The following is a 55002-nucleotide window of genomic DNA, read 5'->3' as shown; positions in this document are numbered from 1 at the left end:
CTGGGCGTGCGAGGCATAGTCACTTCGCATCAAGGCCCATGAGACCGGGGAATTTCAAGCCCCTGCCTCCTGGGCCTTCGTGCTGGTCGCTGTTCTCTCGCCCGTGGAAACTCTTGATCCGAGCGGATGCGACTCGTAGAGCTGCTCCGCAGAGGAGGAGCAAACCGGGTTCCGGACGTGGAGTCGGCAATCCGGTGAAGTTCCGGATTGCAGGCGAAACAAACGGAACCCGCTGGGAGCCTGACACTACAGATGAGAATGCCCCCGACGGGGCATTCTTGAGCTGTCATGACACAAGAACAGCACACCGACGGGGACGCCTCCACTCTATTCCACCGCATCTTCGCCCTCCTCCGAACTGCTCCATGGTCGGATCAGCGACATGCCCGAACGTTCGCCTGGATGGTCGCCGGTCTCCTCCTGAGCTGCGTCCCTCACCCAGCCGCGTGGTGCTCCTTTCGTGGTCTCCCGAGCTCGATACGCGCAGAGTCATGAACGACGATTCCTGCGCGCCCTGACGTCCTCCAGCGTCCCCTGGCGCGCGGTCTACCAACACCTCATGCAGGTCGCACTGCGTGACTGGGGTGATGCGCGCATCACCCTCGCCCTGGACACCACCCTCCTGTTCAAACGCTGGTGCGTGATCTGCGTCTCCCTCGTCTACCGGGGGCGTGCCATACCGTTGTCCTGGCGCGTCATCCGTCATGGTAGTTCGACGGTGGGGAATCAGGAAATCTACCCTGTGCTCGCCAGCGTCCAGTGCCTGCTCGTCCACTTGCCACAGGTCGAAGAGGTCTGCATCTGTGCAGACCGGGGCTTCCTTGATCACACGTTGATGGGCGACTTCACCACCTTCGGATGGCAGTGGATGATTCGCGGCAAAGGTCCCATCCACCTCTTTGATCAGGACGGAACGTCCTTGGGGCAATTTCAGTCACAGCTCAGTCACCACGGTCAGTTGATCGTGCGGCATGGGGTGTACGTCACGGGGCAGAGGTACGGGCCCGTGAACATCGCGGCAGTGCGGCCTTTTGGACAACGTGATCCTTGGTTCATCGTGAGTAGTCAGCCCTGTCACACGCGAACATTCGCGGAGTATCACCAACGTACTCAGGTCGAGGAAGGATTCCTCGACCTGAAGAGCGGGGTCTTCAACCTCGAGGACACGCGCCTGAATCAGGCGCACCAACTGGAGAAACTCTGGTGCGTGCTGGGCATGGCGTACCTGATGGCCTTGAGCGAGGGAACGGCCGTCACGGAGCAAGGGAAACGGCGGGAGGTCGATCCACACTGGGCACGGGGCTTGAGTTATGCGCAGCTGGGATTGCGCGCCATTCGCCAGGCCTTGACACGTCGAACACCAGTCCTGGAGAGGCTGCGCCTCTCCCAGGCCAGTGACCCTGAACCGTCACGTCGTCGACGATCGCCGATCGGCTGGAACGTCATTCAGGGTTTCTCATGACTTATGTCAGGCTCCCAGCGGAACCCGTATGATACGGACTCCGATTGAATGGGCTGCAAAGCCCTTTCAATCCGAGCGAAGCGAGTGGAAGAAAAACGGGTTCCGGACGTGGAGCCGGCAATCCGGTGAAGTTCCGGATTGTCGGCGAAACAAACGGAATCCGTATGAGACGGGCAGGACGGGCTGGAGCGGCGCCGCAGAGAATGGAGGCATCGGAAGAAAAGACTTCCGATGCCTCCATTCGGAGAACGGCCCTACGCCTCCCTCACCGTCCGACGAGCAGGGTCCAGATGGCGGGGTTGGCGACCCAGCCGTACCAGATGTTGGGCAGGAGGCCCAGGGCAGTCACGCCGACCACGCCGAGCGCCACCGCCAGGGTGGTGGGGGCACGCTGCCCGAGGCCGTACTCGCGGGCGGGGGTGCGGTCGGGCATGAACATCAGCGCGGCGGGGCGCAGGTAGTACACCAGCGCGGCGACGCTGGTGAGCGCCGCGAGGACACTGAGCCACTCGTAGCCGTTCTGGAAGGCCGCCTGGAACACCAGGTACTTGCCGAAGAATCCCGCGAAGGGTGGCAGGCCGGCCAGCGAGGCGAGGCACACGGCGAGCGCGACCGCATAGGCCGGGTGGCGGTAGTACAGGCCGCGCATGTCGGTGATGCTGAAGCCTTCCTCACTGCGTTGCAGGGCGGCGACGATGGCGAGCGCGGCGGCGGTCATCAGGGTGTACACCAGCAGGTAGTACGCCAGCGCCGCGCCGCCCGCCTGGGGCGTGCCGAGCAGCGCCATGGCCAGGAAGCCGGTGTGCGCGACGGCCGAGTACGCCAGCATGCGTTTGAAGTTCATCTGGCGCAGCGCGGCGAGGTTCCCGACGATCAGGGTCGCGGCGATCAGGACCTGCAGGACGGAGTGCCAGCCGGGCGCGCCGTTCAGCGCGCCGGAAAAGACGCGCAGCATCCCGGCGAACGCGGCGACCTTCACGACGGTGCTCAGGAACAGGCTGACGCTGGTGGGCGCGCCGCCGTACACGTCCGGCGTCCACTGGTGGAAGGGGGCCAGCGCGACCTTGAACGCGAAGCCGCACAGCAGCAGCAGCGCCCCGCCGACCAGGATGCCGGTGTTCTCGGGTGTCAGGACGCTGGCCTTCTCGGAGATCGCGGCGTACTTCAGGCTGCCGGTCGCGCCGTACACGAAGGCGATGCCGTAGATCAGGACGGCGCTGCCGGCCGCGCCGAGCAGGAAGTACTTCAGGCCGCTTTCCTCGGCGCGGCGGGAGCCCTGCAGGGTGGCGAGCACGTAGGAGCTGAGGCTCATGATTTCCAGGCCGATCAGCAGGACGATCAGGTCGCCGGAAAAAGCGATCAGCAGGCAGCCGGTCACGGCGTACATGAGCATCGCGTCGAATTCCGGGAAGGACACGCGGGCGCGCCAGGCGGTGTCGAGCGTGACGAGCAGGGTCATGAGGGTGCCGGTCAGGATCACGAAGGCCAGCAGCAGCGCGGCGTTGTCGGCCTGGAGGCTGCCGCCGAACGAGCTGACGCCCCGGTTCCAGAGGGTGCCGAGGCTGATGGCCGAGAGCAGCGTGGCGGCGAGGTTGATGAAGGTCAGGGTGCGGCGGCTGACCCAGAAGCCCAGCAGGGTGCTGGACAGCGCCCCGGCCAGCACGATCAGGACGGGCAGCAGCGGCGTCAGGGTGACTTCGGGTGGCTGGAGCATGTCAGTTGCCTCCCAGGGCGCTCAGGACGGCGCGCACGGCGGGCTGCATGAGGTTCAGGGCGGGTGCGGAGTACACGCCGAACAGGACGGCCACGGCCAGCGGCAGGGTCAGGATCAGCCACTCGGTGTGCACGAGGTCCGGCACGCGGACGGCCCCGGCGGGCCGGGCCTGCCAGAAGGTCGTCTGGAAGGCGGTCAGGGCGTACGCGGCGGCGGCGATGGTGGTGACACCCGCGATGAACGCCAGCCAGGGGAACACCTGGTACGCGCCGAGCAGGATGCTGAACTCCCCGATGAAGCCGGCCATGCCGGGCACGGCGATACTGGCGAACCACAGGGCCATGGTCAGGCCGCCCAGCGCGCCCGCCTGGGTCATGACGCCGCCCACGCGGGTGTCCAGGCTGCCGATGCGTTCCTGCAGCATGCCGACTGCCAGGAACAGCGCGCCGGTGTACAGGTTCTGGAAGGCCAGCAGGTACATCGCGCCGATCACGGCGGTCTCGTTCAGGGAGAACACGCCGAGCGCGACGAAGCCCATGTGGCTCAGGCCGGCGTAGGCCAGCAGGCGTTTCCAGTCTTTCTGGCCGAAGGCGATCCAGGCGGCGTACAGCGCCGTGAACGCAGCCAGACCCATCAGGATGGGGCGCAGTTCCAGGCTGGCGTCCGGGAACAGCGGGATGGCGAAGGTGAACAGGCCGTACCCGCCGACCTTGTACAGGGTGCCCATCACGTCGGGGATGCCGCTGTCGTGGTTCTGCTCGTGGAAGTCCGGCAGCCACGCGTGCATGGGCCACAGCGGCAGCTTGACGGCCATGGCGGCCAGGAAGCCCAGGTACAGCCACGTCTGGGCGCTGCCCTGCACGAGGTTCTGTTTCAGGTCGGTCATGGCGAAGGTGGGGCTGCCGCCGATGTAGCGAACGCCGATGATGCTGACGAGCATCAGCAGGCTGCCGAACAGCGTGTACGCCGCGAATTTCGTGAGGGCTGCCATGCGCCCGGACTTGCCGTAGATGGCCAGCATCAGGAGTGCCGGGATCAGGGCGTCCTCGAAGAACACGTAGAACAGCATCAGGTCCTGCGCGGCGAAGATGCCGATCAGGCCGGTCTCCATGGCGAGGATCAGCGACAGCATCGGACCGGGGTTGGGGATGCGGCGCGCGGCGTACAGGATCGCGATGAACGACATGAACGCCGTGACGAGCGCCAGCGCGAGGCTCACGCCGCCCAGCTGCACGGAGTACGTGATGCCCAGCGGCGGAATCCAGTCCCAGCGGAACAGTTCCGAGCCGCCGCCGCGCCAGATGGCGAGGCCCGCGCCGATCGTCAGGGCGGCAATGAAACCCGCGACCTCGTCCCGGAAGGTTTTCGGCGTGACCAGCAGCAGCAGGCTGCCCAGCAGGGGCAGGAAGATCATGAGGGTGGGGAGCCAGTCGGTGAAGGTCATGCGCCACTTCCAATGGTCTTGAGGGCCCAGTAGCCGATGATGCCGGCCGTGCCGAGCAACATGCTGACGGCGTAGGCGCGCACGAAGCCGCTCTGCCACAGCGTGAACAGCCCGCCGGGACCGCTGGCGTTGCGGGCAATGCCGTTCAGGGCGCCGTCGGTGCCCCGGTCCACGGTGTCCAGCGCACCCGCGACGGCGCGGCTGGGATTGCCGATCACGCCGTCGTACAGCGCGTCGAGGTACAGGCTGTTGCGGCTGAGTTCACCCAGCGGGCCGGTCGCCAGGGCGCTGCGGCGGTGTGCCAGGAATGCCCAGCCCAGGCCCAGCACGCCCGCGAGGACGGCCAGGACCGTGAGCAGCCACTCGGTACTGACGGGGATCTCGTGCGCGTGCAGCGGGATCGCGCGGCCGATGTAGTCGTCGAAGGCATGCTTGCCGCCCAGGAACGTGGGGATGTTCAGGAACCCGGCCAGGGTCGCCAGCGCGGCCAGCACGCCCAGCGGGATCTTCGTGAGGGTGTCCGCCTCGTGCGGGTGGCCGTGTCCGCGGTACGCGCCGCGCCACACCAGGAAGTACCAGCGGCCCATGTAGAACGCGGTGAGCAGCGCCACGCCCAGCCCGATCAGGTACAGCGCCATGTTCTGCTCGTAGGCGGCGGCCAGGATCGCGTCCTTGGAGAAGAAGCCGCTCCAGATCGGAATCCCGGCAATGGCCAGCACGCCCGCCACGGACACCAGGTGCGTGAACGGCATGAACCTGTGCAGGCCGCCCATCTTCCGGACGTCCTGCTCCTCGTGCAGCGCGTGGATCACGGCGCCCGCCGCGAGGAACAGCAGCGCCTTGAAGAACGCGTGCGTCAGCAGGTGGAACACGCCCGCCGAGTACGCGTGCAGACCCACCGCCAGGAACATGTACCCCAGCTGCGACACGGTGGAGTACGCCAGGATCTTCTTGATGTCCGACTGGTTCAGCGCGGACAGCGCGCCGTACAGCGCGGTCAGGCCGCCCACCCACGCGACCCACAGGCTGGCGTTCGGCGCGAGGTCGTACAGGAAGTGGCTGCGCGCCACGAGGTACACGCCGGCCGTGACCATGGTCGCCGCGTGGATCAGCGCCGAGACGGGCGTGGGGCCCGCCATGGCGTCCGGCAGCCAGGTCGTCAGGGGCAGCTGGCCGCTCTTGCCGACCGCGCCGACGAGCAGGAACAGGCAGGCGAGTTCGATGCCCGCCTGCGCGACCTGCGCGCCCTCGACCCGCTCGGCCAGTTCGGGGATGCTGAGGGTGCCGTACAGCTTGAACAGCAGGAACATGCCCAGCATGAACCCCAGGTCCCCGATGCGGTTCATGATGAACGCCTTGCGCGCCGCGTTGGAGTTGCTGACGGCCTCGGCGTCGCTGGCGGCGCGGACCTGCGCGTCACCCGCCTCGCTGTTCCGGCCACTGAACCAGAAGCCGATCAGCAGGTACGACGCCATGCCCACGCCCTCCCAGCCGACGAACATCAGCGGGTACGAGTCGGCGAGGACCAGGATCAGCATCATCGCCACGAAGAAGTTCAGGAACGCGAAGAAACGCGTGAATTTCGGATCGTGACCCATGTACGAGATCGAGTACAGGTGAATCAGGAAGCCCACGCCCGTGATGATCAGAGCCATGAGGGCCGAGAGTTGATCGAGCCAGAAGCCCACCGACAGGTTCGCGTTCAGCGCCATGTTCGGCAGCCACGTCCACAGCACCTCATGGGCGGGCGCACCCTGGTTCAGGTAACGGATGACCGCCACGACGAACGCCGCGCCGACCATCCCGGTCGCCAGCCAGCCCCCGGTCTTGCCGGGGAACAGGCGGGGCAGCACCATCAGGAGCGTGAAGCCCAGCAGCGGCAGCAGGGGCAGCAGGTACAGAGCAGGAAGACTATCCACAGGTTGCCACTCAGCCTTTCAACGCGGCGAGATCGTCCACGTTCGTGGTCTCGCGTTTACGGAAGATCGCGACGATGATCGCCAGCCCGATCGCCACCTCGGCGGCGGCCAGCGTCATCACGATGAACACGGCCGTCTGACCGGTCGGGTCGCCCCAGGAACGCGCGAACGCCACCAGCGCGATGTTCGCGGCGTTCAGCATCAGTTCCACACTCAGGAACACCATGATCGCGGTGCGGCGCGTCAGGACGCCGATCATGCCCAGCGCGAACAGGATGCCCGACAGGCCCAGGTAGAAGGTGGTGGGCACCATCAGGCACGCACCTCCCCTTCACTCATGAGGGCCGGGGCCGCCACGCGCGGCGCCGGCACACGCTCCTCACGCGCGGCCCCCACCGGTTCCTCCAGTTCGTCCGGCACGCCGTCCGGCTGCGGGGCCGGGCGCTGCACGAGCGCCACCGCGCCCACGATCGCCACGAGCAGCAGGATGCTCACCGCCTCGAAGGGCAGCAGGAAGCGCGTCAGGAGGGTCTCCCCCATCACCAGCGCGGACCCGCCGCGCAGCGCCCCGGCCCCCTCGGCCAGCGGGCGCGGGTCTTTATAGGTGAAGGCCAGCACCACGAACGCCCCGGCCAGCAGCGTCCCGCCGATCCCGGCGAGTTCCCGCACGTACGGCACCGGGTCGCGTTCCGTGACCGGCTGGTTCGCGTTCAGGAGCATGATCACGAACAGGAACAGCACCATCACCGCGCCCGCGTACACGATCACCTGCGTCGCCGCCAGGAACGACGCGTTCAACGTGGCGAACAGGCCCGCCACGCACAGCAGCGTGCCCACCAGCCCCAGCGACGCGTGCACCGCGTTCTTCGCGGCAATGGTGATCACGCCGCCCACGATCGCCAGCGCACCCAGCAGGATGAACGCCAGCATCATGCGCGGCCTCCGGCCACGGGGAGTGGGGTGTGGGGAGTAGGCAGTGGGAGGCACACCGGGCGCGGGGCGCGGGGCGCAGGACAACCATCGACTTTCAACCATCGACCATCGACTCTCACGGGTACGTCACTCCTTCCAGTTCCGCGCGGGGCGGCCCTTCGAGCTGGAAGCCCAGCCGGACGGGTTTGCCGCTGCGGGCGGCCTCGCGGCGCTGCGGGAGGCTGCCGGTCACGCCGACCAGCATGTCTTCCTTGGCGTACACGAAATCGCCGGCGCGGTAGTCGGCCATCTCGAACTCGTTGCCCATGACGACCGCGCCGGTCGGGCAGGCTTCCTCGCACATGCCGCAGAAGATGCAGCGCAGCATGTTGATCTCGTACACCTTCGCGTAGCGTTCGCCGGGCGCGGTGGGGTTGGCCGGGTCGTTCTCGGCGGCCTCCACGTAGATGGCGTAGGCGGGGCAGGCGGCGGCGCACAGCGAGCAACCGATGCATTTCTCCAGTCCGGTGCCGGGGTGGCGGGTCAGGACGTGCCGCCCACGGAAACGGGGTTGCAGCGTGGCGCGCTGTTCGGGGTAACTGACGGTCACGGGTTTCTGGAACAGTTTCCCCAGCGTGACGCCCATGCCCCTGGCAATCTCAAGAACGCCCATGGTTGGCTCCTTTGTGGGTGGGAAGCGGGGAGTGGAAAGTGGGCAGTGGGTGGGAGGCAGGCTGCGGCTCCAGCACCGCGCACCCCCGCATCAGTCGCCTCCGGCGCGCACGAGGTCGCGGTCCTCGGGGGAGCGCACGGTGGGCTGGTTCCACAGGACGCGCACGCGGTCACTCATAATCAGCAGGGCCAGCAGTCCGGCGAGGCTCAGGACGCCCAGGAACCACAGGCCACCCGTGCCACGGAACGCCAGGAACGCGGCGGTCATGACGGTGTTCGCCAGGGCCAGCGGGAGCAGCAGTTTCCAGCCGAAACGCATCAGCTGGTCGTAACGGAGCCGGGGCAGGGTGGCGCGCACCCAGATGAACAGGAACAGGAAGAACGCGATCTTCACGATCAGCCAGATCAGCGGCCAGTCGCTGACGCCGGGAATCAGGGCGTTCAGGAACTGCGGGCCCTTCCAGCCGCCGAAGAAGAGGGTGGCCATGACGGCGGACGCGGTGATCATGTTCACGTACTCCGCCATCTGGAACAGCGCCCACTTGATCGCGGAGTACTCGGTGAGGTACCCGGCGACGATCTCCTGCTCGGCTTCCGGCAGGTCGAACGGCGTGCGGTTGGTCTCCGCGAACGAGGAGATGAGAAAGAGCGCGAACCCCAGCGCCTGGAACAGGATCAGCGCGCCGTTCTGCGCCTGCCACGCCACGATCCCGTGGAAGGAGGTGGTCCCGACGATCATCAGCAGGCCCAGCAGGCTCAGGCCCATGCCGAGCTCGTAGCTGATCATCTGCGCGCTTGAACGCAGGCCGCCCAGGATCGGGTACTTGCTGCCCGACGCCCAGCCGCCCAGGAAGATGCCGTACACGCCCATGCTGGTCAGCGCCAGCAGCGCCAGGATGCCGGTGTCGAGGTTGTACACCCAGGGGTTCTCGCCGAAGAGGCTCCCGGCGGGTCCGGCGGGCAGGCCCCCGAAGGCGGTCAGGGCCATGCCGATCGCGATGATGGGTGCCAGGGTGTACACCAGCTTGTCGGCCAGGGTGACGGTCAGATCCTCCTTGAAGATGCTCTTGATGGCGTCGGCGGCGGGTTGCAGCAGGCCCATGGGTCCGACGCGGTTCGGGCCGGGGCGCAGCTGCATGCGGCCCAGCAGGCGCCGCTCGATCAGGGTCATGTACGCGAAGGTGGTCAGCAGGCCCAGGACGACCAGCACGGCCTTGAGCAGCGAGATCAGCAGGGTGGCGATCAGGTCCGGCATCAGTCGTCCCCTCCGGCGCGGGCGGGCGGCGTGGCGGGCGTCACGGGCAGTTGCCAGTCGCTCTGCACGAGTTCCTCGATGCGGTCCACCCAGGTGAGCCGCCGGGCGTGCATGCGCTCCGTCCAGAGTTTCGGCGTGTGCGGCGCGGCGGGACCCGCGTAGGTCTGGTGGAAGGTGTGCAGCGCGCCGCGTGCGGGCAGGTCGCTCAGGTTCAGGCCCACCCGGTCGGCCAGCAGCGCCTGCGCGCCGCGCAGCCCGCGCGCGGGGGCCTTCACGCCCAGCGCCTCGGCCAGGGCGGTCAGGGTACGGATCAGGTCGGCGGCCTCGCCGCTCTGGATGGCGGCCGGGTGCAGGGGCAGCAGGCGACCCTCGAGGTTCTGCACGGTGCCGCGCTTCTCGTAGTTCGTGACGGCGGGCAGGACCACGTCCGCGAGGCGGGCGGTGGCCGTCAGGTGGGTGTCGTGCACGACCGTGAAGCCCGCGGCGCGCACGCCGGGGTCCAGGCGGCTGATGAACGCCGCCGCGGCCTCCTGCGCCCGCGAGACCGGCAGGCCGCCCGAGCGCGGCACGAGGTTCAGGGCCGCGAGCCCCCGGCTGTTCGCGGCGGCTGGAATGGCGATGACCTTCGCGCCGGTGCGGGCGGCGAGGTCCGACAGGTTCGCGCTGAACGACCCGCTCGCGCCGTTCAGGACGTCTGCGCCCAGGATGATCACGGGACGCTCGGCCCCCTCCAGCAGGGCCAGGACGGCCCGGAGTTCATCGGTGTCCGGGTGGGTCAGGCGTGCCAGGGCGCCCCTGCCGTTCGCGCCGACGCGGTGTCCGGCGTGCGCCCACAGGCGGCTCTCCTGGCCGATCACGGCCAGCCGCTCGGGCCGGCGGGCGGGGCGTTCCACGAGGCGCAGGTCCGCGATGGCCGTGCCGTGCGCGAACTCGGGCGGGATCAGGCCGCCGCGCAGCATCTCCAGAATCCGCAGTTCCAGCACGGGCGCTTCCTCGCCCAGGTCCGCGCCGATCACCACGACGGCGTCGGCGGTCGCCACGTCCGTCAGGGTCGCCTGCGGCGCCGTCACGCTCACCTCGTAGCGGGGGGCGTGATCCACGCTGCGGGCACCCGTCGCGGCCGCCAGGGCCTCCAGCGCCGCGCCTTCCTCCAGCGTGCTGTCCGCGCCCAGGTACAGCGCCACGTCCGCCGTGCGCATGCCCGAGAAGCCGCGCTTCATGGCGTCGATCGCGGCGTCCCAGGTGGCCGGGACCAGTTGCCCGTCCTCGTCGCGGATCAGGGGGGTGGTCAGGCGCTCCTCGCTGGCGAACACGTGCCCGAAACGGCCCGCGTCGCAGATCCACGCCTCGTTCACGTCGCGGTTCTCGCCCGCCACGATGCGTTCCAGGCGGCCGTTGCGGGCGTCCACCGTGATGCTGCACCCGACCGGGCACAGCGTGCAGGTGGTCGGCGTATGGTCGTACTCCCAGTTGCGGCCCCGGAAGCGCGCCACGTTGTCCAGCAGCGCCCCCACCGGGCAGATGTCCGTGATGTTCCCGGAGAAGCCCGTGGGCAGCCCGCCCTCCTGCGTGTCGATGAAGGTATGCCCGCCCCGCTCGATGAAGTCCAGCACCTCCTGGCCCGGCACCTCCTCGAAGTACCGCACGCACCGCTTGCAGTGAATGCAGCGCTCCTGATCCAGGATCACGAACTCGGACAGCGGGTAGTGCTTATCGGCGTGCCGCCGGTCGAAGCCGAAGCGGCTCGCGCCGTACCCGTACTCGAACGCGCGGTCCTGCAACTCGCACGCGCCGCCCTTGTCGCAGGTGGGGCAGTCCAGCGGGTGGTTCAGCAGCGTGAACTCCATCATGCCCGCCTGCGCCTTCGCCACGACCTCCGATGTCTTCGCGGTGCGGATGTGCATGCCCTCGGTCGCCTGCATGGTGCAGGACGCCATGGGTTTGGGGAACCAGAAGATCTTCGGCGTGGCCGCGTCCCCCTCCCCTTCCATCACGAACGACCCGTCCGGGTTCTTGCGGGGCGAGCCGGACTCCACGAGGCACATGCGGCACGCGCCCACCGGCGAGAGGTACTTGTGCGCGCAGAAGTACGGCACGTCCCCGCCCGACTGGAACACTGCGTCGATCGCGCTGGTGCCCGCCGGGAGTTCGACTTCGATTCCATCCACGTGAACTTTCACAGGGCCTCCCTTCGGTCGGCGCAGAAGGCTGAAGGCTGAAGGCCAGGGATCAAATCCGTCGTCATCTGCGCCATCTGCCTTCTGCCGTATGCCATCTGCCCGTTCATGCGTCCCTCCAGCGCCGCCGCGCCGGGTACAGCGGCTGCTGCGTCGTGGCCAGGGCGTCGTATTCCTCGCGGAAGTGTTTGATGGAGCTCAGGACCGGGCCGAGGCAGGCGTCGGCCAGCGCGCAGAAGGAGCGGCCGCCGATGTTGTCGCTCATGTCCAGGATGAGCTGCACGTCGCCGGGCTGGCCGCGTCCGGTGACGAGTTTCTGGTACATGCGGGTCATCCAGGAGCTGATGCCCTCGCGGCAGGGCGTGCACTTGCCGCAGGATTCGTGGCCGTAGAAGCGCACGAGGTTCCAGGTGGCGTTCACGATGCAGTCCGCCTTCGGGATCAGCGTGACGCCGCCGGTACCGAGCATGCTGCCGGCGGCGGCAATCGCCTCGTAGTCCATGGGCGTGTCGAGAATGGCGTCGGTCCAGGGCAGCATGGGGCAGCTGCTCCCGCCGGGGATGATGGCCTTCATCTCCTCGAGGGGGCCGCCCGCCCAGTCGTAGATGAGTTCGCGGAAGGTGGTGCCCAGCGGCAGTTCGTACACGCCGGGCCGCGCGACCGGGCCGGAGATCTGGAAGAGTTTCATGCCCTTGCTCTTCTCGGTGCCCATGCCCGCGTGCCAGTCCGCGCCGTAGCGCAGGATCTGCGTGGCGGCGCAGAACGTCTCGACGTTGTTGATGGTGGTCGGCAGGCCGTACAGGCCCGCCGCTGCCGGGAAGGGGGGTTTGAGGCGCGGGTTGGCGCGCAGGCCCTCCAGCGAGTTCATCAGCGCGGTTTCCTCGCCGCAGATGTACGCCCCGGCGCCCCGGTGCACGTACAGCTGGAAGTCGAAGCCGCTGCCCAGGATGTTCTGCCCCAGCAGTCCCGCCTCGCGTGCCTCGTGGATGGCCGCCCAGAGGCGTTCGGCGGCGTGCACGTACTCCCCGCGGATGTAGATGTACCCCACCGAGGCGCGCATGGCAAAGGCGGCGATGATCATGCCCTCGATCAGCTGGTGCGGGTCCTCCGAGAGCAGGTAACGGTCCTTGAAGGAACCGGGTTCGGACTCGTCCGCGTTGCAGATGACGTAGTGCGGCCTGCCGTCGTTCAGCGGCATGAACGACCACTTCAGGCCCGTCGCGAAGCCCGCCCCGCCGCGCCCGCGCAGCCCGGACTTCTTCACTTCCTCGATCACGGCGTCCGGGCCCATCGCGAAGGCACGTTTGACCGGCTCGTACCCGCCGTTGCGGCGGTAGTAGTCGAGCGTCCAGCTCTCTGCCTGCCCGACGTGCGCGTACAGCGTCGGCGCGAACCGTGGATCCTTGGCGCTCGTGATCGGCTTCGGGGGGGTGGGGGCCGTGGCGGTCACGCCTCACCCCCCGGGAGGCGGTGCAGGCCCGTCACGCTCGCCCCGACCGCCTGCCCGGTCGCCAGCACCTGCCGTCCGTCCGCGCCCACCGTCACCGGCACCGGGTTGTCCGGCAGCGGCTGCAGGTCGTTTCGCAGCGACGCCAGAATCCGCGCGCACTTCGACGGCCCCACGTTCTCGTAGTACCCGTCGTCGTTGATCTGCATCATCGGCGCGGTGCCGCACGAGCCCAGGCACTCGACCTTCTGCACGCTGAACCGCCCGTCCGCGCTGACCTCGCCCGGCTGCACGTCCAGCGTCTCCACGAGGTGATCCCACAGCTCGTCCGACCCGGCCAGCGCGCACATCAGCGTGCTGCACACCTGCAGGTGGTATTTGCCCGTGGGGAGCGTGTGGTACGTGGAGTAGAAGCTCATCACCGAACGCACCTCGGTCGCCGTCGTGCCGCACAATGCGGCGATCTCGGCCATGCGAGATTCGGACACGAACCCCTCGGCGTCCTGCACCTCACGCAGCAGCGGCATCAGCGCCGAGCGGCGGCCCTGCGGCGAATCCGGGTAACGGCTGAAGATATCCGCCACCAGTGGTTGTTTCTCAGCGAAGTAACTCAAATTGGCTGCACTCCTTGATTGAGAGAACGTCGGGAACCGGCCCGGCTCAGCGGTCCACGTCGCCCAGCACGGGGTCGATGGTGGCGAGGATCGTGATGAGGTCCGCGAACTGCGCGCCGACGCAGGCGTACTCCAGCGCCTGGAGGTTCACGAAGCTGGGCGCCCGGATCTTCACGCGGTACGGCATGGAGCCGCCGTCGGACACGATGTAGTACCCGACCTCGCCGCGCGCACTCTCGACCGGGACGTACACCTCACCGAGGGGCGGGTGGAAGCCCTCGGTGACGAGTTTGAAGTGGTGAATGACGGCTTCCATGCTCGTTTCGAGTTCGTGGCGGGGTGGGAGGCTGATCTTGCGGTTGGGGTCCTTGACCGGGCCGGGCTTCAGGCGTTTCAGGGCCTGGCGGACGATCCTGATGCTCTCGCCGAATTCGAGGAGGCGCATGTTGAACCGCGCCAGACTGTCACCGTCGGTGCTGGTGATAACGTTGAAGTCGTAACTCTCGTAGCCGCAGTAGGGGTTGTCCTTGCGGTGGTCGAGGGGCACGCCGCTGGCACGCAGGTTGGGTCCGGTCAGACCCAGATCGAGGGCGACCTCGGGCGGGATGACGCCCACGCCCCTGGCGCGGTCGAGGAAGATGGGGTTCTGCGCGAACAGCGTGGTGTACTCGGCGACGCCGCGTTCCATCTGGTCGAGGAACTTCTCGACGCGGGGCGCCCAGTCGTCCGGGATGTCGCGGCTGAGGCCACCCACGCGGAAGTACCCCTGGTTCATGCGGTACCCGCACACCGCCTCGAACAGGTCCTGGAGGGCTTCTTTCTCGCGGAAGGCGTAGAAGAACGGCGTGATGGCCCCGAGGTCCAGCAGGCCGGTCCCGACGAACACGAGGTGACTGTGCATGCGCCCGAGTTCGTGCAGGATGACGCGCACCGTGGTGGCGCGTTCGGGCACGTCCGCCCCGAGGAGTTTCTCGACACTCAGGACGTACGCGAGTTCATGCCCGAAGCAGTGCAGGTAGTCGGTGCGGGGGGCGTACGTGACGCCCTGCTGGTACGTGCGGTTCTCGAAGGTCTTCTCGAAGCCGGTGTGCAGGTAGCCCATGTGCGGGGTGACCTTCACGACGTACTCGCCGTCCATGTCCACCACGAGCCGCAGCACGCCGTGCGTGCTGGGGTGCTGCGGGCCGACGTTCAGGCTCATGATCTGCGTGTGCATCTGCCCTGCGGCGGGGCGTTCGGGGGCGGTGGTCACGGCGCACCTCCGGTGAGGGGCAGGATTGAAGGGGGACGGTTGATGGAGGACGGCATGACCTCGCGGGCCTGTTCCATCACCCTGTTCCTGTCGAGTATCGACATCACTTGGGGCCTCCTTCCGGCATGACGGGCGGCGTGCGGTCGTCGCCCCGGCCGCGTCGGAGTTCGCCGCGGTAGCCGGTGAGGCCCGCGTCGCGTCCGGTCAGGCCGGCGCGGAAGGCGGCGGGATCCAGGAACCGGCCGTCGCGGAACAGGGTGGGCGTCTCGCCCAGCGGGAAGTCCTTGCGCAGCGGGTGTCCTTCGAGGTCGTCGGGCGTGAGGACCTTGCGCAGGTCGGGGTGCCCGGTGAAGGTGACGCCCATCAGGTCGTACACCTCGCGTTCCAGGTAGTTCGCGGCGCGCCAGACCGGGTACAGGCTGGGCAGGGTCTCGCCGTCGTCCAGCCACACGCGCAGGAACACCCTTCGGTGGTCGCGCGGGTGGTAGAGGTTGTGCAGGACCGCGAAGCGTTTGGGGCGGGGCTGCGTGTAGGTGCTGTAGTCCAGGCCGACGGTGTCCATCAGCATGAAGCCGCGTTCCCTGAGGGCGTGGGCCACGCGCAGCAGGTCGCCGGGCGTGACGAGGGCGGTGGGTTCGGCGGCGTGGTCCTCGGTCAGGCCCAGTTCGGCGATCAGGCCGGTCACGTCGCGGCTCGTCACGTCGCGGCTGGGCGCGGCCGGAGCGGACGCAGCGGGTGCAGGTGCGGCAGCGGGCGTGACGACCGGCGCGGCGCTGGTGCTGGACTGCGCGACGCCCTCGCGGCCCATGGGTTTCGCGTCTGCGGGTTTCAGCGGGTCCATGCGTCCACCATGGGCAGCTGATGGCCCAACTGGTCGAAGGCCTCGCCGCGCACCTTCTTCTGCAACTGCATCACGGCGTAGATCAGCGCCTCCGGGCGCGGGGGGCAGCCGGGCACGAAGATGTCCACGGGGACCACGCTGTCGACGTTCTGCACGATGGCGTAGTTGTTGAACATGCCGCCCGAACTGGCGCAGGCGCCCATGCTGATCACCCATTTGGGGTCGGGCATCTGGTCGTACACGCGGCGCATGACCGGGGCCATCTTCTTGCTCAGGCGGCCGGCGACGATCATCACGTCCGCCTGCCGGGGAGAGGCGCGGAACACCTCGCTGCCGAAGCGGGCGAGGTCGTTGCGGCCGTCGGTGGAGCTCATCATCTCGATGGCGCAGCACGCCAGCCCGAATGTCGCGGGCCACAGGCTGTTGCTGCGCCCCCACGCGACCAGCTTCTCCAGGCTGGAGAACAGGATGCCCTCGGATTCCAGTTCCTGCCAGTCCTTCTCGAACAGTTCCTTTAGCGGCATGGGACGACCTCCGGTTGGGGCCAATGGCAGATGGCTGATGGCAGATAGCCCGCAGTCTTCAGGCCATCAGCCATCTGCCTTCTGCTTTCTGCGTGCGTCAGGCCCATTCCAGCACCTTCTTCTTCAGCACGTAGACGTACCCGACGAGCAGCAGCAGCACGAAGGTGATGGCCTCGAAGAAGGCGAAGGGGATGAGTTTCTGGTAGGCGACGGCCAGCGGGTAGAAGAAGGCGGTTTCGATGTCGAAGACGATGAACAGCATGGCGACGAGGTAGAAGTGCACCGGGAACCGCTGGCCGGTGCCGACGCCGCCGTGTTCGGGGTCGTTGCCGCTTTCGTAGGCCATGAGTTTGGCGCGGCTGCCCTTCTTGGGGCCGAGGAGGGCGCTGGCGATGACGGCGATGATGCCGATGCCGAGCGCGACGAGCAGCATGATGACGAAGTTGGCGTATTCGATGGTCGGTCTCCTTTCTGCATCTGCGCCGCCCTTCACTCCGCACTGCTCGTGAAAAACGGCACTAGGATCTGGAAAAAAAGAGAAGTCCTGAAACGAACTGCACTTCCAAACTGTTGGTACGCCCCTGTTTTATCACGGTTCACACGACACGCAGCCACAATCAGCCCACCACCCAGTTCTTCGCCGCGCACGTTCTCGAACACACCGACGGCGAACCGCGCGTTCACGGCGTCCTGCTGGACGGTGACGTGCATCAGGTGCACTTCAGGCCGCAGGACGAGGACTATTTCCTGGTGGTCATGGTGCGCGCCACACCGGACGGCTGGGAGATTCTGGGCACGCGAGCTTCAGCGCGCGCACGGGTGGCGCTGTCCATCGTCAGCGAGACGCTCGGCCCCGACGACATCACCCGTGCCACCGGGCTGGACCCCACGGACGCCTGGAGTGTCGGGGACGAATGGACACGACCCGGCTTCAGCCCATCACGCCGGACGTTCACCCGCTGGACCCTCTGCCCCGAAGGTGACCACCCCGGCGAGTTCGAGGACAAGCTGACGCGACTGCTGGACCTGACGCAGGGGGCCGCGCCGCGCATCCGGGCGCTGGGAGCCACCTGCGACGTCAACGTGACGGTCGGGTACCGCGGTTACGCGGAACAGCTGTGGGGCGTGCCGATCGGGCGGGAGGATCTCAGCTCGGCGCGGGCCTGGACATCGACCTGCACGCCGGTGGTCCAGCCCTGGCCGAGGTGCCCTGAGCAGCCGCCTCCCCCCTACCCGATTACACCAGTTCCACGAAATCGTCGTCCTCGTTGTCCTGCGCGAACGGCAGCGTGAAGATGAACGTCGCGCCCTTGCCCCGCTCGGATTCCACCCGGATCGTCCCTCCGTGCTCCTCGACCGCCAGCTTGCAGAACGCCAGTCCCATCCCGGTATCGAACCGCCCGTGCAGGGTCAGGCGGGACTGCTCGAACGCCGCGAACAGGTTCGGGATGTCATCGGCCGGGATGCCCTCGCCATCGTCGCGCACCAGGACCTGCACGCCGTCCGGAATGCCCCGCACCAGGATGGTGATCACGCCGCCGGTCGTGGTGTGCTTCAGCGCGTTGCTGATCAGGTTCGCCAGCACCCGGCGCAGGATTTCCGGGTCGGCACTCGCGGGACTCAGGTCCGGCTCGATCTCCACCCGCACGTGGCGTTCCCGCAGGCCGCTGCCCACGTCCCCGCGCGCCTGCTCGATCACCTCGCGGAACATCGGCGTGAACATCAGTTCACGTTTCAGGTTCATCTTGCCTGCCTGGATCTTGCGCACGTCGAGCATGTTCACCGCGAGGTGCAGCAGGTGCTGCGTCTCGTCCCGCGCGACTTTCAGCAGTTCGCGGTTGTCCTCGGGCACGCGCGGGTCCTCCTGCACGATTTCCAGCAGGCCCATCACGGCCGCAATGGGGTTCTTCAGATCGTGGACCAGCATGTGCACCAGCTGGTCACGCACCCGCTCCTCGTGCTCCCAGGTGTCCATGCGGCGCTGCAGGGACGTCACGCGCCCCTGCGCTTCACGGTGCTGTTGCGCGCGCCCCAGCATGGTCCGCACCTGCAGCGCCAGCGCCTCGGACGGCGTGCCGTCACTGATCAGGGCGTCCGCACCGGCGGCCAGCATCTCTCCCAGCCCCTGCGTGCCCACCGCCAGCCACTGCGTTCCGGCCAGCTCGGCACGCTGGCGCAGCATGGGCAGCACCTGATGCAGCGGCACGCCGGGCGTGCTGGTGTGCAGCAGCGCCACGTCCGGGACGGTCACGTGCGACTCGCGCAGCAGCGTTTCCGCGTCCGGAATGTGATGCACGGCGGCCCGCGGAAGCAGCGGCCGCAGCTGAAGCGCGCGGTCGGGGTCCGCGGCGACGACGAACACGTTCAGGGTCTCTGTAGTCGTCATGAAGTGCCCTGAGTGTACCCCGCGTGCCTCGCGGCCGGCCGTGCGTAAACCACAGGTGCCGCTCCGCCCGGGCTGCCGGCGTCCCCCGCACCGCCCCGCGTGGTGGGAACGCAGTGGCCCGTGGGTGCGCGGCGCCGCGCCCCGTCGACATGCCGGAATCCGCTTGCCGCCCACGCGCATCCGCCCGGGCTGGCGGATGCGGACTGCCGTCCGTTTCATGAACACCCCGGAACAGCGCCGGGTTGCCCGCTCCACACCCGTCCGTCCGTTGGGCTCCTCCTCTGCGGGGCAGCGCTCCGGGTCGCATCCGCCCCGATGGAACGGTTTCGGTAGACCGTTCCATCGGCAGTCCGTGTGATACGGACTGCCGTTTGTTTCGCTGACAGATCGGAACACCACCGATCTGTCAACTCCACGTCCGGAACCCGCCCAGCTCCTCCTCTGCGGAGCAGCTCTCCGAGCCGCATCCGCTCGGATTGAACGGCTTTGTCAGCCATTCAATCGGAGTCCGTATCAGCCCTTGACGGACCCGGCCAGCAGGCCGCGCACGAAGTACCGGCCCAGCAGGATGTACACCAGCAGGGTGGGCAGCGCCGCCAGGATCGCGCCGGCCATCGGCAGGTTCCAGCTGACCGCCTGCCCGCCCGCCAGTTGCGACAGGGCGTACGTGACAGGCTGAGAGGTCGTGTTCGTCAGGGTGGCGGCGAACAGGAATTCGTTCCAGACCTGCGTGAACTGCCAGATGATCACGACCACGAAGCCGGGAATGCTGATCGGGAAGATCACCAGGCGGTAGATGCTCCAGAAGCCCGCGCCGTCGATGGTGGCGGCCTCGACGAGCGCGTCGGGCACGTCGGCGTAGAAGTTCCGGAAGATCAGCGTGGTGATGGGAATGCCGTACACGACGTGCGCCAGGATCAGGCCCCAGATGCTGCCGTACAGGCCGATGGACTTGATGAACTGGAACAGCGGGATCAGCACCGCCTGGTACGGGATGAACATCCCGAACAGCATCAGCGCGAACAGGGTGTTCGCCCCGCGGAACTTCCACTTGCTCAGGGCGTACCCGTTCAGGCTGCCCAGCAGGGCGCTGAGCAGCGTGGCGACCACCGCCAGGAACAGGCTGTTGAGCATGTTCCCGCCGATCTTGCCCCACGCCTCACCGAAACTGGCCCAGTTCAGCGCGGCCGGCCAGTGCCAGGTGGTGGCGAGGTTGATGGCGTCCGGGCTTTTCAGGGCGGTGGCGAACAGCAGGTACACCGGCACCAGGAAGAACAGGGCGGCCACGACCAGCAGGGCGTACATGAGGATCCGGCCGGGCTGGACGGGTTTGCGGGGGGTGGTGGGGGCCGGGACGGCCTTGGCGGGGGCGCTGGTCATGCGTGACCATCCTCCTGTCTGAACTGGGAAGCGAGGTAGGGAACGATCACGAACGCCACCAGGATCAGCAGGATGGTGCCGATCGCCGCGCCCAGCGAGAACTGGTTCTGCCGGAAGCTGGTGAGGTACATGTTCAGGGCGGGGACGCTGGTGGCCAGGTTGTCCGGGCCGGCCATGGCGTACACCAGGTCGAAGATCTTGAGGCTGATGTGGCCCAGCACGATCATGGCCGACAGGCTGATGGGTGCCAGCAGCGGGAAGATCACGTGCCGGTACAGGCCCAGGTCGTTCGCGCCGTCGACCTTCGCGGCCTCGCGGAGTTCTTCCGGGATGCCGCGCAGGCCCGCGAGGTACAGGGCCATGGTGTAGCCGCTCATCTGCCACACGGCGGCGATGATGATGCCGATCAATGCGAGGTTGAAGCCGTGCAGTTCCGGGGCGGGCAGCATCTTCACGTTCGGGCCGATCAGCAGCGCCCAGACGATCAGGATGGCGGCGCAGACGGCCGCGACCAGGGTGCGGGTGCGGTCGCCGCTGCGGGCGGCGCGGACGGCCATGACGATCAGGACGACGCCGACCACGCTGGCGGTCAGGAGCGGCAGTTTGTTCCAGTCGAATTTCAGGATGGCGTCGCTGCTGCTCAGCCAGCCGAAGGTGCCCGGCTGGGCGCCGAACAGCGTGGGGGCCTGGTTCAGGCCGCCCTGGGGTTGCAGCATCCAGCGCCAGATGGTGCCGGTCACGATGAACGACAGGCTCATGGGAAACAGGAAGATGGTGCGCCACAGACCCTCCCCTTTCGGGTTGCGGTCCAGGATCAGCGCGAGGCCCAGGCCCAGGCCCAGGCAACCGAGGATGAAGAAGATCGTGAAGAAGATGGTGCTGATCATCTCCTGCCGGAAGCGGCCCTGCAGGAAGCCGCTGAACAGCTCCTGGTAGTTGGCGAGGCCCACCCAGCGGATGATGGGGTCCAGGGCCAGCGCCTGGGCGGGGTCGTTGCCCCAGTCGGTCATGCTGACGTACACGCTGCGGGCAATGAAGCCGTACACGAACACGGCGATCAATATGATGCTGGGCGCCAGGACGGCGATGGACCACAGGCGATCTTTACTCAGGCCTTTCAAAATCGGGCCTCCTTTCTGGCGGGTCCGGGGCTGGCCGTGCCTGCCAGTGAACAGGGTGGGGCGGGGCGTCCTGACCGCTGGTGACATGATCGTGACACGTGACCGGCCGCGCGCCGTGCTGAAGCGCTTCCGTTCCGGGGCAGGGACTGCGCGGCCGGCCCCAAGGGGTGTGGGCTGCGGGCTCAGGGGGCGGGCGTGTTCCCGCGTGACCTGAAACCCACAACCCACAGACAGCTGGGGAACCGTGATCCGCATCCGGCCCGGGCCCCCGGTGTGGGGGCCCGGACGGGCGGGTTACTTGCTGATGCCGGCGCGGACGGCCAGCTGCTGCGCGGCGGCGGCCGCGGCGGCGCTGTTCTTGCTCGCGACGAACTGGTCGATCACGGCCCCGAAGGCGCTGGTGAAGCTTTCGGGCGCGACGGCGCCGTGCACGAGGCTGCCGACGATCTTGTTGCTCTTCCAGTCCCTGGCGGCGCTCTGGCTGTAGGTGTTGTACTTGCTCAGGTCGCTGTCGGTGCGCGCGGCGATGGAGCCTTTCAGGGGGTTGAAGGCGTCCTGTCCGGCCTTGCTGCCCAGGACTTTCAGCCAGTTCAGGGCTTCCGTGCGGTCCTTGGCGCCCTTGGGCAGGCCGAAGGAGTCGGCGAGCATCACGAAGGTCTTGGTGGTGCCGGGGGCGGGCGCCCAGCCGAAGCCGGTGTTCGGGGCGAGTTTCTTGGTGGTCGTGAAGTACCCGGCGGCCCAGTCGCCCATGACGTTGAAGGCGCTGGTGCCGTCGATGATGCGGTCACTGGCCTGCTGCCAGCTGAGGCCCGAGGCGTCCTTGTTGGCGCAGTCCATGACCTTGCCGAAGGTGGTGAACGCACCCACGACCCTGGGGTCCGTGAACTTCATCTTGCCGGACCAGAGGTTCTCCCAGCCCTGCGCGCCGAGCGTGCCGATCATGACGCTCTCCCAGAGGTGCTGCTGGGTCCAGTTCTCACCGACGACCAGTGGCGCGGCCACGCCCTTGGCTTTCAGGGTGGAGCAGGTCTTGATGAATTCGGGCCAGGTCTTGGGTGCGGTGACGCCCCAGGCCTTCAGCTTGGCGGGGTTGTACCACATGACGTTGCTGCGGTGCACGTTGACGGGCACGCTCCAGATCTTGCCGCCCTGGCTGATCAGCCTGATCAGGTCCTTGGGGAACACCTTGTCGAAGCCTTCGCTCTTGAACAGGCCGCTCAGGTCTTCCATGCGCCCGGCGACGACCCAGGTGCCGATGAGTTCCTGGCCGGCGTGCGCCTGGAAGGAGTCGGGGGGCGTGCCGCCCAGCATGCGGGTCTTCAGGACGGCCTTGGCGTTGGTGCCGGCCCCGCCGGAAACGGTGGCGTTGTCCACGGTGACCGAGGGGTACTTGGCCTTGTAGATCTTGATCAGGGCTTCGAGGGCGGGACCTTCATCGCCGGACCACCAGGAGAAGATCTCCAGCTTGCCAGCAGCGGAGGCGCTGGTGGTGACGGCGAGGGCGGCGGCGATCAACAGGACTTTTTTCATGGTGTTCCTCCGTGAGAAACGGGACGGGTCGGGTGGGGGCTGAGCACTTCGCCGGGTCTGGGTGGAGACGGACCCGCCGGCCGGGCGTGACTGGCCGAGATGTCGCGGGAGTTCTGCGCCATGCGGGCAATGCCGTACAGGTGCGGCAGGCCGCGCGGCGTGAACAGCGAGTCGAGCATCATGGCGCCGGCGCCGCGCACGCCGGCGTCCCCGCCGAGGGTGCCCAGGTCGATGCGGGTGCGGTCCACGTTGATGCGCATGGTGCGGCCCTGCGCGCTGGCGCGGATGGCGCTGAGCAGCACGTCGCCCGCCTGCGCGAGCCGGCCGCCGATCACCACGGCCTGCGGGTTGAACAGGTTCAGGGTGGTGCTGATGGCGACGCCCAGGTGGTGTCCGGCTTCCTCCCAGACGGCGCGGGCCAGCGGGTCGGTGCTGGCGTGGGCCAGCAGTCCGTCGAGCGTGATGGGTTCCGGAAGCCGGCTGGGCGTGCCGGCGGCCCGCAGGTCGCGGGCCAGCGTGACGAGAACCTGCGCGGCGGCGTAGCTTTCGAGGCTGCCGGGGTTGCCGCTGCGGCCGACCGGGCCCTGCTCGTTGATGCTGATGTGCCCGATCTCGCCGGCGCCGCCGCGTGCGCCCCGGTGGAGGCGACCGCCCAGCAGGACGCCGGCGCCGATGCCGGTGGCGGCCTTGACGTAGATCAGGTCCTGCGTGCCGCGGTGCGCCCCGAAGCGGGCCTCGGCCAGGGCGCCCAGGTTGGCGTCGTTGTCGACGAGGACCTCGAGGTGCAGCAGGTTCTGCAGGGCCTCGCGGATGTTCTCGCCGTCCCAGCCGGGCATGTTGGGGGGCTGCACGACCCGGCCGGTGTGGTGGTCGACCGGTCCGGGCACGCCGATGCCGACCAGGGCGATCTGCGCGGGTTGAATGCCGGCGGCGCGCATGGCCTGGGCGCTCAGGGCGCCGAGCAGGGCGTAGGTGGCCTGCGGGCCGCTGACGATGTCGTGCGGGACGGTCAGGCTGGAGAGGCTCTGGCAGTGCAGGTCCAGGACGTCCACGCGGGCGTGGCTGGCGCCCAGGTCGATGGCGAGGAGCGCGGCGGCGCGGGTGTTGAGGTTCAGGAGGGTGGCGCGCCGCCCGACGCCGCCGCTGCCGCGCGTGCCGACCTCCTGCACCAGGCCGACGCTGATCAGTTCCGTCACGATGGAACTGATGGCGCTGCGGGACAGGCCCAGTTCGCGGGCGATGTCCACACGGGCCAGGTCCCGGTCCCACAGCAGGCCGAGCAGCAGCAGGGTGTGCCGCGCGCGGATGGCCGCGAGGTCCAGGGTGTCCGGGGTGGGGTGTTCGGCGCGGATCATGTGGGGCAACCTCGGGGTGGAACCGGCCGTGGGCCGGACGGGACGGCCAGCACCCTGGCAGGGGGTGGGCCGGAACGCTGCGCAGCGGGAGGTGGGGCCGTCGGTCACGGCTGCCCTGCTGGCAGAAAGATGAATCCTGTGTGAAGTCATCTTGCGCGTCGGCCTTTTTGTTTGTCAAACAAACGAATTAACTAAACCGGTTCCACTCGTCTAGACATCTTCCGCGAAGGCCCCGGACCCCGCCGGCCCTTCCCCGTCCACACCAGCAGACACACCCATCCTCATACGAACTCGGATGGAATGGTCTGCCGACCATTCCATCCGAGTGGATGCGACCCGGAGCGTGGGAGCGCAGGCGACTGCCGGGTGTGGAGTTGGCAACCCGGTGCTGTTCCGGGTAGAGGGCGAAACAGACGGACTGCGTATCATACAGACTCCGATTGAATGGGCTGCAAAGACCATTCAATCCGAGCGGATGCGACTCGTAGAGCTGCTCCGCAGAGTAGGAGTAAAACGGGTTCCGGACGTGGAGCCGGCAATCCGGTGAAGTTCCGGATTGTCGGCGAAACAAACGGCAGTCCGTATCAGCCGGCCGTGGTCTCCCCGGTCTCGCTCCCCGCCCCTTCCGGGCGCAGCAGCGGGAACAGCAGCACGTCCCGGATCGAATCCCGGTCGGTCATCAGCATCGCCAGACGGTCCATGCCCATGCCCATCCCGGCGGTGGGCGGCATCCCGTACTCGAGCGCCAGCAGGAAGTCCTCGTCCTGCTCGTGCGCCTCGTCGTCCCCGGCGTCACGACGCGCGGTCTGGGCCTCGAAGCGGGCCCGCTGGTCCAGCGCGTCGTTCAGCTCCGAGTAGATCGGCGCCAGTTCGAAGCCCGCCACGTACAGGTCGGCACGTTCGGCCAGTCCCTCGCGCTCGCGGTGCACCTTCACCAGCGGACTGATCGCCAGCGGCATGTCCGTCAGGAAGGTCGGGTTCTGCAGCAGCGGCTCGACGTACTCGCCGCCCAGCTTGTCCAGCAGCTTGTAGTCCGGGGTCTTGCGGTGCTCCGGGTGGTGCACGTCACTCCACTCGCGCAGCTTCACGAGGTCCAGCGGGTCGAAGTCCAGCCCCGCCTGCTCCTTCAGGGCCGTCACGAAGTCCAGACGCTTGAACGGCAGCGAGAAGTCCAGTTCGCGGCCCTGGTAGGTGAGTTTCGGCTCGCCCTTGAGTTCCACGACCAGGTCGTGCAGCAGCGTCTCGACCAGCACCATCATGTCGTTGTAGTCGCCGTACGCGAAGTACGCTTCGAGCATGGTGAATTCCGGGTTGTGCGTCCGGTCGATGCCCTCGTTGCGGTAGTTGCGGCCGATCTCGTACACCCGCTCGAAACCGCCCACCAGCAGCCGCTTGAGGTACAGCTCCAGGCTGATGCGCATGCTGAACTCGTGCCCCAGCGCGTTGTGGAACGTCTTGAACGGCTTGGCCTCGGTGCCGCCCGGCACGACCTGCAGCGTGGGGCCCTCGACCTCCATGAAGTCGCGGCTGTCCAGGAAGTCCCGGATGAAACGCAGCATCCGCGAGCGCGTGCGGTACACCTCGCGGCTCTCGGGGTTGATCATCAGGTCCACGTAGCGGCGCCGGGCGCGGAGTTCCTCGTCCTGCAGGCCGTGGAACTTGCTGGGCAGCGGGTGCAGGCTCTTGACCAGCGGCTGCCAGGACGTCACGCGCAGCGTCAGCTGCCCGGTCTTCGTGACGAACGGGAAGCCGCGCACGCCGATGATGTCACCCAGGTCGATCTTCTTGGTGGGATCGAAGTTCTCGGTGTCCTGCTTGGAGAAGTGCAGCTGGATCTTGCCGTGCTCGTCGCTGAGGTCCGCGAAGGCCGCCTTGCCCATGTGGCGCATCAGGGTCACGCGGCCAGCCAGGGCGTACTGCACCTCGGGCCACTCCTGCCCCGCCTCCCACTTCGGCGCGCCGTCCTCGCCCACCGCGTCGGCAGGGTGGGCCGCCAGCACGTCACGGGCGTGGTGGGTGCGCGGGTACGTGTAGGGGTGCGCGTCGAACCCGGCGGCCACCTGGGCGTCCAGGTTGTTCAGGCGGCTGACGGTCTGCTCGTGCAGACCCTCGCGGCGGTTGGTGGGCGTGGAACCATCAGACATAACGGCCAGTATAGGCCGCGCTCCTCAAGCCGGACGGGACCGCCGTCCAGTCACCCCACGACGGGCAGGAGGCAGACCGCACGCGGCGACCTGCCTCCCCGAAACGGAATCGGGTGGAATGGTGCTGGCAACCCGTCCAATCGGAGTCCGGCTCAGTACTCGATGCTCTTGACCTTGTACTTCATCTGCTTGCCGTTGTCGAGGTTCACGACAAACGCCTCGCCCTTCTTGCGGCCCATCAGTTCCTTCCCGACGGGGCTGTCCTCGCTGACGCGCGGCAGGCTCCCGCCGGTCACGGCGGCCTCGGGGGCGCTGACGACCTGCACCTTCATGTCCTTCTTGGTCGTCTCGTTGCCCAGCACCACGATCGCCCCGAGTTCCACTCGGCCCTCGTTCTCGTGGTCCTCGATGACCGTGGCGCGGGCCAGGGTGTCCTCGAGTTCCTCGATGCGCGCCTCGATGTTCATCTTCTCGCGCTTGGCGTCCTCCAGTCCCGTGTCCTCGGTGTCGGAACTGGTTTCCATCTGCTCCTGCAGGATGCGGGTGGCCTCGGCCAGCCGGCCCATCTCCTGGTCGAGTGATTTCTGAAGGCGTTCGAACCCTTCACGTGTGAGTTTCACCTGTCTGGTCGCTTGTGCCACTCTAGGCCTCCGTTGCGCCGCCGGGTACTCCGGCGAGGACTCATGAACTGAAGTCGGTTGCTCCCCCGGGGGAAGACAGGGGACGCGGATTGGGTGAGAATCAGCGCGCATTCTGCCACACGCCCCCACCCCTGACAATGCGGTCTGCTAGGCCACGGCCGCCCCCCCCGCCTGCGCGCGTGCGGTCCGCGCCGCCAGGACCGTGAAAAGAGCCAGCAGCGCCGCCAGTCCACCCAGGAACAGCGGCACGGCCGCCGCCCCCCAGCGGGCGAACAGCACCCCCAGCAGCGCCGGGGCGACCACGCCGCCCAGCGACCCGGCCACCAGCAGGAACGGCACCAGCCGCGCCGACAGGGTGCGGGTCAGCCACGCCAGGGTCGTGCCGAACACCGGCGCGAGCGCCAGACCGGCCAGCACGAACGCCCCACCCGCCAGGCCCGGCACGGCCGCCGCCAGCGCACACAGCAGCAGCCCGGCCGCGCTGCCCAGCACGACCCGTTCGGGGCGCAGCCGCGCGGCGAACACCCCGGTCAGGACCCGGCCGACCGTCAGGGCCGCCCAGAAGGCACTCAGGATCAGCGCGGCGTCCGCCACGCGCAGCTCGGTCAGGTAGCGCACGGTCCACGCGCCGTACCCGGCTTCCAGGCCCACGTAACTGGCGATCAGGGCCGCGAACAGCGCGAACCGAACGCCGGCCCGCGCCGGAGCGCCGTCCTGCCGGGCCGGGGCGATGTCCGGCACGCCCCACACGCGGCCCACCCCGAAGGTCACGGCGCACAGGGCCGCCACAACCAGGAACGGCCCGCCGGGCACGCCGGTCGCCGCGCCGGCCCCCGCGCCCGTCAGGGCCGCGACCAGCAGCGGCGACACCATGCTGCCCACCCCGAACACGGCGTTCACGAGGTTCACGGCCCGCGCGCCCACGCTGGCGTACGCGGCGTTCAGGCAGGCGCTGACGCCGCCCAGGCCCAGGCCGCCCACGAAGGCCGCCGCGACCGCCAGCGCCCAGCCGGGCGCGACCACCACGCCCAGCATCCCGGCCGCCAGGACCAGCAGACTGAACGACACGCCCGCCCGGACGCTCAGGCGCCGCAGCAGCAGACCCACCAGCGGCGGCGCGATGGCCGACCCCAGGAAGTGCGCGCTGGCGATCACGCCCACGCCGGCCGTGCTGACCCCGTACCGCGCCTGGAACAGCGGGAAGCTGGGGCCGTACATCGCCTGGATCAGGCCCAGCGTGAAGAAAGCGGCGGTGCCGGTCGCCAGCAGCGACAGCGGGGTCCGCTCCCCGGCAGCGGCGGGCGACGGAGGGGGCGGCAGCTTCCCGGAACGACTCACGCGGGGACGCTATCACCCGCGCCGCCCCGGCGGACCCTCACGGTCCCGGGGCGGACCTTAATGTTTCTGCGGTTCCCGCGCCGGGAGCCGGTCAGCGCGGCAGTGCGAGGAGCGCCAGCCGCCACCGGTTCGCGCTGGCGTTCGTCTCGTACCACTCGTAGCCCACGCTGCCGCCGATCAGGGCCGGCACGCCGTCGATGCGGAAGGCGACGTCCGCGTCGGCGGTGGAGGACTTCCCGAGCCAGTCCCGGGACGCGCGGACGCGCACGGCCCCCAGCCCGAAGCCCCCGGCGGGCGGCGGGCGGTACGTGAGGCTGACGCTGCTGGACTCGGCGCGGCCCAGCCCGAAATCCCCGATGGCGGACTCCCCGACCACGAAACGCTCGAAGTGCGAGGCGTCCAGGGTCAGGCCCGCGGCCAGCGGCACGCCGACGACAGCCGTCACGTCCGCGCTGCCCTGCGCCTTGCCCTGCGTGGGAAAGGCGTACACGCGCACCGTGGCGTACAGGCCGGTGTTCACCTTGCCGTAGGTGCGGCCGTACCCGCCGCTCGCCTCGGACTGGGTGTAGGTGGCCGTCACGCCGCCCTGCTGCGCCACCCCGACGTTGTTCAGGAAGCGCACGCGGCCGTCCCAGACGCGCGTGGCGTACCCGACCGTGAAGTGCGAGTGCGGCGCGCCGCCCTGCACCAGCGCGCTCCACTGCAGGCCGCTGCCGGGCGCGCTGGTCAGTTCGGCCCTGGGAACGTTGTAGAAGCGGCCCAGCGCCGCCGACAGGCTGCCGAACTGCCCGGTCAGGCCGTAATCCCAGGAGGTGGGGGTTTTCAGCAGCGTGAAGCGCACGTCACGGTCCAGCGGGAGCGGCAGGTACCGCACGCCGAACCCGTCGGTGCTGGACGCGACGACCTGCGTACTTCCGAAACGGCTCAGGTAGTCGGGCGGCAGCCTGAGGCCGGTGCTGGCCGGCGCGGCGGGCGCGGCCGTCTGCGCCGCGGCGACGCTGCCGGGCAGACCGGCCAGTGTCAGGGCCAGCAGGAAACGGACGGTGGACAGTTCAGGAAGGGCAGGAAGGAAATGCATCCGCCCATCGTGCGGGCCAGTCCTGAGTTCCGTCCAGATCCGTTCTCATGAGGTGGGCGGGGGGGCCGCTCAGCGGCGGATGTTCACGATGGTGACCCCGTGCCCGCCCTGGTTGGCCTCGGCGTCGTGGAAGGACTCGACCCGCTTGTCGCCCTTCAGGTACTCGCGCAGCAGGCGACGCAGCACGCCCTGGCCCTTGCCGTGCACCACGCGCAGCGGACTTTCCTTCAGGGCGTGGGCCTCCAGCACGGCGGTCCGGAGTTCCTCGACGGCCTCCTCGACGCCCAGGCCGCGCAGTTGCAGTTCGTTCTGGAAGGTGCTCGCGGCGACCGCGCCGGCAAAGGCGGCGCGCGGGCCGCGCGGCCTGGGGGCCGTGACCTTGGGTTCCTGCTTGAGGCGCACGTCGCGGCGTTTCACGCCGACCTTCATGACGCCCAGCTGCACGACCAGATCGTCGCCGCGCAGTTCGAGGACCTGCCCGGTGGCGTTGTAGGCGGGGACGTCCACGCGGCTGCCCACCCGGATGGGGTCGCCGCGGTCCTCACGCGGGGCGGGGGCGGGGCGGGCCTTCTGCGCCGAGACGCGCAGTTCGCGCAGTTCCTGCATGACGCGCGGGCGGGCGCTGTCCTCCTGCGCGCGGGCCCGCAGGGTGCGGACGCGTTCGATGGCGTCGGCGTACAGCGACTCGGCCTTCTGACTGGCCTCGGCGAGCATCTCGTTGCGGCGCAGTTCGAGGGTCTCGCGTTCCTGCCGCACGCGGCCCAGTTCGGCCTCGGCGTCGCGGCGGGCGGCAGCGGTCCCCTCCAGCTGGGCGCGCAGGTCCTCGCGTTCGCGTTCCAGGCCCTCGAGCATGCGTTCCATCAGGCCCGCGTCGGGTCCGAGGAGGTCCTCGGCGCGGCGCAGCACGTCGGCGGGCAGGCCCATGCGCTGCGCGATGGCCAGCGCGAACGACCGGCCCGGCTGCCCCACCTGCAGCACGTAGGTGGGGGCCAGGGTGTCCACGTCGAAGCCCATGGAGGCGTTCTTAAGGCCCGGCGTTTCCAGCGCGAACAGTTTCAGGGGCGAGAGGTGCGAGGTGATCACGCCGCGCGCGTCCTGCGTGAGCAGGCACTCGATCAGCGCCTGGGCGAGTGCCGCGCCCTCGTTGGGGTCGGTGCCGCTGCCCAGCTCGTCCACGAGGACCAGCGTGTCGGGCGCGGCGTGCCGCAGCACGTAGCGCAGGTGCTTGAGGTGAGACGCGAAGGTGGACAGGCTCGCCTCGATGCTCTGCTCGTCCCCGATGTCCACCAGCACGTCCCGCACGACCGGCAGGCGGGCACTGGCCGCCGCGACGTACATCCCGCACTGGTGCATCAGGACCGCGAGGCCCAGCGTCTTGATGGTCGCGGTCTTGCCGCCCATGTTCGGGCCGGTGATCAGCAGCAGTTTCGTCTCGCCGAGCGCGAGGTCGTTCGCGACCGGATTCTCGATCAGCGGGTGGCGCACCTCGCGCAGGTCGTACCGGCCATCCGCGACCTGCTCGGGGCGGTTCAGTCGCCAGTCACGCGCCAGCCGGGCCTTGGACGCGATCAGGTCGAGTTCCCCGACCGTCACGAGCGTCATGGGCACGTCCGCGTCACCCGCCAGCAGGCCCGAGAGTTCCGTCAGGATGCGGCGCACCTCGGCCTCCTCGTCGAGGATCAAGCGGGTCAGTTCGTTGTTCAGCTGCGTCACGGCGGCCGGTTCCACGAAGTACGTCTGCCCGGTCGCGCTGGCGTCCACGATGATGCCCTGCACCTGCCCCACGCGGCTGGCCTGCACCGGCAGCACGTACCGGTCGCGGCGGATGGTCACGATGTGCTCCTGCAGCACGTCCGACCATTTCTCCAGCGTGGCGGTCAGGCGCTCGCGGATGCGGCCACGCAGCGGCTCGATGCGCTTCCGCAGGTCACGCAGGCGGGGGCTGGCGTCGTCCCGCACCGCGCCGTCGCGGTCCAGGGCACTCAGGACCCGGCGCACCAGTTCACTGTGATCGCCCAGCCCGACCGCCACCTCGCGCAGCGGCCCGCGCGAGTTCACGCCGATGGCCCGCTTGACCGTCATCGCGCCGTCCAGCGAGTACGCCGCGCTCAGCAACTCCGAGCCCGACAGCACCCGGCCCTCGGCGGCGCGGGCGTGCAGGTCGCGGATGTCCTGAATGCCGCCCAGGCTCAGGCTCACGCCGAACAGCGCGTCCTCGACCTCGTCGAGTTCCCGCGCGATCCGCTCCGGGTCGTCCGAGGGCCGCAGCGCACGGGCACGCTCCGCGCCCAGCGACGTGGCACTGCGCTCGGCCAGCGCATCGAGAACACGGGGAAAATCAAGGGCGGACAGGGCGCGGGCATCGAAAGACATCTCACACGGAGCATACCGGCCCCGCCCACCCAACACCGTGCGCCGAGTGGCTTAGAAAGCCTTATCTCAATTCAGGCCCGCCCACCATTCAGGCCAGCACGCCGTTCAGGTCAGGCCTGCCGGGCGTTACCCTGCACGCATGAAACTTGCCGAGGCCCTGATCGAACGCGCCGACCTTCAGAAACGCGCCGCGCAACTGGAAGAACGCCTCGTAAAGAACCTGCTGGTGCAGGAAGGCGAGGCCCCCGCCGAGGACCCGCAGGCCCTGCTGCGCGAATTCGCGGAGGTCGCCGCGCGGCTGGAGGCCCTGCTGCCCCGCATTCACCGCGCGAACCTGCGCGCCACCCTCCAAGGCGGCCGGACCCTGACGGACGCCCTGACCCGCCGCGACCTGCTGGACCTGCGCCTGCGGGTGCTGCGCCGTGCCGCCGCGACCGCCAGCGACCGCCCCACCCGCTACAGCAACAGCGAGGTCCGCATCCTGTCCGCCATTTCCACCCGCGAGTTGCAGGTGCAGGTGGACGCCCTGGCGAAGGAACGCCGGGAACTGGACACGCAGCTGCAACAGGCGAACTGGTTGACGGACCTGCCCGGGTAGGCCCAGACTGCCGGTCGGGAGCGTCCGCGCGGGCGGAGACCTACCTCGCAGCGGGGAAAAGGCTGCACCTCTGAAGACGCCGGGGCGGCGTCGCCGGACCGACCGGCCCCACCGGGCACGCCCAGCACCCTGCACCCCTCACCCGGCACCGCGCACCCTTCACTCCCACGGCCTCGACGCCGGGCGCTCCCCCCAGATTCCCCCCCCAGCTTCACAGCCCCCCGCCAGCCTCCGCACGCCGGAGCGGCGGGGGGTTTCCGCTGACGGCCCGTGCAGACAGCCCGTGCGGCCAGACGGTGCGGCAGGTGCGGTCCCGCCCGCCGGAGCCGCCGCGTACCATCAGGGATTCCACCCACCACATCCGCTCCAGCATCCCCGGAGGTCCCACCATGACGACTGCGCCCAGAGCCATCCGCATCCGCCTGCCCCGCCCGCTCGGGGCGCTGCTGACCCGGCTGGTCGCCGCCCGCACCGTCCAGCCGGGCGCGGTCGTGCCGCCCCCCGCCGCGCTGAACGTCACGCGGCGCACGCTGCTGTCCTTCAAGACCGAGGCGTGCGTGGCGTGCGACACGCTGGACGTTTTCCTGGGGCAGCTGGCACACACGCACGGGCTGGACCTGCGCGTGATCGACGCGCGGCGCGGCGACCTGCCCCCCCACGCATACGGGGACGCGCTGCACCTCGACGCGGACGGCCGCCTGCGCCGCCCGTACCGCGTGCAGGTCTACCCCACCCTGGTCCTGACCGGCCCGGACGGGCGGATCGAGGCGGTCGTGACCGACGTGCCCGAACAGGACGCGCAGGCCAGCGTCACACGGGGCCTGGGCCTGGGTTGATACGGGTTCCGGGCGTTTCTCTGCGCGTATCCGCTCGGAGCCGGCAGCTCTGCAAGCCGCCCAGCCGGAGTCCGCATGAGGGGCGGCTGGTTCAGGTCCCGGCGCCCTCCCCTTCTCCGTGGGCGTCCCGGAGTTTGCGCCAGCGTTCGGCGACGCGGGCTTCCCAGCCTTCGCCGGTGGGGGCGTACAGGTCCAGTTGTACGCCGTCGGGGAGGTAGTTCTGGGCGAATGAGCCTTCGGGGTCGTCGAAGTAGTACGCGTACCCTCTGCCGTAGCCCTGCTGGCGCATGAGGGCGGTGGGGGCGTTGCGCAGGTGCAGCGGAATGGGCAGGCTTTCTCCGTCGCGGACGGCGTTCAGGGCGTTCTTCCACGCCACGTACACGGAGTTGCTCTTGGGGGCCAGGGCGAGGTACACGACCGCCTGCGCCAGCGCGAGGTCGCCTTCGGGACTGCCGAGGAATTCCACGGTGTCGCGCGCGGCGATACACAGCCGCAGGGCCTGGGGGTCGGCGAGGCCGATGTCCTCGGCGGCCATGCGCACCACGCGCCGCGCGACGTACAGGGGGTCGGCGCCGCCCTCGACCATGCGGGCCAGCCAGTACAGCGCGCCGTCGACGTGGCTGCCGCGCACGCTCTTGTGCAGCGCGCTGATGAGGTTGTAGAAGTCCTCGCCGTTCTTGTCCATCTGCGGCAGGTGCCGTCCGAACGCCTCGGTGATCGCGTCGGGCGTGACGGGGTTGGCGAGGGTGCTGGCGACTTCCAGGGTGCTCAGGGCGCGGCGGGCGTCCCCTTCCGCGAGGCGGGCGAGGAGGTCCAGCGCTTCCGGCTCGGCGGTCACGCCGGTCAATCCGCGCGGGTCGGTCAGGGCGCGTTCCAGCAGGCCGCGCACCTCCTCGGGCTTCAGGGCTTCGAGGACCAGCGTGCGGGCGCGGGAGCGCAGGGCGGGGTTCACCTCGAAGCTGGGGTTCTCGGTGGTCGCGCCGATCAGGGTCAGCAGGCCGCTCTCGACGTGCGGGAGCAGCGCGTCCTGCTGCGCCTTGTTGAAGCGGTGGATCTCGTCGAGGAACAGGATGGTCTTCTGCCCCCGGCCGCGCAGGCGTTCGGCCTCGGCGGTGGCGTCCCGCACGTCCTTCACGCCCGCCGTGACCGCCGAGAGCGGAATGAAGTGCGCGCCGACCTCCCCGGCCAGCAGCCGGGCCAGGGTGGTCTTGCCCACGCCGGGCGGCCCCCACAGGATCAGGCTGCCCAGCCGCCCGGACCCCAGCACGCGCGTCAGGGGCTTGCCGGGGCCGAGCAGGTGCGTCTGGCCCACGACCTCCGCGACCGTGCGGGGCCGCAGGCGTTCGGCGAGGGGAGCGGGCGGGTCGAACAGCGTCACGCGTGCAGGATACGGGCGGGGCGGGCAGGGAATTGGGAGGCCGTGCGGGGTGCGCCCTTCCCGCCTCCCGGGCACCGCGTCCCGCTTCCTACATGGCCAGCGTGGCAATGCCGACGCCCAGCAGCAGCGTGCCGGCCCCGAGGGTCAGCAGGGCCCTGGGGCGGTGTTTCTTCAGGAACAGCAGGATGCCGAACCCGCTGGCGCTGATCACGGTCAGGAACAGGGCCGTCAGGTCGATCACCCAGTTCCAGCCGGGGCCGGTGTTGTGGCCGCGGTGCAGGTCGCCGATCACGGCATTCAGGCCGGCGCTGGTGGTTGTCAGTTCGTACTGGCCGGTGCGGGTGTCGATCAGGACGTCCGTTTCACGGCCCGGCGCGCGGAAGGTCAGGGACGCTTCCTGCGGGTCGGCGCTGAGGTTCCCGGCGCGGCCGCGCAGGTCGTGCGCGGCACGCAGGGTTTCGACGGTGCCCAGCCAGTCCGGCGGGGTGGCGTTCAGCGCGGCGAGGGCCGGGGCAGGCAGGGTCCCGCGCGCTTCGCGGATGGTTTCCAGGCTGCCGGACCAGTCCGGGTGGTTCAGCAGGACGCCGCTGCCACTGAAGAACAGGATCAGCAGCAGGGTGGCCATGCTGGAGTAGATGTGCAGGCTGCGCAGCGTGATCTGCACGCGGACCCGCCAGGGTTTGGCGGCAGGCGGGCGGGACCGGGCGGGACGGTGCTGGTCGGGACGGTGCCGGGCAGGACCGGGCTGGTCGGGGCGGCCGGGTTCAGCGGGCGCGGTATTCGGCGCTGACATTCGTGACCTCTCCGTTGTCGGGACCGCTGAACCGGGCGGGCGCGGCGGCCAGCGTGACGGGCACGCGCACGCGGCCGTAGGGGCCTTTCTCGCGGGCCGCTTCGATCAGCAGCACGTAGCGGTCCTGGGGGGCGCGGCGGCCCGCGTCTGTCAGGCCGTCCCAGGCGAGGGAGTACGTGCCGGGGTTGCGGGTGGCGCTGCTGGTGGTGTCCAGCGTGCCGTTGCTGCGGAACCAGCGGCGCAGTTCGCTCAGCCATTTCTTGCCCTTGTCGTCCTGCATGCGCCACAGGGTCAGGGTGCGCACGGGTTTGCCGTCCTCGGTTTCGATCCAGACGGCCACGTAGGGTTTGTGGTACCGGCCGGGGGTGGTGGGCGGGGCGACCGTGAAGGTCACGGCGAGTTCCATGCTGGCGGGCAGTGCGGGCGCGCTCTGCGCGAGGGCGGCGCGGGGCGCGAGGGTCAGGAGGGTCAGGGCGGCTCCGGCGCGGTGCAGGAAGGATCGGCGGTCGGTGGTCATGGGGTCTCCGGGTGCGTGGGGTGAGGGCGGGTGGCGGTCGGTGCGAACAGGACAGGTCATACGGATTCCGTCTGTTTCGTTAACAACCCGGAAACACACCGGGTTGCCAACTCCACGCCCGGCAGTCCTCTCTGCTCCTGCTCGCTCTGCTGGGCAGCTCTACGATTCCGCTCGGATTGAACGGTGTTTGCAGACCATTCAATCGGAGTCGGTGTCAGTACAGGTCGAGTTCGATCAGGAGGTCGCGGGCGCGCTCCTGCCACGCGGCGCGGTCAGGGTTCGGGCCGAGCGCCGCGAGCTGTTCCGGTGGGATCAGGCCGCCGGGGTTCAGGGGGCCGGTCGTGAGCGGCTGGTCGAAGGTGGAGGCGTACAGCAGCAGTCCGGTTTCCGGTTGTGCCAGGGCGCGCAGCAGCGCGTACGCCTGGGCGGGGTGGGGAGCGGCGCGCAGGACGGCGGCCGCGCCGGTTTCCATCAGGTTGCCGGGGTCGCCGCTCTGCATCCAGGCGGCGGCCACGCGGTACCCGGCGCCCCGCACGCGCTGCACGAAGGGGTGCGTGGTGAGGGCCACGTCGAGTTCGCCGTCCTGCACGGCCTGGGTGAGGGCGCTGACCTCGCTGCCGTAGTCGCGGGGGTTCAGGGCGATCATGCCGGTCAGCCACGCGCGGGTGACATTCTCGCCGTGCGTGGCGAGCAGCGCGGCGGTCAGGTCGGTGAAGGCGGGGCTGGCGACGGCCCAGCCGACGCGGCCGCGCAGTTCGGTGTGGGCGGGCAGGTTCAGCAGGGTGGTGGGCAGGGTGGCGGCCTGCACGCGGTCGCGGCTGTAGGCCAGGGTGTGGTAGCGGGCGTGCGTGGCGAGCCACTGTGGGCCCAGGTTCACGCGGCTCTTGGCGGTCAGGTCGGTGGGCAGCCGGGCCAGTCGCGTGGCGGGAATGCTGTTGAGCCCGGTGTCGTTCAGCCACACGGCGTCGATGCCGGTCAGGTCGGCGGGCAGGTTCCCGGTTTTCAGGGTGACGGTGATGCCGGTGCGGGCCTGGAAGGCAGCGGTGACGGCCTCGGCCACCGCGCGGTTCACGGTGGTGTACAGCGTGACGGTGCGGGTGCCGGTCTGCTGCGTACCGGCCTGCTGGGCGGCGGCGCTGCCGAGGGCCAGGGTGATGAGGAGGGCGTGGGGGGTGCGGCGCATGGGAAACCTCGGGGGTGGCGGGGGCTTTCACCGCGACCGGGAGGGGTCGGGGCGTGGGTGGGCTGGACGGGGTCCTGGTGGGCTGTGGGGGTGGCAGGGTGAAACTGACCCGCGCACATATTTCACTAATCCGACTGGATTAGTCAAGTATTGGCCTGCTCTTCCCCGTCCGGCACAATGACCGCATGGACGAGCAGACCCTCCGCCACCAGATCGAACTTGCCGACCTGCCCGCCGGGGTCCACGTGACCCAGGTGCCCGGCGCGGGCGTGGTCCTGCGCGCCACGCACGGCGAGGAACGCGGCCTGGAAATCCAGCTGACCGACGACGCCGGGCGCATGTACGGCGAGGGCCCCGCCGTGGCCACCGCCCTGACCCGCCTGAAACAGGCGGCCCAGGCTGGCCTGCCCGCCCGCCGCGCGGACGGCACCTACGAACGGCTGGTGTTCGTCGGCGACTGAACCGGCCGGGGCAGTGCCGGGTTGCCAGCCATGCGGGACGCCGGGTGGCCCGCGCGGACGACTGCGCGCCTATCCTGCCCTGCATGACGGACATTGCAGAGCGGTACATCCGGCTGGCGCACGCCATCGACGCGCACTCGGAGGGCTTCATCGACGGGTACGGGGGGCCGCCGGAATGGGCGGTGCGGGAGGCCCGTGATCCGCAGGCCCTGATGGCGGAGGCCTCGGCGCTCCTGGCGGACGTGGCGGGCGTGCCGGAGGACGCGCGGCGCGAGTGGTTGACGGTGCAGGTGCGGGCCATGCACACCATGACGCGCCTGCTGTCGGGCGAGGCCATCGCTTACGCCGATGAGGTGCGCGGCCTGTACGACATCGAGGCGCGCCGCGCGGACCTGGGTGAACTGGACGGGGCGCTGCGGGCGCTGGACGCCGCGCTGCCCGGCAGCGGCTCCCTGGCCGGGCGGGAGGAGGCGCTGCGCTCGCGGGTGGCGGTGCCGCGCGGGGAGATCCTGCGGGTGGCGGCCCCGATCCTGGCCGAGTTGCGCTCGCGCGTATCAGAACGCTTCGGGCTGCCGGACGGCGAGGATTTCAGCATCGCGCTGGTGAACGACCGGCCCTGGAGCGGGTACAACTGGCCGCTGGGGAACCTCAGGAGCCGCATCGACATCAACACGGACCTGCCGGTGCTGCTGCCGGCCCTGCCGGACCTGCTGGCGCACGAGGGGTACCCCGGTCACCACACCGAGCACGCCACCAAGGAGGCCGGGCTGGTGCGCGGGCGCGGCTGGCTGGAACACGCCGTGCAGCTGATCAACGCGCCGGAGTGCGTGGTCTCGGAGGGCGTTGCCGTGAACGCCCTGCGGGCCGTCATGACCCCGGACGAGGTGGAGGCGTGGCTGACCGGGGACCTCGCGGCGCTGGCCGGGCTGGACGCCGACGACATCCGCGCGTTCCTGGCGGCAGCGCAGGCCCGCAGGGCGCTGGGCGGCGTGAGCGGCGAGGCTGCCATGCGCCTGCACGCCGACGGCGCCCCGGAAGGCGAGGTGCTGGAGTTCCTGCAGACGTACGCCGTGGCCAGCGAGGCCCGCGCGCGGCAGTCGCTGCGCTTCGTGCAGAATCCCAACTTCCGTGCGTACATCTTCACGTACTCGGTCGGCGGCGACCTGGTGGGCCGGGCCACTGAACGTGGCGGGGGCGACACCTTCGCCCGCCTGCTGCGCGAACCCGTCACGCCGGGGCAACTGGCCGCGATGGGCCGGTAAGGGAGGGGGTGAGGAGTGGGTCGCTGGCGGGGGCCGGCCGATCCACTCCCCACGGCCCACGCCCCCTGCTGGCGGCTGGGCGGTACACTCGCGGGGTATGCCGCTGGATTCGGGCTCTGTGCTGGTGGGTCGCTATGACCTGCTGGATCTGCTGGGCGAGGGTGGCAGCGCGCGGGTGTTCCGGGCGCATGACACGCTGCTGGGGCGGGACGTGGCCGTGAAGGTGCAGCACGCGCACGTGCCGCCCAGTGACCGCGAGCGGTTTCTGCGGGAGGTGCGGACGCTGGCCTGCCTGACGCATCCGGGGGTGGTGCCGGTCCTGGACCTGGGAACGGAACCGGAGGGAGGGCGGCCGTTCTTCACGATGCCGCTCATGACGGGCGGGCCGATCACGGCGCTGGGGCCGCTGGAGGACGCGCCGGGGCCGCTGGGGCGCTTCCTGACGGCCGCGTCGTTCGTGTCGCGGGCGCTGCATTTCGTGCATGCGCGCGGCATCACGCACCGGGACCTGACGCCGGGGAACGTGCTGCTGGACGATGCCGGCTGGCCGCGCGTGATGGATTTCGGGCTGGTGGCGCTCAGTGAGCACACGCGGCAGCTGACGCGCAGCGGCGTGACGCTGGGCACCCCGGCGTACATGGCGCCCGAACAGGCGCGCGGGGTGGGCGTGGGTCCGCTGAGCGACCTGTACGCGCTGGGCGCGGTGCTGTACCGCGTGGCGTGCGGCAGTCCGCCGTTCGTGGGGGACAGTGATCAGAGCGTGCTGTACCAGCACGTGTACGAGGCCGCGCCGGACCCGCGTGACCTGAACCCGGCGGTGCCGGACGCGGTGGCGCGGGTGCTGCTGTCGCTGCTGGCCAAACGCCCGGAGGACCGGCCGGAGAGCGGGGAGGCGCTCGCGCACCTGTGGGCGCTGGCGCGGCGGGACGTGTGGACGGCGCACGTGCGCGGGCAGTACCGGGGGGGGCGCACCCGGACCGGGGAGCATCCGGACGGGCCGGCGCGCGTGTCGGCCCTGCGGGAGGTCTGGAGTGTGCCGCTGCCGGGCGAGGTGACGTGGCCGGCGGCCGTGATGGGCGAGGGGGACCTGGTGGCGGTCGGCACGCGGGGCGGGCAGCTGGTCCTGACGCACGCGTCGGGGCGTCCGTTCGCCACGTACGCCGCGCGGGACGAGGTGACGGCCCCGGCGACCTTCCAGGACGGGCAGGTGCTGTTCGGGGCGTGGGACGGCACGCTGCGCCGAGTGGACCTGCACAGCGGCCAGCAGGTGTGGATTCACCGGGCGCGGGCGGAACTGACGGGCGCACCGACCCTGTGGCAGGGGCAGGTGCTGGCCAGCAGCCGCGACGGGCACCTGTACGCGCTGGATGAACGGAGCGGAGAGCTGCGCTGGGCGTACCGGACGGGTGGACCGGTGGCAGCCAGTCCGCTGGTGTGGGCGGGCGCGGCGCTGGTCTGCGACGAGAACGGCTGGCTGCACGCGCTGGACGCCCGCAGCGGCACGCCCATGTGGAAGGTCGAGATCGGCACGGTGCACGGCACCCCGGCGCTGCTGCCGACCCGGCCGGGCGAGGCGACGCTGGTCGTGGCGACCTGGGAGGGCGAGGTGCACGCGCTGGCGCTCGGCATGACCGGGGGGCGGGTGTCGCTGGGCAGCGAACCGACCCTGTGGACCTACGACCTGGAGGACGAGGTGTGGGCGTCCCCGGCGCTGACCGGCGCCGACCGTGAGGGGGGCGTGGCGATCCTGGCCGGGTGGGGGGGCGAGGTGCGGGCGCTGCGCCTGTCGGACGGGGAGGATCTGTGGTCGCACCGCATGGAGGGCCGGGTGACGGCCAGTCCGGTGATCAGCGCCGGGATGGTGTTCCTGGCCTCCGAGGCGGGGGAGTTACGGGCGCTGGACGTGCGCAGCGGCGCCGTCCGCTGGTCGCACCGCGAGGCGCAGGGCGTGCAGGCCACGCCGCTGGCGGCGGACGGGACGCTGTACGTGGCGTTCATGAACGGCACCCTGCGCGCCTACCGGAACGCGCCGCTGGGGCCGCCCGTGGGCAAGCCGTCCCCACCGGGCTGACCGGGCGGGCCGGTCGGCGGCTCATGCGGCCGTGACATTTGCTTTAACGCCGCGGCCTACACTGGGCCTCAGACAGGGAGTGGCCTGCCCCGCCGGGAGGCCCGGCCGGTCCGCTCCGCCCACCTCTGGAGGAAGTCATGCCCAATCTTGGTCCCGGTGAACTGATCGTCATTCTGCTGGTCGCGCTGGTCGTGTTCGGCCCGCGCAAACTGCCCGAGCTGGGCAAGAGTCTCGGTGCGGGCCTGCGGGAATTCCGCAGAAGCACGCAGAGTCTGAAAGACGACCTTGAAGGCGGCCTGCGCGATACCACCCCGCCCGGCGCGGCCCCCGTGCAGACCATCCACACGCCCCAGGCCGTGGCCGTTCCGGCGGCCCAGGCGGCCGCGCCCACCAGTGGCGTGCCGCCCGTGCCAGCGCCGCCCGCCGCCGTGCAGGCCAGTGCCGTGGTGCCGCAGCCGGTCGCGCCGGCGCCGACCGTGTCGGTCGTCAAGGAGAACACGCCCGGCTGAGCCGGCCAGGATGACGGCGTCCCCACCGGTCATGCCGCGCATGGCCGTGGGGACGCCCGGTGTCAGGAAGTTGGTGGTCAGCCGTCTGGGTGCCGACAGTCGTGCGGCCGCGCGGCATCTGCAACGGTTCTGTCAGGCAGGTTTGCTACGCTGACCAGCGTGAACTTCCGCACAGTCCGTGGGGGCCGCTGATGCTGGCCCGCGCCCGCAGTGTCGCGCTGATCGGCGTGGACGCCGTTCCGGTCGAGGTCGAGGTGGACGTCTCGCCGGGCCTGCCGGCCTTCACGGTGGTGGGGTTGCCGGATCAGGCGGTCAGCGAGGCCCGCGAGCGGGTACGTGCGGCCGTGCGGAACGCGGGCTTGCCGTTCCCGGCGGCGCGGATCACGGTGAACCTCGCCCCGGCGGACCTGCGCAAGGAGGGGCCGCTGTACGATCTGCCGATCGCGCTGGGGCTGCTGGCCGCGCAGGAGTTGCTGCCGGCGGCGGCGCTGGCCGGGACGCTGGTGGCGGGTGAACTGGCGCTGGACGGCAGCCTGCGGCCCATCGCGGGCGCCGTGAACCTGGCGTTGCTGGCCGCGCAGCTGGGCCTCCCGGCGTTGCTGCCACTTGGGAACGCACCCGAGGCGGCGCTGATCGAGGGCGTCCCGGTGTTCGGGGCGGCCACGCTGGCCGAGGCGGCCCGGCACCTGGGCGGCTCCCACCCGCTGCCGGTCACGCCCGCACCCGAGGCGCAGGGGCCGGACGACGCGCTGCTGGACCTCGCGGACCTGAAGGGGCAGAGCGGCGCGCGCCGCGCGCTGGAGATCGCCGTGGCGGGCGGGCACAACCTGCTGATGGTCGGGTCGCCCGGCAGCGGGAAGACCATGCTGGCCCGCCGCGCGCCGGGCCTGCTGCCCCCCCTGACGCGCCCGGAGGCGCTGGAGGTCACGCGGATTCACTCGGCGGCGGGCCTGCTGGCCTCGCGGGGCCGCCTGAACCTGGGCGCCCCGTTCCGCGCGCCGCACCACACGGTGTCGGACGCCGGGCTGATCGGCGGGGGCGGCGTGCCCCGTCCCGGTGAGGTCAGTCTCGCGCACCGGGGGGTGCTGTTCCTGGATGAATTCCCGGAGTTCAGCCGCAAGGCCCTCGAGACGCTGCGGCAACCGCTGGAGGACGGCACGGTCGTGATCAGCCGCGCGCGGGCGACCGTGCAGTACCCGGCGCGCTTCCAGCTGATCGCCGCCATGAACCCCTGCCCGTGCGGGCACCTGGGCGACCCGGAGAAGGCCTGCGTGTGCAGTCCGGCCGAACGGACGCGCTACGCCGCGAGGCTGTCGGGGCCGCTGCTGGACCGCATCGACCTGACCGTGCGGGTGCCCCGCCTGACCGTGGAAGAACTGACCCGCGCGCCCGAACCGGAACCCACGGCACCGGTGCGCTCACGGGTGGCCGCGGCCCGCGAGCGGATGCTGGCCCGCCAGGGCGGCCGGAACGCCGATCTGGGCGGGCAGACCCTGCGGCGGCACGCTGCCCTGGCGGCCGGTCCCGAGGGGTTCGCGCGGGCCGCGGCGAAACAGCTGGGCCTGACCGGACGCGGTTACGACCGGCTGCTGCGCGTGGCGCGGACCGTGGCCGACCTGGCGGGCAGCGACGACATCCGCGAGACCCACCTGGCCGAGGCGGTCACATACCGGCCGCGCGACCTGGGCACCGGCTGACGCGACCCGCGCACAGTGCAGAAGTGGGCGGCACGGGAGATTCACCCCAGGTGCCGCCCACTTCTGTCCTGCTGGCTTATTCCTCGCTGCTGTCGCGGTTGACGGTGCTGGTCCCGTCGTCCGGGCCGCTGCCCGGCTCGATCAGGTCGGCGGGGGCGACGGCGGCGATCACCCCGGTGGTGTTGGCGTTCGTCACGGCCGGAATGACGGCCGGTCCCTGATCGCGGCGCAGGGCTTCTCCCTCGCGCGGGTCGTTGATGAGGTTGCCGCCCTCGCGTTCGACGGCCTCGACACTGCGGCCCAGCGGGGTGGTGTCCTTGGGTTGGTCGCTCATGCCGGCAGTGTGGCGCGCGTGGCGGGAGGCGCGGTGAGAGGCGGCGCGGGCGTGTCTTCATGCGCGGCGGTGGCCTGCGCGGGTGACCCGCTGCGCCGGCGCGTGCCTGGGCAGGGTTGGGTATGCTGTGCCGACAGGTTCCGGGCTGCGCGTAGCGTGACCGGGGCCGCCCAGGTGCAGGGGGGACCGGCTGTTCAGACGCTGCGCCCTTCTCCCGGCAGTTTCCCAAGGAGTGATCATGACCCAGCGTGCCCCCAGTGAACGAGCCGTGCAGGCCCTGCAGACCCTCGGAATGACGGATTCCCCTCTCACGTCGCTGGAGCGCGACGAGGCGCTGTTCGTGCTGACCGCTGACACGCTGCTGTTTCAGGACGCGGACGGGACGCGCCGGGTCACGCTGCGTGACCTGACCCGCATTCACAGTGACCAGGAGGGCACCCTGCGGGTCGAGACGCCCGCCGGGACGGCCCTGACCGCCAGCCTGCTGGGATTCGATCCGGCGCAGGTGCAGGCGTTCTTCGGGCAGGTGCGCGACGCGACCGCGCTCGCCAAGGAGCGGGCCGCCGACACGCCGGAACCCGCCCCGACCCCCGCCCCGGCCCACACGCCGGCTCCCACGCCCGCCCCGGCCCCCGCACCACACCCGGCGTTCCGGCCGGAACCCGCCCCGGATCCCGCGCCCGCTCCGGAACCCGCGCCGCCCGCCGCCACGCCCGCACCGGAAGCCCCGACGCCGGTGGTGATCTCGTCGTCGGGGTTCTCGCCGAGCCGCACGCCGGACCTCAGCAAGGCCCCGGTGGCCGCCCCTCCCGCGCCCTCCCCCGCCCCGGTCACGCCGGCCGCCGCGCCACTCCCGGTCCAGCCGGCCGGCGTGCCGCTGCGGGGCGCGGCGTCGGCCGTGGCGGCCCTGACGCGGCAGGCCGAGGTGGTCGAGGGCCTGACCGGGCGGCTGCGGGTGCTGGGGCTGGTGCTGTTCGTGGCGGCGGTCGCGCTGGCCTTCTTCCAGTTCACGGGCGGGCAGCCGCTGGCGGCGCTGTGGACCCTGCTGGCCGGCGGGGTCGGCACCATCGCCCTGATGGCGCTGGCGGACATCGCGCGGCTGCTCGCCGCGCTCGCGCGGGCGTCGAGTGCGTCGAGCGGGGTGATGGATGTCGAATGAGGGCGGCACGCCGGACGCGCGTGAGCTGCTGATCCGCACGGTGCAGATCGCGTCGCTGTCCGGGCAGGAGGGGCCGGTCGCGGAGTTCCTGAGCGGCTGGATGGCCGCGCGGGGCTTCGAGGCGCGGGTGGATGAGGCCGGGAACGCCGTGGGCGAGCGCGGCAGCGGCCCGCTGACGGTGGCGCTGCTGGGGCACATGGACACCGTGCCGGGCGACATTCCGGTGCACGTGGACGCCCAGGGGGTGCTGCACGGGCGCGGCAGCGTGGACGCCAAGGGGCCGCTGTGCGCGTTCATGGCGGCCGTGGCGACCCTGCCACCCGGGGCGCTCTCGGCGGCGCGGTTCGTGGTGATCGGCGCGACCGAGGAGGAGGCGCCCAGCAGCCGGGGGGCGCGGCACATCCGCGAGGTGCTGCGCCCCGACGTGGTCCTGATCGGCGAGCCGAGCGGCTGGGAGGGCCTGACGCTGGGGTACAAGGGCCGCCTGGTCGTGAAGGCCGCGGCGCAACGCGAGAATTTTCACACGGCCGGTGAGGGCCGCAGCGCCGGGGACGACCTGACCGAGGCGTGGTTCCGCGTGCGGGCCTGGGCGGCCGCGGCGGGCGAGCCGGGCGGCGTGTTCGGCGGGGTGCAGGCGACCGTGCAGGACATCACGGCGGGCACGGACGGCCTGACGCAGCGGGCGAGCGGCACCTTCGGGCTCCGCCTGCCGCCCAGCGTGAGCCCCGAGGGGGCCGAGGCGACCATCCGCGAGCTGCTGGCCGACCTGGACAGCGTGACCGTGAGCTTCACCGGGCATGAACGCGCCGTGCGGCACCCCAGGGACAACGCGCTGACGCGGGCCATGCGGGTCGCGATCCGCGCGCAGGGCGGCGCGCCCGTGTTCAAGGTCAAGACCGGCACGAGTGACATGAACGTGGTGGCGGCGCACTGGCCGGTGCCCACGCTGGCGTACGGGCCGGGGGACAGCGCGCTGGATCACACGCCGGAAGAACGCCTGGACCTCGCGGAGTACGACCGCGCCGTGGCTGTGCTGCGTGAGGCGCTGACACGACTGGTGACCGGCTGGGCGGCCGGTGCGGGCGCGGCCGTCCAGCCCGGCTGACGGGCCGGTCAAGCCGGGAGGTCTTCCGGTTTTTCTCACGTGAACGGCGGCGCGGCGCGTCACGCTGCCGGGTGACCCATGGACCCCATCCTGATCCTGCTGATTCTGTTCGTCGCCGCGCTGGTGCTGTTCGCCACCGAGTGGCTCCCGGTGGACGTGACCGCGCTGGGCCTGCTCTCGGCGCTGCTGCTGCTGGGCCTCCTGAAACCCAAGGAGGCCTTCGCGGGCTTCGGGAGCGACACGGTCCTGACGCTGGCCTCGCTGTTCATCCTGACGCGGGTGCTGCTGCGCGCCGGGGTGATCGAGTGGATCGGCGTGACCCTGGCCCGCCGGTCCCGGAACGCCACGGCCACGCTGCGGTCCCTGCTGGGCACCGTGGCGGGTGTCAGCGCCTTTACCAGTAACACCGCCACGACCGCCGTGTTCCTGCCGGTCGTGGCGGGCATGTCGCGCCGCGCCGGGATTCCCGCCAGCCGCGCGCTGATGCCGCTGGCGTTCGCCAGCATCCTGGGCGGCACGGTTACCGTGATCGGCACGAGCACCAACCTGGTCGTGTCGGGCGCGCTGCCCGGCGCGGGCCAGAAACCGCTGGGTTTCTTCGAGCTGGCCTGGGTGGGGTTGCCGGTCGCGGTGGTGGGTCTGGCGTACCTGTTCTTCATCGCGCCGCGCCTGCTGCCGGCCCGCGACGCGCAGCTGGAAGAGTCGCTGCGGGCGTACCTCGCGGACCTGACGGTCGTGGCGGGCAGTCCGCTGACCGGGCAGACCCTGCGGGAGACCGGCCTGGGCCGCGATCACGGCCTGACGGTCGTGGCGGTGCGCAGGGGCGATCAGCCCACTCAGTACGCGCCGGGACCGGACTTCCGGGTGCAGGAGGGCGACACCCTGACCGTCGAGGGACCCACCGAGCGCATCCTGGCCGGCAAGAGCACGCTGGGCGTGATCAGCAAGAGCGAGCAGAAGCTCGGGCCGGACGAGGGCGGCGCGGTACGGCTGGTCGAGGCGGTCGTCATGCCCGGCTCGCCGCTGCTGGGCCGCACCCTGAAAGAGGCGCGCTTCCGTGAGCGCTACGGGGCGTCCGTGCTGGCCCTGCACCGCCGCGCCCGGAACGTCGAGCGGCTGGGCCGCCTGCGCATCCAGGTGGGTGACGTGCTGATGGTGCAGGGGGGCGCGGACCGCATCGATTCGCTGGGCGAGCATCTGGTCGTCATGGGGGACCTGACCGAACGGCAGCGGGACCTGCGCCGGGCGCCGCTGGCACTGCTGCTGTTCGGCGGGGCGGTGATCCTGGGCGGGCTGGGCGTGGTGCCGCTGGCGGTCGCGGTGGTCGTCGCGGTCGCCCTGAGCCTGATGCTGCGCCTGATCACGCCCGAGGAGGCGTACGGGTCGGTGGAGTGGCCGGTGATCATCCTGGTCGCGTGCATGCTGGCCTTCGGCACGGCCTTCGAGGACAGCGGCGCGGCCCGCGCGCTGACCGGCGCGCTGGCGGGCGTGCTGGAACCACTGGGGCCGTACGGCCTGCTGGGCGCGCTGTTCCTGGTGACGGTGCTCCTGACGCAGCCCATGAGCAATCAGGCGGCGGCGCTGGTCATGCTGCCGCTGGCCATCGGGACAGCCAAGGCGCTGGGGTACGACCCGCGGCCGTTCATCATCGGGATCACGGTGGCGGCCAGCAACTCGTTCATCACGCCGCTGGAACCCTCGTGCATGCTGGTGTACGGGCCGGGGCGGTACACCTTCATGGATTTCGTGCGGGTCGGGTCGGGCCTGACGGTCGTGACCTTCGTGGTGGCCCTGCTGATCATTCCGCGCGTCTGGCCGTTCTGATCCGCACTCCGTTTGTTTCGGTAGCGCAGATGTCTCCGGGTGTCCCGGGGAGGGTCATACGGATTCCGTTTGTTTCGTTGACAACCCGGAACGGCACCGGGTCGTCAACTCCACGTCCGGAGGGGCGCTTCTCTCCTCCTCTGCGGAGCAGCTCTCCGAGTCGGTATCAGGACCGTCCGGCGCGGGCGAAGGTGCAGGGGCGGACCGGTTGAATCGGTCCGCCCCTGCACCTTCGCCGTTCAGATGAACAGGGGGGCGTCGGGGTCGTCGGGCAGGGGGCGTCCCTTGCGGGCGAGCAGCGCGGCGGTGGTGCCGATCCCGATGATCGCGCCCAGGGCAACCACGATCAGCGCCCAGGTCATCAGGGCGTGCGATTGGTCAGGATTGCGGTCTGAAGCCATGCACGCAGCATAACAGCCGTTCGCGGCGTGCGGGCTTAGGCTGGGTTCAGAGTTCACGTTCCGCCGCAGGGCGCGGTTCGCGGGGCAGGCGGGTCCACAGCGCCGCGGTACTCAGCGCTCCCAGCGCGGCCAGCGCGATCAGACCGGCGCGCGGGCCGAGGGGACCGTCGCGGCTGATCAGGCTGCTGGCGATCAGCGCGCCGGGGGGGCCCATGCCGACCAGCACGAAGGAGTACAGGCTCATGACGCGCCCGCGCAGCGCGTCGGGAATGGCGAGTTGCACGCTGCTGTTCGCGCTGACGAGCAGGGTCAGCATCCCGAAGCCGCAGGCAGCCAGGACTGGGAAGGCCAGTGCCGGGCCGGGCGTGAGGGCCAGCACCACGGCGCTGAGGGTCAGGATGACCGCGCCGACCCGCAGGTTGCGCAGGGGGTTGGGGCGGCTGGCCTGCCAGAGGGCGCCGGCCATCGCGCCGATCCCGAACGCGGCGGACAGTGCGCCGAAGGTGGCCTCGCGCGCGTCGAACACCACGCGGGCGTAGTAGGGAATGATCACGTTGAAGTTGATGATGGTCAGGCTGAGCGCGCCGACCAGCAGCATGACGTTGCGCACGGCGGGGGTGCCGCGCACGTAGCGCAGGCCCTCGCGGACGTCCTCGGCCATGCTGCCGCGCGGGCCGGCGTCCCGCTGCGGGAAGGGCAGCGTGGCGATCACGTACAGCACCACGAAGAACGACATGACATTCAGGTAGAAGGGCAGCGCCAGCCGCGAGATGTCGTCGCTGTTCCCGCCGGCCAGCAGCGTGACGCCCAGCGCGGCCACCACGCCGAACAGTGCCTGCCCCAGCGTCCGGCTCACGTTGAAGGACAGGCTGTTCAGCGCGACGGCGTTCGGCACGTCGCTGCGGGGCACGAAGTCCACGACCATGCTCTGCCGGGCCGGCATGTCGAAGGCGTTCGCGCAGCCGGACAGGAACGCGATCCCCATGACGAGCGGCAGGCTGACCACGCCGAGGTGGGTGGTGACGGCCAGCGCGGTCGCCGTGAGCAGCAGCGTGACCTGCGTGGCCAGCAGCACGCGCCGGCGCGGCACGCGGTCGATGACGGCCCCGGCGAACAGGGAGAGCAGCAGGCTGGGCATGAACTGCGCGGCCGTCACCCAGCCGAGCGCGGCGCTGCTGCCGCCCGAGAGTTCCAGCACGAGGTACTGCTGGGCGGTGGCCTGCATCCAGGAGCCGATCAGGGAGAGCAGCTGCGAGAACCAGTAGCGGCGGTAGTGGGGGTGACGCAGGGCGCTGAAGGTGCGCGTGCGCCACGCCTGGGCGCGGGCGATCACACCGCTCACCATACGCCGGGCCGGGTCGGCAGCGGCCCCCCAGTCAGGACGACAGCACGTCCGGGACGGACCCGGGTTGAATGGTTTGCAGAACTCATTCAACCCGGGTGAAGCGACTCGGAGCGCGGCTCCGCAGCGTGGGATCAGCGAAGACTGCCGTCTGTTTCGTTGACAACCCGGCAAACCGCCGGATTGCCGACTCTACGCCCGGAATCCGTATGACGCGCTTCCTCCCTGCCGGGGGGCGTCTTGGCAGGCCGGGCCGCCCCGTGTTACGGTGCGCGGGTCAGGTCAACCTTCATGTTTCTCAGCTGCCGATCCCCTGCCCGGCCCTGCGCGTTCCGGCCGGCCCTCCCCTGCGAGTCTCCCATGTCCCTGTCTGCCGACCGTCTGATACGGATTCCGTCTGTTCCGTCCACACTCCGGAAAAGCGCCGCGCGGCCAGCCGCCTTCCCCGTCCCCGCGCGGTGGCGTGGTCCACTCGCGCTGCTCGCGCTGGCAGCGCTGCTGGGGGGCGGGCCGGCCGCCGCGCAGGGCAGCGAGCCGGTGGCCGGTCTGCAGGCCGGCGACCTGCGCGGGGTGGGCAGCGTGACCGTGCAGCCCGGCGATACCGCCTTCAGCCTGGCCCGCCGCGCGGGACTGAGTGTCGAGGCGCTGCTGGCCCTGAACGGACTGACCCGCCCGGACCTGCGGGCCGGGCAGGTGCTTACACTGACGGCCGCGCCGCGCACCCATGCGGTCCAGGCCGGCGAGACGCTGTACGCCCTGTCGCGGCGGTACGGCGTCACGGTCGATGCCCTGCTGGCCGCCAACGCCCTGCCGGGCGGCGCGACCCTGCGGCCCGGGCAGTTGCTGACCCTCCCGCCCGGCGCGCAGGATCAGGGCGCGGCCCGCCCCGCCGCGCCCCCACTGCCGGCCGGCGTGGGCGGCTCCCCGTTCCTGCCCTCAGCGCCGGCCCAGACCGTGCCGGCGCTGCAACCGGCGCGGCCGATGCCGCGCGTGCAGGACCCGTCGCCCGCGCCCGCCGGGGGGGCCGCCGCGGTCCTGCCGGGCGCGGCAGCGGCCGTTCCTTCCGCTGCGCCGCTCTCCCCGGGAACCGATTGGCGCGGCGCGGCCATGGCGCTGCTCGGCACGCCGTACGTGTTCGGAGGCGAGAGCCGCAGCGGCACGGACTGCAGCGGCTTCGTGCGGCAGGTCTTCACGCCGCTGGGCGTGCCGCTGCCGCGCGTCAGTGCCGATCAGGCGCAGGCGGGCGTCCCGGTGGACGACCGTGACCTGCGGCCGGGTGACCTGCTGTTCTTCGATACCGAGGGCCGCGGGCGGGTGTCGCACGTCGGCATCTTCCTGGGGGATGACCAGTTCGTGAGTGCCAACAGTTACCAGGGACGCGTGAGCGTCGACCGGTTCCGCAGTGACCGCTACTGGGGGCCGCGTTACCTGTGGGCGCGGCGCGTGCTGGATGACCCGCTGGCCCTGGGCCGTCCCTGAGCGCCCCCTGCGGGAGAGGGGCGCGCGGGGTCCGTGCAGGTCGTACGGACGGTCGCCTGTTTCGCTGACAACCTGGTGGTGTTCCGGGTTGCCAGCGTCACGCCCGGCCGTCCGCTGGGTTCCGACTGTGCGGGGCCGCTCTCCGAGTCGCGTCCACCCGGATTAAACGGGTGTGGCAACCCATTCAATCCGAGCGAAGCGAGGAGGAGCTGGGCGGGTTCCGGACGTGGCGTTGACAGATCGGTGGTGTTCCGATCTGTGAACGAAACAAACGGCAGTCCGTATCATACGGATTCCGCTGGGAGCCTGACACTACAGATGAGAATGCCCCCGACGGGGCATTCTTGAGCTGTCATGACACAAGAACAGCACACCGACGGGGACGCCTCCACTCTATTCCACCGCATCTTCGCCCTCCTCCGAACTGCTCCATGGTCGGATCAGCGACATGCCCGAACGTTCGCCTGGATGGTCGCCGGTCTCCTCCTGAGCTGCGTCCCTCACCCAGCCGCGTGGTGCTCCTTTCGTGGTCTCCCGAGCCCGATACGCGCAGAGTCATGAACGACGATTCCTGCGCGCCCTGACGTCCTCCAGCGTCCCCTGGCGCGCGGTCTACCAACACCTCATGCAGGTCGCACTGCGTGACTGGGGTGATGCGCGCATCACCCTCGCCCTGGACACCACCCTCCTGTTCAAACGCTGGTGCGTGATCTGCGTCTCCCTCGTCTACCGGGGGCGTGCCATACCGTTGTCCTGGCGCGTCATCCGTCATGGTAGTTCGACGGTGGGAAATCAGGAAATCTACCCTGTGCTCGCCAGCGTCCAGTGCCTGCTCGTCCACTTGCCACAGGTCGAAGAGGTCTGCATCTGTGCAGACCGGGGCTTCCTTGATCACACGTTGATGGGCGACTTCACCACCTTCGGATGGCAGTGGATGATTCGCGGCAAAGGTCCCATCCACCTCTTTGATCAGGACGGAACGTCCTTGGGGCAATTTCAGTCACAGCTCAGTCACCACGGTCAGTTGATCGTGCGGCATGGGGTGTACGTCACGGGGCAGAGATACGGGCCCGTGAACATCGCGGCAGTGCGGCCTTTTGGACAACGTGATCCTTGGTTCATCGTGAGTAGTCAGCCCTGTCACACGCGAACATTCGCGGAGTATCACCAACGTACTCAGGTCGAGGAATCCTTCCTCGACCTGAAGAGCGGGGTCTTCAACCTCGAGGACACGCGCCTGAATCAGGCGCACCAACTGGAGAAACTCTGGTGCGTGCTGGGCATGGCGTACCTGATGGCCTTGAGCGAGGGAACGGCCGTCACGGAGCAAGGGAAACGGCGGGAGGTCGATCCACACTGGGCACGGGGCTTGAGTTATGCGCAGCTGGGATTGCGCGCCATTCGCCAGGCCTTGACACGTCGAACACCAGTCTTGGAGAGGCTGCGCCTCTCCCAGGCCAGTGACCCTGAACCGTCACGTCGTCGACGATCGCCGATCGGCTGGAACGTCATTCAGGGTTTCTCATGACTTATGTCAGGCTCCCAGCGGATTCCGTTTGTTTCGCCGACAATCCGGAACTTCACCGGATTGCCAGCTCCACGTCCGGAACCCGCTTCTCTCCTTCTCTGCGGAGCAGCTCTCCGAGTCGCAACCGCTCGGATTGAACGGGCTTTGCAGCCCATTCAATCGGAATCCGGATCAGGCGTCGTCGCTGAGCAGTTCGGTGTCCAGGATCGAGCGGTACTGCTCGAGGTTCTCGCCCTCGCCGAGTTCACGGGCGATCTTCTCGATGGCGAGCCTCACGACTTCGCTCTTGCTGATCAGTCGTTCGGGGCTGGACAGCTCGTAGGCCGTGCGGGTCAGCAGGGCGTCCTGTTCGTCGCTGATCACCACCTGCAGGCGTTTACGTTCCTTCTTGGGCATGCCTCTCCTGAAAGGGAGCTCCCGCTGCCCGGGGACAACGGTGCTGGGTGTGGTCGTACCCGCAGCCTAGCACGCAGCCTGAGTACCCTCAACATGAGACTCCCCTGACGACGGGCCTGTAGATACGGCTCATCCTCGCAGGACGCGTGCGCGTTATCGTGAGTGTGGACACACCTTGAGCAAGATGTGTAACATGCACCCAAGCCGCGTGAGGCTTCCGGCCAGCGGCCATCCCCCCCCCGCCTCACGCGCCCGTGAAGACCACGAAAGGATACCGCCATGCAACTGACCCCACTGCACGTCCAGGGAGGCCGCGAACTCAGCGGCGAGATTGCCGTTCAGCACAGCAAGAACGCGGCGCTGCCCATCATCGTGGCCAGCCTCCTGAGCCGTGAGCGGGTGACCCTGCACGGCATCCCGCACCTCAGCGACGTCATGACCATCCTGGACCTGCTCGCCCACATCGGCACGCAGCACACCTGGGTCGGCGAGAACAGCCTCGAACTGTTCACGCCCGAGATCCTGAACACCGACGCGCCCTACGCGCTGGTCAGCAAGATGCGCGCCAGCTTCATCGTGATGGGCCCGATCCTGGCCCGCGCGGGCCGCGCAACCGTGTCCATGCCCGGCGGCTGCGCCTGGGGCCCGCGCCCCGTCGACCAGCACGTCAAGGCCCTGCGCGCCCTGGGAGCCCAGGTGAACGAGGACGGCGGGAACTTCGAGGCGACCCGCCAGGGCAGCCTCAGCGGACACTTCATCTTCGAGCTGCTGACCGTGGGCGGCACGCACAACGCCATCCTGGCCAGCGTGCTCGGAGACGGCGTGGTGACGCTGGAAAACGCCAGCATCGACACCGACGTGGTCGACATGATCGAGTTCCTGAACAGCCTGGGAGCGGACATCCAGGGCGCCGGCACGAACACCATCACCGTGCGCGGCGTCAGCGCGCTGCGCGGCGGCACGTACACCGTCATTCCCGACCGCATCGAGGCCGGCACGTTCATGATGCTGGCCGCCGCCACCCGCAGCCGCATCACCCTCACGAACGTCCGCCCGGACCACCTGCGCGCCGTGACCGGCAAGCTGCAGGAGATGGGCGTCGACATCACCGAGCAGGGCAGCACCCTGACCGTGGACGCCCGCAACCGCACCCTGAGCCCCGTGAACATCACCACCCAGAGCTACCCGGGCTTCCCCACCGACCTGCAACCCCAGATGAGCGCCCTGCTGGCCACGGTTCCGGGCACCAGCGTCGTGCAGGACCCGGTGTACCCCGACCGCCTGACGCACGTGGCCGAGCTGACCCGCATGGGTGCCAACATCACCGTCAGCGGCTACACCCAGGTGATCCAGGGTGCGCCGCTGCACGCCGCGCCCGTCAAGGCCGCCGACCTGCGCGCCGGGGCCGCGCTGTTCATCGCGGGCCTGACCTGCGAGGGCGACACCGTCATCGACGGCGTGCAGTACCTCAACCGCGGCTACGAACGCCTCGCCGAGCGACTGCGCGGCCTGGGCGCCAACGTCACGCAGCCGGAAGGCAACCTGGCCGCCGCCGACTGATACGGACTCCGATTGACTGCCTTCGTAAGGCATTCAACCGGAGTCCGTATGATCAATGGTGCGGATACTGTTCAAGCGCCAGAGGGGACAGGCATGGCACACGTCTTCTGTGACGCCATTCCTGCTCACCCCCTCCCAGCCTCCCCCCTCAAGCGGGAGGGGGAAACACGGCGTGTTCATCGCTGGTCTGCCCTGAAGGTATGAACCTGTCCGCACCATTGCTGAGACGCACCCGGGTTGAATGGGTTGCCACACCCGTTCGATCCGGGCGGAGGCGGCTCGCAGAGCGGCCCCGCACAGGCATCATACGGATTCCGTTTGTTTCGTTAACAACCCGGGACAGCACCGGATTGCCAACTCCACGTCCGGAACCCGTTTTGCTCCTTCTCTGCGGAGCAGCTCTCCGAGTCGCATCCGCTCGGATTGAACGGCTTTGTAAGCCATTCAATCGGAGTCCGTATCAGGTCTTGCTGAGCAGGTAGGCCTTGGGGTGATGCCCGCCGCTGGCCACCTGGAACAGTTCATGGGCGCTCCATTTCTGCTGTTCGGCCAGCACCCGCTCGAACAGGCGGATCTCATGCGTGATGACGCACAGACGCCCGCGCTGGCTGGTCAGGCGGCCCATCTCCTTGAGGAAGGCGGGGTACAGGGCCTCGTTGCCGCCGTGCGTGCCGATGGCGTCCCCCCAGGGCAGGTCGGCCATGACCAGGTCGAAGGACCGGGCGGGCAGACCGGTGTGCAGCGCGTCGATCTGCGCGACCTCGATCTCGCGTTTCGCGGCGCGGATGTTCGTCTGCGCGCAGCGCACGGCGTCCGCACTGATGTCCACGCCGACCATCGCGTCGTAGGGGCCCATCAGGGCGCGCTCGATCAGGAGGGTGCCGCTGCCGCTCATGGGGTTGAAGATCCGGTCGTTGTCGCGCTGACCGGCGAGTTTGTGGGCGGCGTAGGCGATGGTGGCGTTCAGGCCGCCGGCCATGTTGCACTCCC

At 69.9% G+C, this 55002-nt stretch carries 48 protein-coding genes (1 of these 48 only partly in view); 15 read left to right on the top strand and 33 right to left on the bottom strand.

The genetic code is table 11. The features are described 5' to 3' along the window. Window positions 1-559 precede the first annotated feature (559 nt). Window positions 560-1462 carry a transposase gene (locus ABDZ66_RS07160; protein WP_343757375.1) on the top strand — a complete coding sequence of 301 codons (903 nt, stop codon included), beginning with the start codon at window positions 560-562 and terminating at the stop codon, window positions 1460-1462. Between the two features lie 265 nt (window positions 1463-1727). On the opposite strand, the gene ABDZ66_RS07155 is transcribed toward ABDZ66_RS07160, so the two are convergent. The 14 genes from ABDZ66_RS07155 to ABDZ66_RS07090 form a co-directional block, all read right to left on the bottom strand. Continuing rightward, complete coding sequence (locus ABDZ66_RS07155; RefSeq protein WP_343757374.1) at window positions 1728-3176, bottom strand: NADH-quinone oxidoreductase subunit N; 1449 nt, start codon at window positions 3174-3176, stop codon at window positions 1728-1730. Window position 3177: 1 nt separating this feature from the next. After that, complete coding sequence (locus ABDZ66_RS07150; protein ID WP_343757373.1) at window positions 3178-4620, bottom strand: NADH-quinone oxidoreductase subunit M; 1443 nt, start codon at window positions 4618-4620, stop codon at window positions 3178-3180. Continuing rightward, window positions 4617-6539, bottom strand: a complete 1923-nt coding sequence (gene nuoL, locus ABDZ66_RS07145) for an NADH-quinone oxidoreductase subunit L (protein ID WP_343757372.1) — start codon at window positions 6537-6539, stop codon at window positions 4617-4619. Before nuoL ends, ABDZ66_RS07150 begins: the two co-directional genes overlap by 4 nt. Window positions 6540-6549: 10 nt before the next feature. Next, the gene (gene nuoK / locus ABDZ66_RS07140) at window positions 6550-6852 is read right to left on the bottom strand and encodes an NADH-quinone oxidoreductase subunit NuoK (RefSeq protein ID WP_343757371.1); all 303 of its coding nucleotides are present in this window, start codon (window positions 6850-6852) and stop codon (window positions 6550-6552) included. Beyond that, complete coding sequence (locus ABDZ66_RS07135) at window positions 6852-7472, bottom strand: NADH-quinone oxidoreductase subunit J (RefSeq protein ID WP_343757370.1); 621 nt, start codon at window positions 7470-7472, stop codon at window positions 6852-6854. The genes nuoK and ABDZ66_RS07135 overlap by 1 nt, the downstream gene beginning before the upstream one ends. A 115-nt stretch (window positions 7473-7587) precedes the next feature. Continuing rightward, on the bottom strand, window positions 7588-8124 hold the full coding sequence (gene nuoI / locus ABDZ66_RS07130; protein WP_343757369.1) for an NADH-quinone oxidoreductase subunit NuoI: 537 nt from the start codon (window positions 8122-8124) through the stop codon (window positions 7588-7590). A gap of 90 nt (window positions 8125-8214) precedes the next feature. After that, window positions 8215-9378 carry an NADH-quinone oxidoreductase subunit NuoH gene (gene nuoH, locus ABDZ66_RS07125; protein WP_343757368.1) on the bottom strand — a complete coding sequence of 388 codons (1164 nt, stop codon included), beginning with the start codon at window positions 9376-9378 and terminating at the stop codon, window positions 8215-8217. Further along, entirely contained in the window at window positions 9378-11558 is a 2181-nt protein-coding gene (gene nuoG / locus ABDZ66_RS07120; protein ID WP_343757367.1) for an NADH-quinone oxidoreductase subunit NuoG, read from the bottom strand. Before nuoG ends, nuoH begins: the two co-directional genes overlap by 1 nt. Window positions 11559-11661: 103 nt before the next feature. Further along, complete coding sequence (nuoF, locus tag ABDZ66_RS07115) at window positions 11662-13005, bottom strand: NADH-quinone oxidoreductase subunit NuoF (protein WP_343757366.1); 1344 nt, start codon at window positions 13003-13005, stop codon at window positions 11662-11664. Next, window positions 13002-13616, bottom strand: a complete 615-nt coding sequence (gene nuoE, locus ABDZ66_RS07110; RefSeq protein WP_343757365.1) for an NADH-quinone oxidoreductase subunit NuoE — start codon at window positions 13614-13616, stop codon at window positions 13002-13004. The genes nuoF and nuoE overlap by 4 nt, the downstream gene beginning before the upstream one ends. A gap of 46 nt (window positions 13617-13662) precedes the next feature. Then, a complete protein-coding gene (gene nuoD / locus ABDZ66_RS07105; protein WP_343757380.1) occupies window positions 13663-14832 on the bottom strand; it encodes an NADH dehydrogenase (quinone) subunit D in 1170 nt (389 codons plus the stop codon). A 139-nt stretch (window positions 14833-14971) separates the two neighbouring features. Continuing rightward, complete coding sequence (locus ABDZ66_RS07100) at window positions 14972-15709, bottom strand: NADH-quinone oxidoreductase subunit C (RefSeq protein WP_343757364.1); 738 nt, start codon at window positions 15707-15709, stop codon at window positions 14972-14974. Continuing rightward, on the bottom strand, window positions 15697-16233 hold the full coding sequence (locus ABDZ66_RS07095) for a NuoB/complex I 20 kDa subunit family protein (RefSeq protein WP_055362413.1): 537 nt from the start codon (window positions 16231-16233) through the stop codon (window positions 15697-15699). The genes ABDZ66_RS07100 and ABDZ66_RS07095 overlap by 13 nt, the downstream gene beginning before the upstream one ends. Before the next feature lie 97 nt (window positions 16234-16330). Further along, window positions 16331-16666, bottom strand: coding sequence for an NADH-quinone oxidoreductase subunit A (locus ABDZ66_RS07090; RefSeq protein ID WP_343757379.1), 336 nt, complete (start codon window positions 16664-16666; stop codon window positions 16331-16333). A gap of 137 nt (window positions 16667-16803) precedes the next feature. Here ABDZ66_RS07090 and ABDZ66_RS07085 point away from each other — a divergent pair, with 137 nt between their 5' ends. Further along, window positions 16804-17526 (top strand): DUF4279 domain-containing protein, encoded by a 723-nt coding sequence (locus ABDZ66_RS07085; protein ID WP_343757363.1) that lies wholly within the window; start codon window positions 16804-16806, stop codon window positions 17524-17526. On the opposite strand, the gene ABDZ66_RS07080 is transcribed toward ABDZ66_RS07085, so the two are convergent. The 10 genes from ABDZ66_RS07080 to ABDZ66_RS07035 all read right to left on the bottom strand — a co-directional run bounded on the left by ABDZ66_RS07080 (window position 17471) and on the right by ABDZ66_RS07035 (window position 31579). Continuing rightward, window positions 17471-18619 (bottom strand): sensor histidine kinase, encoded by a 1149-nt coding sequence (locus ABDZ66_RS07080; RefSeq protein WP_343757362.1) that lies wholly within the window; start codon window positions 18617-18619, stop codon window positions 17471-17473. The two genes, ABDZ66_RS07085 and ABDZ66_RS07080, sit on opposite strands and share 56 nt — an antisense overlap. Before the next feature lie 513 nt (window positions 18620-19132). Then, window positions 19133-19999, bottom strand: a complete 867-nt coding sequence (locus ABDZ66_RS07075) for a carbohydrate ABC transporter permease (protein ID WP_343757361.1) — start codon at window positions 19997-19999, stop codon at window positions 19133-19135. Continuing rightward, complete coding sequence (locus ABDZ66_RS07070; protein WP_343757360.1) at window positions 19996-21120, bottom strand: carbohydrate ABC transporter permease; 1125 nt, start codon at window positions 21118-21120, stop codon at window positions 19996-19998. Before ABDZ66_RS07070 ends, ABDZ66_RS07075 begins: the two co-directional genes overlap by 4 nt. A 294-nt stretch (window positions 21121-21414) precedes the next feature. Beyond that, on the bottom strand, window positions 21415-22650 hold the full coding sequence (locus tag ABDZ66_RS07065; protein WP_343757359.1) for an ABC transporter substrate-binding protein: 1236 nt from the start codon (window positions 22648-22650) through the stop codon (window positions 21415-21417). Then, window positions 22647-24005 (bottom strand): ROK family transcriptional regulator, encoded by a 1359-nt coding sequence (locus ABDZ66_RS07060; protein WP_343757358.1) that lies wholly within the window; start codon window positions 24003-24005, stop codon window positions 22647-22649. The genes ABDZ66_RS07065 and ABDZ66_RS07060 overlap by 4 nt, the downstream gene beginning before the upstream one ends. Window positions 24006-24589: 584 nt before the next feature. Continuing rightward, complete coding sequence (gene lysS, locus ABDZ66_RS07055; RefSeq protein WP_343757357.1) at window positions 24590-26149, bottom strand: lysine--tRNA ligase; 1560 nt, start codon at window positions 26147-26149, stop codon at window positions 24590-24592. Window positions 26150-26301: 152 nt separating this feature from the next. Then, a complete protein-coding gene (locus ABDZ66_RS07050; protein ID WP_343757356.1) occupies window positions 26302-26790 on the bottom strand; it encodes a GreA/GreB family elongation factor in 489 nt (162 codons plus the stop codon). Between the two features lie 147 nt (window positions 26791-26937). Next, the gene (locus ABDZ66_RS07045; RefSeq protein WP_343757355.1) at window positions 26938-28128 is read right to left on the bottom strand and encodes an MFS transporter; all 1191 of its coding nucleotides are present in this window, start codon (window positions 28126-28128) and stop codon (window positions 26938-26940) included. Window positions 28129-28219: 91 nt separating this feature from the next. After that, window positions 28220-29206 carry a hypothetical protein gene (locus ABDZ66_RS07040; RefSeq protein ID WP_343757354.1) on the bottom strand — a complete coding sequence of 329 codons (987 nt, stop codon included), beginning with the start codon at window positions 29204-29206 and terminating at the stop codon, window positions 28220-28222. Window positions 29207-29275: 69 nt separating this feature from the next. Next, window positions 29276-31579: an endonuclease MutS2 gene (locus tag ABDZ66_RS07035; RefSeq protein WP_343757353.1), complete on the bottom strand. Its 2304-nt coding sequence runs from the start codon at window positions 31577-31579 to the stop codon at window positions 29276-29278. A 139-nt stretch (window positions 31580-31718) separates the two neighbouring features. Between ABDZ66_RS07035 and ABDZ66_RS07030 the strand changes: the two genes are divergently transcribed. Together ABDZ66_RS07030 and ABDZ66_RS07025 are read left to right on the top strand one after the other, a co-directional pair. Further along, window positions 31719-32177, top strand: coding sequence for a DIP1984 family protein (locus ABDZ66_RS07030; RefSeq protein ID WP_343757352.1), 459 nt, complete (start codon window positions 31719-31721; stop codon window positions 32175-32177). A gap of 389 nt (window positions 32178-32566) precedes the next feature. After that, complete coding sequence (locus ABDZ66_RS07025) at window positions 32567-33013, top strand: hypothetical protein (RefSeq protein WP_343757351.1); 447 nt, start codon at window positions 32567-32569, stop codon at window positions 33011-33013. Between the two features lie 91 nt (window positions 33014-33104). Here the strand turns inward: ABDZ66_RS07025 and ABDZ66_RS07020 are convergent, their stop codons facing one another. The 4 genes from ABDZ66_RS07020 to ABDZ66_RS07005 all read right to left on the bottom strand — a co-directional run bounded on the left by ABDZ66_RS07020 (window position 33105) and on the right by ABDZ66_RS07005 (window position 36884). After that, window positions 33105-34391 (bottom strand): replication-associated recombination protein A, encoded by a 1287-nt coding sequence (locus ABDZ66_RS07020; RefSeq protein ID WP_343757350.1) that lies wholly within the window; start codon window positions 34389-34391, stop codon window positions 33105-33107. Between the two features lie 88 nt (window positions 34392-34479). Then, a complete protein-coding gene (locus tag ABDZ66_RS07015; protein ID WP_343757349.1) occupies window positions 34480-35184 on the bottom strand; it encodes a PepSY-associated TM helix domain-containing protein in 705 nt (234 codons plus the stop codon). Then, window positions 35156-35701 (bottom strand): DUF2271 domain-containing protein, encoded by a 546-nt coding sequence (locus ABDZ66_RS07010; protein ID WP_343757348.1) that lies wholly within the window; start codon window positions 35699-35701, stop codon window positions 35156-35158. The genes ABDZ66_RS07015 and ABDZ66_RS07010 overlap by 29 nt, the downstream gene beginning before the upstream one ends. Window positions 35702-35915: 214 nt before the next feature. Beyond that, window positions 35916-36884 carry a type 2 periplasmic-binding domain-containing protein gene (locus ABDZ66_RS07005; RefSeq protein ID WP_343757347.1) on the bottom strand — a complete coding sequence of 323 codons (969 nt, stop codon included), beginning with the start codon at window positions 36882-36884 and terminating at the stop codon, window positions 35916-35918. A gap of 185 nt (window positions 36885-37069) precedes the next feature. Between ABDZ66_RS07005 and ABDZ66_RS07000 the strand changes: the two genes are divergently transcribed. The 5 genes from ABDZ66_RS07000 (at window position 37070) to ABDZ66_RS06980 (ending at window position 42884) form a co-directional block, all read left to right on the top strand. Then, on the top strand, window positions 37070-37345 hold the full coding sequence (locus ABDZ66_RS07000; protein ID WP_343757346.1) for a hypothetical protein: 276 nt from the start codon (window positions 37070-37072) through the stop codon (window positions 37343-37345). 83 nt (window positions 37346-37428) lie between these two features. After that, a complete protein-coding gene (locus tag ABDZ66_RS06995) occupies window positions 37429-38607 on the top strand; it encodes a hypothetical protein (protein ID WP_343757345.1) in 1179 nt (392 codons plus the stop codon). 97 nt (window positions 38608-38704) lie between these two features. Next, window positions 38705-40678 carry a protein kinase domain-containing protein gene (locus tag ABDZ66_RS06990; protein ID WP_343757344.1) on the top strand — a complete coding sequence of 658 codons (1974 nt, stop codon included), beginning with the start codon at window positions 38705-38707 and terminating at the stop codon, window positions 40676-40678. 137 nt (window positions 40679-40815) lie between these two features. After that, window positions 40816-41187: a Sec-independent protein translocase subunit TatA/TatB gene (locus ABDZ66_RS06985; protein WP_343757343.1), complete on the top strand. Its 372-nt coding sequence runs from the start codon at window positions 40816-40818 to the stop codon at window positions 41185-41187. Window positions 41188-41378: 191 nt separating this feature from the next. Further along, window positions 41379-42884, top strand: coding sequence for a YifB family Mg chelatase-like AAA ATPase (locus ABDZ66_RS06980; RefSeq protein ID WP_343757342.1), 1506 nt, complete (start codon window positions 41379-41381; stop codon window positions 42882-42884). Window positions 42885-42960: 76 nt separating this feature from the next. On the opposite strand, the gene ABDZ66_RS06975 is transcribed toward ABDZ66_RS06980, so the two are convergent. Continuing rightward, complete coding sequence (locus tag ABDZ66_RS06975; protein WP_343757341.1) at window positions 42961-43218, bottom strand: hypothetical protein; 258 nt, start codon at window positions 43216-43218, stop codon at window positions 42961-42963. Between the two features lie 238 nt (window positions 43219-43456). On the opposite strand from ABDZ66_RS06975, the gene ABDZ66_RS06970 reads away from it, so the two are divergent. From ABDZ66_RS06970 to ABDZ66_RS06960, 3 genes are all read left to right on the top strand, one after another. Continuing rightward, window positions 43457-44377, top strand: coding sequence for a hypothetical protein (locus ABDZ66_RS06970; protein WP_343757340.1), 921 nt, complete (start codon window positions 43457-43459; stop codon window positions 44375-44377). After that, entirely contained in the window at window positions 44367-45482 is a 1116-nt protein-coding gene (locus tag ABDZ66_RS06965; RefSeq protein ID WP_343757339.1) for a [LysW]-lysine hydrolase, read from the top strand. Before ABDZ66_RS06970 ends, ABDZ66_RS06965 begins: the two co-directional genes overlap by 11 nt. A 78-nt stretch (window positions 45483-45560) precedes the next feature. Further along, entirely contained in the window at window positions 45561-47306 is a 1746-nt protein-coding gene (locus ABDZ66_RS06960) for an SLC13 family permease (protein WP_343757338.1), read from the top strand. A 239-nt stretch (window positions 47307-47545) separates the two neighbouring features. Here the strand turns inward: ABDZ66_RS06960 and ABDZ66_RS06955 are convergent, their stop codons facing one another. Continuing rightward, entirely contained in the window at window positions 47546-47707 is a 162-nt protein-coding gene (locus ABDZ66_RS06955; protein WP_343757337.1) for a hypothetical protein, read from the bottom strand. A gap of 46 nt (window positions 47708-47753) precedes the next feature. Then, entirely contained in the window at window positions 47754-49040 is a 1287-nt protein-coding gene (locus ABDZ66_RS06950) for an MFS transporter (RefSeq protein ID WP_343757336.1), read from the bottom strand. A gap of 369 nt (window positions 49041-49409) precedes the next feature. Here ABDZ66_RS06950 and ABDZ66_RS06945 point away from each other — a divergent pair, with 369 nt between their 5' ends. Together ABDZ66_RS06945 and ABDZ66_RS06940 are read left to right on the top strand one after the other, a co-directional pair. Beyond that, the gene (locus ABDZ66_RS06945; protein WP_343757335.1) at window positions 49410-50528 is read left to right on the top strand and encodes a C40 family peptidase; all 1119 of its coding nucleotides are present in this window, start codon (window positions 49410-49412) and stop codon (window positions 50526-50528) included. A gap of 625 nt (window positions 50529-51153) precedes the next feature. Continuing rightward, window positions 51154-52056, top strand: a complete 903-nt coding sequence (locus tag ABDZ66_RS06940) for a transposase (RefSeq protein ID WP_343757334.1) — start codon at window positions 51154-51156, stop codon at window positions 52054-52056. A 171-nt stretch (window positions 52057-52227) separates the two neighbouring features. On the opposite strand, the gene ABDZ66_RS06935 is transcribed toward ABDZ66_RS06940, so the two are convergent. Next, the gene (locus ABDZ66_RS06935) at window positions 52228-52452 is read right to left on the bottom strand and encodes a hypothetical protein (RefSeq protein ID WP_055362750.1); all 225 of its coding nucleotides are present in this window, start codon (window positions 52450-52452) and stop codon (window positions 52228-52230) included. Window positions 52453-52731: 279 nt separating this feature from the next. Here ABDZ66_RS06935 and murA point away from each other — a divergent pair, with 279 nt between their 5' ends. Then, window positions 52732-54012 carry a UDP-N-acetylglucosamine 1-carboxyvinyltransferase gene (gene murA, locus ABDZ66_RS06930; protein WP_343757333.1) on the top strand — a complete coding sequence of 427 codons (1281 nt, stop codon included), beginning with the start codon at window positions 52732-52734 and terminating at the stop codon, window positions 54010-54012. Window positions 54013-54472: 460 nt separating this feature from the next. Here murA and ABDZ66_RS06925 read toward each other — a convergent pair whose 3' ends face one another. Next, on the bottom strand, window positions 54473-55002 hold the end of the coding sequence (locus ABDZ66_RS06925; protein WP_343757332.1) for a methyltransferase domain-containing protein. Its footprint extends 550 nt past the window's final position; the window shows 530 of its 1080 coding nt (coding positions 551-1080); its start codon lies off the right edge, out of view — the gene reads right to left on this strand; it ends in the stop codon at window positions 54473-54475.

This window comes from Deinococcus depolymerans (assembly GCF_039522025.1).
Classification (GTDB): domain Bacteria; phylum Deinococcota; class Deinococci; order Deinococcales; family Deinococcaceae; genus Deinococcus; species Deinococcus depolymerans.
This window is presented reverse-complemented; position numbering and strand designations above follow the sequence as displayed.

Coding starts and splice junctions, on each gene's coding strand:
- ABDZ66_RS07150 (WP_343757373.1), bottom strand. CDS start 4,620: ATGACCTTCACCGACTGGCTCCCCACCCTCATGATCTTCCTGCCCCTG.
- ABDZ66_RS07010 (WP_343757348.1), bottom strand. CDS start 35,701: ATGACCACCGACCGCCGATCCTTCCTGCACCGCGCCGGAGCCGCCCTG.
- ABDZ66_RS07075 (WP_343757361.1), bottom strand. CDS start 19,999: ATGACCAGCGCCCCCGCCAAGGCCGTCCCGGCCCCCACCACCCCCCGC.
- nuoK (WP_343757371.1), bottom strand. CDS start 6,852: ATGGTGCCCACCACCTTCTACCTGGGCCTGTCGGGCATCCTGTTCGCG.
- nuoH (WP_343757368.1), bottom strand. CDS start 9,378: ATGCCGGACCTGATCGCCACCCTGCTGATCTCGCTGCTCAAGGCCGTG.
- lysS (WP_343757357.1), bottom strand. CDS start 26,149: ATGTCTGATGGTTCCACGCCCACCAACCGCCGCGAGGGTCTGCACGAG.
- ABDZ66_RS07040 (WP_343757354.1), bottom strand. CDS start 29,206: ATGCATTTCCTTCCTGCCCTTCCTGAACTGTCCACCGTCCGTTTCCTG.
- ABDZ66_RS07090 (WP_343757379.1), bottom strand. CDS start 16,666: ATGCTGCTCGTCGCGCTCGGCATCGGCATCATCGCCGTCATCGCCAGC.
- ABDZ66_RS07035 (WP_343757353.1), bottom strand. CDS start 31,579: ATGTCTTTCGATGCCCGCGCCCTGTCCGCCCTTGATTTTCCCCGTGTT.
- ABDZ66_RS07100 (WP_343757364.1), bottom strand. CDS start 15,709: ATGGACCCGCTGAAACCCGCAGACGCGAAACCCATGGGCCGCGAGGGC.
- ABDZ66_RS07095 (WP_055362413.1), bottom strand. CDS start 16,233: ATGCCGCTAAAGGAACTGTTCGAGAAGGACTGGCAGGAACTGGAATCC.
- ABDZ66_RS06970 (WP_343757340.1), top strand. CDS start 43,457: ATGACCCAGCGTGCCCCCAGTGAACGAGCCGTGCAGGCCCTGCAGACC.
- ABDZ66_RS07015 (WP_343757349.1), bottom strand. CDS start 35,184: ATGTCAGCGCCGAATACCGCGCCCGCTGAACCCGGCCGCCCCGACCAG.
- ABDZ66_RS06965 (WP_343757339.1), top strand. CDS start 44,367: ATGTCGAATGAGGGCGGCACGCCGGACGCGCGTGAGCTGCTGATCCGC.
- ABDZ66_RS07060 (WP_343757358.1), bottom strand. CDS start 24,005: ATGATCCGCGCCGAACACCCCACCCCGGACACCCTGGACCTCGCGGCC.
- ABDZ66_RS06955 (WP_343757337.1), bottom strand. CDS start 47,707: ATGGCTTCAGACCGCAATCCTGACCAATCGCACGCCCTGATGACCTGG.
- ABDZ66_RS07065 (WP_343757359.1), bottom strand. CDS start 22,650: ATGAAAAAAGTCCTGTTGATCGCCGCCGCCCTCGCCGTCACCACCAGC.
- nuoI (WP_343757369.1), bottom strand. CDS start 8,124: ATGGGCGTTCTTGAGATTGCCAGGGGCATGGGCGTCACGCTGGGGAAA.
- ABDZ66_RS07030 (WP_343757352.1), top strand. CDS start 31,719: ATGAAACTTGCCGAGGCCCTGATCGAACGCGCCGACCTTCAGAAACGC.
- ABDZ66_RS07080 (WP_343757362.1), bottom strand. CDS start 18,619: ATGACGACTACAGAGACCCTGAACGTGTTCGTCGTCGCCGCGGACCCC.
- ABDZ66_RS06975 (WP_343757341.1), bottom strand. CDS start 43,218: ATGAGCGACCAACCCAAGGACACCACCCCGCTGGGCCGCAGTGTCGAG.
- murA (WP_343757333.1), top strand. CDS start 52,732: ATGCAACTGACCCCACTGCACGTCCAGGGAGGCCGCGAACTCAGCGGC.
- ABDZ66_RS06960 (WP_343757338.1), top strand. CDS start 45,561: ATGGACCCCATCCTGATCCTGCTGATTCTGTTCGTCGCCGCGCTGGTG.
- ABDZ66_RS06990 (WP_343757344.1), top strand. CDS start 38,705: ATGCCGCTGGATTCGGGCTCTGTGCTGGTGGGTCGCTATGACCTGCTG.
- ABDZ66_RS07000 (WP_343757346.1), top strand. CDS start 37,070: ATGGACGAGCAGACCCTCCGCCACCAGATCGAACTTGCCGACCTGCCC.
- ABDZ66_RS06995 (WP_343757345.1), top strand. CDS start 37,429: ATGACGGACATTGCAGAGCGGTACATCCGGCTGGCGCACGCCATCGAC.
- ABDZ66_RS06940 (WP_343757334.1), top strand. CDS start 51,154: ATGCAGGTCGCACTGCGTGACTGGGGTGATGCGCGCATCACCCTCGCC.
- ABDZ66_RS07155 (WP_343757374.1), bottom strand. CDS start 3,176: ATGCTCCAGCCACCCGAAGTCACCCTGACGCCGCTGCTGCCCGTCCTG.
- ABDZ66_RS07160 (WP_343757375.1), top strand. CDS start 560: ATGCAGGTCGCACTGCGTGACTGGGGTGATGCGCGCATCACCCTCGCC.
- ABDZ66_RS06985 (WP_343757343.1), top strand. CDS start 40,816: ATGCCCAATCTTGGTCCCGGTGAACTGATCGTCATTCTGCTGGTCGCG.
- ABDZ66_RS07135 (WP_343757370.1), bottom strand. CDS start 7,472: ATGATGCTGGCGTTCATCCTGCTGGGTGCGCTGGCGATCGTGGGCGGC.
- ABDZ66_RS07025 (WP_343757351.1), top strand. CDS start 32,567: ATGACGACTGCGCCCAGAGCCATCCGCATCCGCCTGCCCCGCCCGCTC.
- ABDZ66_RS06935 (WP_055362750.1), bottom strand. CDS start 52,452: ATGCCCAAGAAGGAACGTAAACGCCTGCAGGTGGTGATCAGCGACGAA.
- ABDZ66_RS07005 (WP_343757347.1), bottom strand. CDS start 36,884: ATGCGCCGCACCCCCCACGCCCTCCTCATCACCCTGGCCCTCGGCAGC.
- nuoD (WP_343757380.1), bottom strand. CDS start 14,832: ATGCACACGCAGATCATGAGCCTGAACGTCGGCCCGCAGCACCCCAGC.
- ABDZ66_RS06980 (WP_343757342.1), top strand. CDS start 41,379: ATGCTGGCCCGCGCCCGCAGTGTCGCGCTGATCGGCGTGGACGCCGTT.
- ABDZ66_RS06945 (WP_343757335.1), top strand. CDS start 49,410: ATGTCCCTGTCTGCCGACCGTCTGATACGGATTCCGTCTGTTCCGTCC.